53 protein-coding genes, 1 tRNA gene and 3 pseudogenes (1 of these 57 cut by a window edge) are annotated in these 55,777 nt (G+C 69.0%); 23 read left to right on the top strand and 34 right to left on the bottom strand.

Annotated features, from left to right (window positions below):
* The 3 genes from J7E87_RS27670 to J7E87_RS27660 form a co-directional block, all read right to left on the bottom strand.
* Positions 1–1,112, bottom strand: partial view of a PQQ-dependent sugar dehydrogenase gene (locus J7E87_RS27670; protein ID WP_308313096.1) — the 5' portion only. The gene continues 1,831 nt to the left of window position 1, outside the view; only the first 1,112 of its 2,943 coding nucleotides appear in the window; the start codon lies at positions 1,110–1,112; the stop codon falls past the left edge of the window.
* Between the two features lie 436 nt (positions 1,113–1,548).
* Entirely contained in the window at positions 1,549–2,019 is a 471-nt protein-coding gene (locus tag J7E87_RS27665; RefSeq protein ID WP_215097268.1) for a RidA family protein, read from the bottom strand.
* 91 nt (positions 2,020–2,110) lie between these two features.
* Positions 2,111–2,272, bottom strand: a complete 162-nt coding sequence (locus J7E87_RS27660; protein WP_215097267.1) for a DUF4177 domain-containing protein — start codon at positions 2,270–2,272, stop codon at positions 2,111–2,113.
* A 97-nt stretch (positions 2,273–2,369) separates the two neighbouring features.
* Here J7E87_RS27660 and J7E87_RS27655 point away from each other — a divergent pair, with 97 nt between their 5' ends.
* Entirely contained in the window at positions 2,370–3,332 is a 963-nt protein-coding gene (locus J7E87_RS27655; RefSeq protein WP_215097266.1) for an ArsA-related P-loop ATPase, read from the top strand.
* Positions 3,329–4,603: an ArsA family ATPase gene (locus tag J7E87_RS27650; protein ID WP_215097265.1), complete on the top strand. Its 1,275-nt coding sequence runs from the start codon at positions 3,329–3,331 to the stop codon at positions 4,601–4,603. Before J7E87_RS27655 ends, J7E87_RS27650 begins: the two co-directional genes overlap by 4 nt.
* Before the next feature lie 13 nt (positions 4,604–4,616).
* On the opposite strand, the gene J7E87_RS27645 is transcribed toward J7E87_RS27650, so the two are convergent.
* Positions 4,617–4,961 (bottom strand): WhiB family transcriptional regulator, encoded by a 345-nt coding sequence (locus J7E87_RS27645; protein ID WP_177149633.1) that lies wholly within the window; start codon positions 4,959–4,961, stop codon positions 4,617–4,619.
* Between the two features lie 394 nt (positions 4,962–5,355).
* Here J7E87_RS27645 and J7E87_RS27640 point away from each other — a divergent pair, with 394 nt between their 5' ends.
* Entirely contained in the window at positions 5,356–7,584 is a 2,229-nt protein-coding gene (locus tag J7E87_RS27640) for a transglycosylase domain-containing protein (protein ID WP_215097264.1), read from the top strand.
* Positions 7,585–7,672: 88 nt separating this feature from the next.
* Here the strand turns inward: J7E87_RS27640 and J7E87_RS27635 are convergent, their stop codons facing one another.
* On the bottom strand, positions 7,673–8,137 hold the full coding sequence (locus J7E87_RS27635; RefSeq protein ID WP_215097263.1) for a GatB/YqeY domain-containing protein: 465 nt from the start codon (positions 8,135–8,137) through the stop codon (positions 7,673–7,675).
* A gap of 241 nt (positions 8,138–8,378) precedes the next feature.
* On the opposite strand from J7E87_RS27635, the gene J7E87_RS35475 reads away from it, so the two are divergent.
* From J7E87_RS35475 to J7E87_RS27625, 3 genes are all read left to right on the top strand, one after another.
* Positions 8,379–8,576 carry a hypothetical protein gene (locus J7E87_RS35475; protein ID WP_374195237.1) on the top strand — a complete coding sequence of 66 codons (198 nt, stop codon included), beginning with the start codon at positions 8,379–8,381 and terminating at the stop codon, positions 8,574–8,576.
* On the top strand, positions 8,573–8,902 hold the full coding sequence (locus tag J7E87_RS36250) for a recombinase family protein (protein WP_308313095.1): 330 nt from the start codon (positions 8,573–8,575) through the stop codon (positions 8,900–8,902). Before J7E87_RS35475 ends, J7E87_RS36250 begins: the two co-directional genes overlap by 4 nt.
* A gap of 192 nt (positions 8,903–9,094) precedes the next feature.
* Positions 9,095–9,559, top strand: a complete 465-nt coding sequence (locus J7E87_RS27625; RefSeq protein WP_215097262.1) for a hypothetical protein — start codon at positions 9,095–9,097, stop codon at positions 9,557–9,559.
* A 633-nt stretch (positions 9,560–10,192) separates the two neighbouring features.
* On the opposite strand, the pseudogene J7E87_RS36590 reads toward J7E87_RS27625, so the two are convergent.
* From J7E87_RS36590 to J7E87_RS27585, 7 genes and pseudogenes are all read right to left on the bottom strand, one after another.
* Positions 10,193–10,464: pseudogene (locus J7E87_RS36590) on the bottom strand (hypothetical protein); the annotation flags it as partial.
* A 90-nt stretch (positions 10,465–10,554) separates the two neighbouring features.
* Positions 10,555–10,821 (bottom strand): annotated as a pseudogene (locus tag J7E87_RS27610) (CNNM domain-containing protein); the annotation flags it as partial.
* A 232-nt stretch (positions 10,822–11,053) separates the two neighbouring features.
* Positions 11,054–12,133, bottom strand: a complete 1,080-nt coding sequence (locus tag J7E87_RS27605) for a C40 family peptidase (RefSeq protein ID WP_215097261.1) — start codon at positions 12,131–12,133, stop codon at positions 11,054–11,056.
* 16 nt (positions 12,134–12,149) lie between these two features.
* Positions 12,150–12,632: a poly-gamma-glutamate biosynthesis protein PgsC/CapC gene (locus J7E87_RS27600; RefSeq protein WP_215097260.1), complete on the bottom strand. Its 483-nt coding sequence runs from the start codon at positions 12,630–12,632 to the stop codon at positions 12,150–12,152.
* Positions 12,633–12,756: 124 nt separating this feature from the next.
* Complete coding sequence (pgsB, locus tag J7E87_RS27595; RefSeq protein ID WP_215097259.1) at positions 12,757–14,181, bottom strand: poly-gamma-glutamate synthase PgsB; 1,425 nt, start codon at positions 14,179–14,181, stop codon at positions 12,757–12,759.
* Between the two features lie 6 nt (positions 14,182–14,187).
* Positions 14,188–16,431, bottom strand: a complete 2,244-nt coding sequence (locus J7E87_RS27590) for a cache and HAMP domain-containing protein (RefSeq protein WP_215097377.1) — start codon at positions 16,429–16,431, stop codon at positions 14,188–14,190.
* Positions 16,432–16,599: 168 nt separating this feature from the next.
* Positions 16,600–17,766, bottom strand: coding sequence for a CapA family protein (locus tag J7E87_RS27585; RefSeq protein WP_251018109.1), 1,167 nt, complete (start codon positions 17,764–17,766; stop codon positions 16,600–16,602).
* A 29-nt stretch (positions 17,767–17,795) separates the two neighbouring features.
* On the opposite strand from J7E87_RS27585, the gene J7E87_RS27580 reads away from it, so the two are divergent.
* Positions 17,796–18,788: a hypothetical protein gene (locus tag J7E87_RS27580; RefSeq protein WP_251018089.1), complete on the top strand. Its 993-nt coding sequence runs from the start codon at positions 17,796–17,798 to the stop codon at positions 18,786–18,788.
* Here the strand turns inward: J7E87_RS27580 and J7E87_RS35465 are convergent.
* The 3 genes and pseudogenes from J7E87_RS35465 to J7E87_RS27570 all read right to left on the bottom strand — a co-directional run.
* Positions 18,787–18,954, bottom strand: a pseudogene (locus tag J7E87_RS35465) (cation:proton antiporter); the annotation flags it as partial. The gene J7E87_RS27580 and the pseudogene J7E87_RS35465 sit on opposite strands and share 2 nt — an antisense overlap.
* Positions 18,955–19,096: 142 nt before the next feature.
* A complete protein-coding gene (locus J7E87_RS27575) occupies positions 19,097–19,378 on the bottom strand; it encodes a hypothetical protein (protein ID WP_251018088.1) in 282 nt (93 codons plus the stop codon).
* Positions 19,379–19,921: 543 nt separating this feature from the next.
* Positions 19,922–20,563, bottom strand: a complete 642-nt coding sequence (locus J7E87_RS27570; protein ID WP_215097256.1) for an HNH endonuclease family protein — start codon at positions 20,561–20,563, stop codon at positions 19,922–19,924.
* A gap of 1,183 nt (positions 20,564–21,746) precedes the next feature.
* Between J7E87_RS27570 and mptB the strand changes: the two genes are divergently transcribed.
* The 4 genes from mptB (at position 21,747) to J7E87_RS27550 (ending at position 25,654) form a co-directional block, all read left to right on the top strand.
* Positions 21,747–23,195, top strand: coding sequence for a polyprenol phosphomannose-dependent alpha 1,6 mannosyltransferase MptB (gene mptB / locus J7E87_RS27565; protein WP_215097255.1), 1,449 nt, complete (start codon positions 21,747–21,749; stop codon positions 23,193–23,195).
* Positions 23,196–23,305: 110 nt separating this feature from the next.
* Positions 23,306–24,628 carry a glycosyltransferase 87 family protein gene (locus J7E87_RS27560; protein ID WP_215097254.1) on the top strand — a complete coding sequence of 441 codons (1,323 nt, stop codon included), beginning with the start codon at positions 23,306–23,308 and terminating at the stop codon, positions 24,626–24,628.
* Entirely contained in the window at positions 24,523–25,449 is a 927-nt protein-coding gene (locus tag J7E87_RS27555; RefSeq protein ID WP_215097253.1) for a metallophosphoesterase, read from the top strand. Before J7E87_RS27560 ends, J7E87_RS27555 begins: the two co-directional genes overlap by 106 nt.
* A gap of 131 nt (positions 25,450–25,580) precedes the next feature.
* A tRNA-Pro gene (locus tag J7E87_RS27550) sits at positions 25,581–25,654 on the top strand.
* A gap of 282 nt (positions 25,655–25,936) precedes the next feature.
* Here J7E87_RS27550 and J7E87_RS27545 read toward each other — a convergent pair.
* From J7E87_RS27545 to J7E87_RS27535, 3 genes are all read right to left on the bottom strand, one after another.
* Positions 25,937–26,461, bottom strand: coding sequence for a hypothetical protein (locus J7E87_RS27545; RefSeq protein WP_215097252.1), 525 nt, complete (start codon positions 26,459–26,461; stop codon positions 25,937–25,939).
* 245 nt (positions 26,462–26,706) lie between these two features.
* Complete coding sequence (locus tag J7E87_RS27540) at positions 26,707–27,036, bottom strand: tyrosine-type recombinase/integrase (protein WP_285427413.1); 330 nt, start codon at positions 27,034–27,036, stop codon at positions 26,707–26,709.
* Entirely contained in the window at positions 27,033–27,389 is a 357-nt protein-coding gene (locus J7E87_RS27535) for a hypothetical protein (RefSeq protein ID WP_215097389.1), read from the bottom strand. Before J7E87_RS27535 ends, J7E87_RS27540 begins: the two co-directional genes overlap by 4 nt.
* A 27-nt stretch (positions 27,390–27,416) precedes the next feature.
* On the opposite strand from J7E87_RS27535, the gene J7E87_RS27530 reads away from it, so the two are divergent.
* The 6 genes from J7E87_RS27530 (at position 27,417) to J7E87_RS27505 (ending at position 32,744) form a co-directional block, all read left to right on the top strand.
* On the top strand, positions 27,417–27,617 hold the full coding sequence (locus J7E87_RS27530) for a hypothetical protein (RefSeq protein ID WP_215097251.1): 201 nt from the start codon (positions 27,417–27,419) through the stop codon (positions 27,615–27,617).
* Positions 27,618–27,897: 280 nt separating this feature from the next.
* Complete coding sequence (locus tag J7E87_RS27525) at positions 27,898–28,353, top strand: hypothetical protein (RefSeq protein ID WP_215097250.1); 456 nt, start codon at positions 27,898–27,900, stop codon at positions 28,351–28,353.
* 8 nt (positions 28,354–28,361) lie between these two features.
* Positions 28,362–30,185: an alpha/beta hydrolase gene (locus J7E87_RS27520; RefSeq protein WP_215097249.1), complete on the top strand. Its 1,824-nt coding sequence runs from the start codon at positions 28,362–28,364 to the stop codon at positions 30,183–30,185.
* Positions 30,186–30,266: 81 nt separating this feature from the next.
* Positions 30,267–30,728, top strand: a complete 462-nt coding sequence (locus tag J7E87_RS27515; RefSeq protein ID WP_251018087.1) for a hypothetical protein — start codon at positions 30,267–30,269, stop codon at positions 30,726–30,728.
* 1,027 nt (positions 30,729–31,755) lie between these two features.
* Positions 31,756–32,193 (top strand): DUF4186 domain-containing protein, encoded by a 438-nt coding sequence (locus tag J7E87_RS27510; protein ID WP_215097247.1) that lies wholly within the window; start codon positions 31,756–31,758, stop codon positions 32,191–32,193.
* A gap of 272 nt (positions 32,194–32,465) precedes the next feature.
* A complete protein-coding gene (locus J7E87_RS27505; protein ID WP_215097246.1) occupies positions 32,466–32,744 on the top strand; it encodes a DUF6355 family natural product biosynthesis protein in 279 nt (92 codons plus the stop codon).
* Positions 32,745–32,890: 146 nt separating this feature from the next.
* Here the strand turns inward: J7E87_RS27505 and sigJ are convergent, their stop codons facing one another.
* Positions 32,891–33,775 carry an RNA polymerase sigma factor SigJ gene (gene sigJ / locus J7E87_RS27500; protein ID WP_215097245.1) on the bottom strand — a complete coding sequence of 295 codons (885 nt, stop codon included), beginning with the start codon at positions 33,773–33,775 and terminating at the stop codon, positions 32,891–32,893.
* Positions 33,776–34,003: 228 nt separating this feature from the next.
* Between sigJ and J7E87_RS27495 the strand changes: the two genes are divergently transcribed.
* Complete coding sequence (locus J7E87_RS27495) at positions 34,004–34,579, top strand: TerD family protein (RefSeq protein ID WP_215097244.1); 576 nt, start codon at positions 34,004–34,006, stop codon at positions 34,577–34,579.
* Here J7E87_RS27495 and J7E87_RS27490 read toward each other — a convergent pair.
* On the bottom strand, positions 34,569–34,727 hold the full coding sequence (locus J7E87_RS27490; RefSeq protein WP_215097243.1) for a hypothetical protein: 159 nt from the start codon (positions 34,725–34,727) through the stop codon (positions 34,569–34,571). The two genes, J7E87_RS27495 and J7E87_RS27490, sit on opposite strands and share 11 nt — an antisense overlap.
* 342 nt (positions 34,728–35,069) lie before the next feature.
* On the opposite strand from J7E87_RS27490, the gene J7E87_RS36240 reads away from it, so the two are divergent.
* Positions 35,070–35,849 carry a 4'-phosphopantetheinyl transferase superfamily protein gene (locus J7E87_RS36240; RefSeq protein WP_215097242.1) on the top strand — a complete coding sequence of 260 codons (780 nt, stop codon included), beginning with the start codon at positions 35,070–35,072 and terminating at the stop codon, positions 35,847–35,849.
* 107 nt (positions 35,850–35,956) lie between these two features.
* Here the strand turns inward: J7E87_RS36240 and J7E87_RS27480 are convergent, their stop codons facing one another.
* Positions 35,957–36,331: a nuclear transport factor 2 family protein gene (locus tag J7E87_RS27480; RefSeq protein WP_215097241.1), complete on the bottom strand. Its 375-nt coding sequence runs from the start codon at positions 36,329–36,331 to the stop codon at positions 35,957–35,959.
* 66 nt (positions 36,332–36,397) lie between these two features.
* Complete coding sequence (locus J7E87_RS27475) at positions 36,398–37,225, bottom strand: bifunctional 2-polyprenyl-6-hydroxyphenol methylase/3-demethylubiquinol 3-O-methyltransferase UbiG (RefSeq protein ID WP_215097240.1); 828 nt, start codon at positions 37,223–37,225, stop codon at positions 36,398–36,400.
* A 70-nt stretch (positions 37,226–37,295) separates the two neighbouring features.
* On the opposite strand from J7E87_RS27475, the gene J7E87_RS27470 reads away from it, so the two are divergent.
* Together J7E87_RS27470 and J7E87_RS27465 are read left to right on the top strand one after the other, a co-directional pair.
* Positions 37,296–39,140, top strand: coding sequence for a prolyl oligopeptidase family serine peptidase (locus J7E87_RS27470; RefSeq protein WP_374195236.1), 1,845 nt, complete (start codon positions 37,296–37,298; stop codon positions 39,138–39,140).
* Between the two features lie 463 nt (positions 39,141–39,603).
* A complete protein-coding gene (locus tag J7E87_RS27465) occupies positions 39,604–40,359 on the top strand; it encodes an SURF1 family protein (protein WP_215097239.1) in 756 nt (251 codons plus the stop codon).
* A gap of 107 nt (positions 40,360–40,466) precedes the next feature.
* On the opposite strand, the gene J7E87_RS27460 is transcribed toward J7E87_RS27465, so the two are convergent.
* The 7 genes from J7E87_RS27460 to J7E87_RS27430 form a co-directional block, all read right to left on the bottom strand.
* Complete coding sequence (locus J7E87_RS27460) at positions 40,467–41,426, bottom strand: hypothetical protein (RefSeq protein ID WP_215097238.1); 960 nt, start codon at positions 41,424–41,426, stop codon at positions 40,467–40,469.
* Between the two features lie 185 nt (positions 41,427–41,611).
* Positions 41,612–42,274: a SigE family RNA polymerase sigma factor gene (locus J7E87_RS27455; RefSeq protein WP_215097237.1), complete on the bottom strand. Its 663-nt coding sequence runs from the start codon at positions 42,272–42,274 to the stop codon at positions 41,612–41,614.
* 410 nt (positions 42,275–42,684) lie between these two features.
* A complete protein-coding gene (locus tag J7E87_RS27450) occupies positions 42,685–43,755 on the bottom strand; it encodes an aspartate-semialdehyde dehydrogenase (RefSeq protein WP_215097236.1) in 1,071 nt (356 codons plus the stop codon).
* Complete coding sequence (locus J7E87_RS27445; protein ID WP_215097235.1) at positions 43,752–45,023, bottom strand: aspartate kinase; 1,272 nt, start codon at positions 45,021–45,023, stop codon at positions 43,752–43,754. The genes J7E87_RS27450 and J7E87_RS27445 overlap by 4 nt, the downstream gene beginning before the upstream one ends.
* A 232-nt stretch (positions 45,024–45,255) precedes the next feature.
* Positions 45,256–45,915 carry a DUF5063 domain-containing protein gene (locus J7E87_RS27440; RefSeq protein WP_215097234.1) on the bottom strand — a complete coding sequence of 220 codons (660 nt, stop codon included), beginning with the start codon at positions 45,913–45,915 and terminating at the stop codon, positions 45,256–45,258.
* A complete protein-coding gene (gene recR, locus J7E87_RS27435; RefSeq protein ID WP_215097233.1) occupies positions 45,908–46,507 on the bottom strand; it encodes a recombination mediator RecR in 600 nt (199 codons plus the stop codon). Before recR ends, J7E87_RS27440 begins: the two co-directional genes overlap by 8 nt.
* Before the next feature lie 67 nt (positions 46,508–46,574).
* Positions 46,575–46,910, bottom strand: a complete 336-nt coding sequence (locus tag J7E87_RS27430; RefSeq protein WP_215097232.1) for a YbaB/EbfC family nucleoid-associated protein — start codon at positions 46,908–46,910, stop codon at positions 46,575–46,577.
* A 273-nt stretch (positions 46,911–47,183) separates the two neighbouring features.
* On the opposite strand from J7E87_RS27430, the gene J7E87_RS27425 reads away from it, so the two are divergent.
* On the top strand, positions 47,184–47,936 hold the full coding sequence (locus J7E87_RS27425; protein ID WP_215097231.1) for an SLATT domain-containing protein: 753 nt from the start codon (positions 47,184–47,186) through the stop codon (positions 47,934–47,936).
* Between the two features lie 368 nt (positions 47,937–48,304).
* Here J7E87_RS27425 and J7E87_RS27420 read toward each other — a convergent pair whose 3' ends face one another.
* The 4 genes from J7E87_RS27420 to J7E87_RS27405 all read right to left on the bottom strand — a co-directional run bounded on the left by J7E87_RS27420 (position 48,305) and on the right by J7E87_RS27405 (position 53,272).
* Entirely contained in the window at positions 48,305–49,285 is a 981-nt protein-coding gene (locus tag J7E87_RS27420; protein ID WP_215097230.1) for a class I SAM-dependent methyltransferase, read from the bottom strand.
* A 128-nt stretch (positions 49,286–49,413) separates the two neighbouring features.
* On the bottom strand, positions 49,414–50,064 hold the full coding sequence (locus J7E87_RS27415) for a hypothetical protein (RefSeq protein ID WP_215097229.1): 651 nt from the start codon (positions 50,062–50,064) through the stop codon (positions 49,414–49,416).
* A gap of 92 nt (positions 50,065–50,156) precedes the next feature.
* Positions 50,157–52,583 carry a dolichyl-phosphate beta-glucosyltransferase gene (locus J7E87_RS27410; RefSeq protein WP_215097228.1) on the bottom strand — a complete coding sequence of 809 codons (2,427 nt, stop codon included), beginning with the start codon at positions 52,581–52,583 and terminating at the stop codon, positions 50,157–50,159.
* Positions 52,580–53,272, bottom strand: coding sequence for a GntR family transcriptional regulator (locus J7E87_RS27405; protein WP_215097227.1), 693 nt, complete (start codon positions 53,270–53,272; stop codon positions 52,580–52,582). The genes J7E87_RS27410 and J7E87_RS27405 overlap by 4 nt, the downstream gene beginning before the upstream one ends.
* A 172-nt stretch (positions 53,273–53,444) precedes the next feature.
* Here J7E87_RS27405 and J7E87_RS27400 point away from each other — a divergent pair, with 172 nt between their 5' ends.
* Positions 53,445–53,891 (top strand): hypothetical protein, encoded by a 447-nt coding sequence (locus tag J7E87_RS27400; protein WP_215097226.1) that lies wholly within the window; start codon positions 53,445–53,447, stop codon positions 53,889–53,891.
* 87 nt (positions 53,892–53,978) lie between these two features.
* On the opposite strand, the gene J7E87_RS27395 is transcribed toward J7E87_RS27400, so the two are convergent.
* Positions 53,979–55,334, bottom strand: coding sequence for an aspartate aminotransferase family protein (locus J7E87_RS27395; protein ID WP_215097225.1), 1,356 nt, complete (start codon positions 55,332–55,334; stop codon positions 53,979–53,981).
* Positions 55,335–55,777 lie beyond the last annotated feature (443 nt).

The following is a 55,777-nucleotide window of genomic DNA, read 5'->3' as shown; positions in this document are numbered from 1 at the left end:
GCCGCGTCACGGGCGAAGACGGTCCAGTCGTACGAGGTCTCCGGGCCGAGGTTCTCCACCGTGGCGGCGAGCGTGTTCTCGTCGACCTGCTCCATCAGCTGGCCGTGCTGGTAGATGTCGTAACCGGTGACCCTGACGTTGTCGGTGGACGCGTCCCAGGCCAGTGAGACGGTGGACGCCGTCGGTTCCTTGTCCTTGCGCAGGTTCCCGGGGGGCGTCGGCTTCTCGGTGTCGGCCGGGCCGTTCGCGGTGACCGTGAGCTTGTCCAGGTTGGGCCCGTCGCCCGCTGCCGTGGTGGCGCGGACCTTGTTGGTACCCGCCTTGAGGGCCGCGCTGACGCTGACGGTCTTCCAGGTGGTCCAGGCTCCGGTGCCGGGGAAGGCGAGGTCGTCGGCCACCGAGGCGCCGTTCACGGTGATGTCCAGCGGGCGGCCTGCGGTGGTGCCGTTGGCGTAGCGGAAGTCCAGCTTCGAGGCCGCGGCCTGCGCGGAGTCGACGGTGAACTCCACATACGCGCCCGTCACGGCCTGGAAGTTGACGAATCCGGTGCCGGAGTGGCCGGCATGGTTGGACTCGACGGCGCCCTGGGAGACCGTCCCGGACTCGGCCTCGTAGTCCGTGCCTGCCTGGCCGTCGGCGGGTGTGACGTCGATGAAGTCGAGGTTGGGGCCGCCCTCGGCTGCGCCGGCGGTGGCCCGGACGGTGTTGGCACCGGCCTTGAGCGTGACCGTGGTGGCGACGGAGGACCAGGTGGTCCAGGCGTCGGTGGGCTGGAAGGCCACGTTGCGGGCGGCGACGGCTCCATTGACGGAGATGTCCAGCGGGCGGTTCCCGGTGGTGCCGTTGGCGAAACCGAGCGCCAGGGTGGCGCTGCCCGCCGCCGGGGCGTTGACGGTGAACTCCACATAGCCACCGGCGACATTGGCGTAGTTGACGAAACCGGTGCCGGAGAAGCCGGCGTGGTTGGACTCGGCGGCGCCCTGCGAGATGGTCGCCGCTTCCGCTTCGTAGCGGACGGGTGCGGCCTTGACGACCCCTGCCTTTGCGGACGCCTTTACGGATGCCTTTGTGGGGGCGGCGGGCTGGGCGTTGCTCAGGGTCGGTAAGGCCACGGTTAACGCTGCGGTGGCCGCAGCCACGAGAACGCCGATCGCTCTGCGCGACCGACGGGGGATTGGTGCCACGGATCCCTCCCACTTTCGTTGGGGGACGAGGGAGATGGGTACGTACGGCAGTTCAGATGGTTAGGAAACATTCCTAACCATGGACAGATCACACCAGCCGACGCGTCCACGTCAAGAGCGCTGCAAGGGATTGCCACAGACGAACAAAGCCCCGCGCCCGCCGGAGAATCGGCAGGCACGGGGCCATATGCAGGCTGACCGGCGGTTCAGTCCCGAGGGCTCGGTCCGGCAGTTCAGTCCAGTCCGGCGGTTCGGTCCCGGGTCAAGTCCTGGGGTCCGGTCCCGGAGGCTCGGCCACCGATCCGGCACCAGGGTCCAGTCCCGGGGTTCTCACAGGGGCAGTCCCGTAATCCGGTCCCGGGGTTCAGTCCTGGACGAGCTCCACCTGAATCTCGACCTCGACGGGAGCGTCCAGCGGCAGCACCACGACGCCCACCGCGCTGCGCGCGTGCACACCCTTGTCGCCGAACACTGCGCCCAGCAGCTCGCTCGCGCCGTTGAGCACGGCGGGCTGGCCGGTGAAGTCCGAGGCCGAGGCGACGAAGCCGACAACCTTCACAACTCGCGCGACCCGGTCCAGATCGCCGACGACCGACTTCACGGCGGCCAGCGCGTTCAGCGCACAGATGCCGGCGAGTTCCTTGGCCTCCTCCGGCGTGACCTCGCCGCCCACCTTGCCGGTGACCGGAAGCTTGCCCTCCACCATCGGGAGCTGGCCCGCGGTGTAGACGTACACACCCGAGACCACAGCCGGCTGATACGCGGCAAGCGGCGGCACGACCTCAGGCAGCGTCAGCCCGAGCTCGGCGAGCTTCGCGTCGACGACACCGCTCATGCCCCTGCCCTTTCGATCGCTTCTCCGCCCACGCGGCGCAGAGGTGCAGGCATCGTGTTCGACTGCGGCCCGGCAGCCGTGCGTGCGTCGCTCACGGGGTCTTCTCCCGCTTCAGGTACGCCACGAGCTGCTCGGGGTTGTTCGGCCCGGGAACGACCTGGACGAGATCCCAGCCGTCCTCGCCCCAGGTGTCCAGAATCTGCTTGGTCGCGTGCACGAGAAGGGGCACGGTCGCGTATTCCCACTTGGTCATGGAGCCGACTGTAGTCGCACCGAAGGGCAGCCCGCGTGACGCAGCCCGCAGGCAGCCTCGTGCGTAGGCGGCGGCCCGACTGGTTAGGCTCGAATACGTGAGCAGGTTCCAGGTCGTCAGCGGCAAGGGCGGGACCGGTAAAACGACGGTCGCCGCCGCTCTCGCGCTCGCCCTCGCGACGGAGGGAAAGCGGACACTCCTCGTCGAGGTCGAGGGGAGGCAGGGCATCGCGCAGCTCTTCGAGACGGAAGCGCTTCCGTACGAGGAGCGGAAAATCGCCGTCTCCTCGGGCGGCGGCGAGGTGTTCGCGCTGGCCATCGACGCCGAGCGCGCGCTCCTCGACTACCTCCAGATGTTCTACAAGCTGGGCAGCGCGGGTCGTGCCCTCAAGAAGCTCGGCGCGATCGACTTCGCGACGACCGTCGCACCCGGTGTGCGGGACGTACTTCTGACCGGCAAGGCCTGTGAAGCCGTACGCCGCAAGACGAAGCAGGGGACGTTCGCGTACGACTACGTGGTGATGGACGCCCCGCCCACCGGCCGCATCACCCGTTTTTTGAACGTGAACGACGAGGTGGCGGGCCTGGCCAAGTTCGGCCCGATACACAATCAAGCCCAGGCCGTGATGCGTGTCCTCAAGTCCCCCGAGACGGCCGTCCATATGGTGACGCTGCTCGAGGAGATGCCGGTCCAGGAGACCGCCGACGGCGTCGCCGAGCTGCGCGCCGCCGACCTCCCCGTCGGCAAGGTGATCGTGAACATGGTGCGCCCGCACCTCCTCGACGAGGAGGCGGTGCGCAGTGCGGCGGGCGACCGGCGCACGGACATCGCCAAGGCGCTCACGACGGCAGGCGTCAGCGGCGCGGCGAAGCTCGTCACACCGCTCCTGGAGCAGGCCGCCGACCACGCCCAGCGTGTCGAGCTGGAGCGCGAGCAGCGGGCGGCGCTGTCCGGCCTCGACCTGCCCGCGTACGAACTCCCCCTGCTGAGCGAGGGAGTCGACCTGGCCGGGCTCTACCAACTGGCGAAGGAACTTCGAAAGCAAGGGAACGGCTCATGACCCTGGACGCGTCCGCCGCTCTCGAGATCGACCCGCTGATCGACGACCCCGCCACCCGGATCATCGTGTGCTGCGGGGCCGGCGGCGTCGGCAAGACGACGACCGCGGCGGCTCTTGGCGTACGGGCGGCTGAGCGCGGCCGCAAGGTCGTCGTCCTCACCATCGACCCGGCCCGCAGGCTCGCCCAGTCCATGGGCATCGACTCCCTCGACAACACCCCGCGCCGGGTCAAGGGCGTGGAGGGAGAGGGCGAACTGCACGCGATGATGCTCGACATGAAGCGGACCTTCGACGAGATCGTGGAGGCGCACGCGGACGCCGAGCGGGCCCGCTCGATCCTGGAGAACCCCTTCTACCAGTCCCTGTCGGCCGGTTTCGCGGGCACGCAGGAGTACATGGCGATGGAGAAGCTGGGCCAGCTGCGCGCCCGCGGCGAGTGGGACCTGATCGTCGTCGACACCCCGCCGTCGCGTTCCGCGCTGGACTTCCTGGACGCGCCCAAGCGCCTCGGTTCCTTCCTGGACGGCAAGTTCATCAAGGTGCTGGTGGCCCCGGCGAAGATGGGCGGCCGGGCGGGGATGAAGTTCCTCAATGTCGGCATGTCGATGATGACCGGCACGCTCGGCAAACTGCTCGGCGGTCAACTCCTGCGGGATGTACAGACTTTCGTGGCCGCGATGGACACGATGTTCGGCGGATTCCGCACCCGGGCCGACGCCACCTACCGGCTGCTGCAGGCCCCCGGTACAGCGTTCCTCGTGGTCGCGGCGCCGGAGCGGGACGCGCTTCGGGAGGCGGCGTACTTCGTGGAGCGGCTGGCGGCGGAGGAGATGCCGCTGGCCGGTCTGGTCCTCAACCGGGTTCATGGCAGCGGCGCCGCCCGGCTGTCGGCCGAGCGGGCGCTTGCCGCGGCAGAAAATCTTGACGAGGGCCGCATTGTGGATCAGAGGCACGGGAAGGCTGGTGTGCGTGACGCCGCGGCCGCCTCTCCCGAATCCCCGCCCGTGGCCCACACCGATGCCGTGGATCACACGGATGCCATCGATCACACCACAGAACAGCTGACGTCAGGTCTGCTGCGCCTGCACGCCGAACGGATGCAGGTGCTCGCGCGCGAACGGCGAACGCGCGACCGCTTCACCGCGCTCCACCCCGAGGTGGCGGTGGCCCAAGTGCCCGCGCTGCCCGGCGATGTACACGATCTCGCCGGCCTGCGGGCCATCGGTGATCGGCTCGCGACCGGTGGTCCTGCTCCGGCCGGAGCTTCGTAGCACAACGGCAGAGCTAGCCCACCGCCGCGTACGTCTCGTATGTCTCGTCGTCGTCGAGGCCCACGGGCAGGATGCCCGCGCTGCGCTCGTACTCCGTACGCGCGGTCTCGAGCAGTCTGCGCCAGGAGGTGACCGTGGGACGCCTGCGCAGCAATGCGCGCCGCTCCCGCTCGGTCATACCGCCCCATACGCCGAACTCGACGCGATTGTCGAGGGCATCGGCAAGGCACTCGGTCCGCACCGGGCAACCGGTGCACACCGCCTTGGCCCTGTTCTGCGCTGCCCCTTGTACGAACAGTTCATCCGGATCGGTAGTGCGGCAGGCTGCCTGCGCACTCCAGTCGGTTACCCAGCCCATGCCGGCGCCGTCCTCTCCCGAATCGAGGCTCCCCCACGGCGGCAGCGGCATATTCACCGCTGCCAGTTGAGGACGTTACGGAAGGTGGGCACAGCGCAACACCCCCTTCGGGCCCAATCTTGAATGGCCCGAACGGACTATGCGTACGCGGCAGATCACCCAGGGGAGTGAGCTGAGGGCATACACGGCTATCCCGACAAAGCGGGATAGTTCAGTTGGGTCACAGCGGACGTCGAACGACGCATGGGGCGGAATCGGACAAGGGCCCGCCAGATTCGGGTACAGCGGGAGTGGTGGGGGGTCTTGATGCAGAACCGCACTGCTGTGACAGTTGAGAGCAGCTTAGGCCAAGGCCTGTACGCGTGTCCGGCGAATGAGAACGTAGGCTGCCCCCATGCCAAAGAAGCGCTCCGGAGGTCTGAGCGGGACCCAGCAGGCCGCCAAGTTCCTCGGTGTCAGCGTGCTCTCCGGAGCGGTGCTGGCAGGCATCGCCCTGCCCGCCGCCGGCGCGCTGGGGCTCGCCGCCAAGGGAACGGTCGAGGGATTCGACGAGATCCCCGCCAACCTGAAGACGCCGCCGCTCAGCCAGCGCACCTCCATCCTGGACTCGAAGGGCGGTCGGATCGCCACGGTCTACTCCCGTGACCGCACGGTGGTGCCGATCAAGGACGTCTCCCCGTACATGCAGAAAGCGATCGTCGCGATCGAGGACTCGCGCTTCTACGAGCACGGCGCGATCGACCTCAAGGGCATCCTGCGCGCGCTGAACCGCAACGCCCAGACGGGCGGCGTCTCCCAGGGCGCCTCCACCCTCACCCAGCAGTACGTGAAGAACGTCTTCGTCGAGGAGGCCGGCGACAACCCCGACAAGGTCGCCCGGGCCACCCAGCAGACACTCGGCCGCAAGATCCAGGAGCTCAAGTTCGCGATCCAGGTCGAGGAAGAGCTGGGCAAGAAGAAGATCCTTGAGAACTACCTCAACATCACCTTCTTCGGGCAGCAGGCGTACGGCATCGAGGCGGCGTCCCAGCGCTACTTCTCCAAGGCGGCCAAGGACCTGAAGCTGGAGGAGGCGGCGATGCTCGCGGGCATCGTCCAGTCCCCCAGCCGCTACGACCCGGTCAATGACGCGCAGGAGGCGACCAAGCGCCGCAACATCGTGCTGCAGCGCATGGCCGAAGTCCGCGACATCACGGGGGCGGAAGCCGAGCAGGCGATGGCGACCCCGATCAAGCTGAAGGTCAGCAAGCCGAAGAACGGCTGCATCACGGCGGTCAACGGTTCGGGCTTCTTCTGCGACTACGTACGCGAGGTGTTCCTCTCCGACCCGGTCTTCGGGAAGACCCCGGAGGCCCGGGCCAAGGTCTGGAACCAGGGCGGTCTGACGATCAAGACGACGCTGGATCCGCAGGCACAGCGGTCGGCGCAGCAATCGATCAAGAAACACGTCCGCCAGACCGACAATGTCGCCACCGCGGTGACGATGGTCCAGCCCGGCACCGGCAAGATCATGGCGATGGGCCAGTCCAGGCCGTACGGCTTCGGCAAGACCGAGACCCAGATAAACTACTCGGTCAACAGAGGCATGGGCGGCTCGAACTACGGCTTCCCGGTCGGCTCGACCTTCAAGCCCTTCGTCGCCTCGGCGGCCATCGAGCAGGGCAAGCCGCCGACGCAGATGTATCCGGCGCCGTACCAGATGCCCTACCCGTCGTCGATCCCGACCTGCAGCGGAAAGCCGTGGGTCAACCTCGACAACAAGCAGCGCCTGGAGAACGAGAACAAGGCCGAGGTCGGTCCGTACGCCCTCAAGGAAGCGATGGCGAAGTCGGTCAACACCTACTTCGTGCAGATGATCGGCGAGATCGGTCTGTGCCCGGTCATGGAGATGACCCAGAAGCTCGGCGTGGTGCAGGGCAACGGGAAGAAGCTCCCCGAGGAGCCCTCCCCGCTCACCCTGGGCTCCACCGGCATCTCGCCGCTGACCATGGCCAACGCGTACGCGACCTTCGCCAACCGCGGTACCTACTGCACCCCGACCGCCATCGAGTCCATCAGTACGGCCGACGGCAAGAGCCTCGAGGTGCCGGCTTCCACCTGCGGCAAGGCCATGACCGAGCGGACGGCCGACACCATAAACACACTCCTGCGCGGAGTGGTCGACTCCGGTACGGGTCAGCAGGCCGGTCTCCAGAGCCGTGACAACGCGGGCAAGACCGGTACGACGGACGGCCGGAGGAACGCCTGGTTCGTCGGCTACACCCCGAACCTGTCCGGGGCTGTCTGGGTCGGCAGCCCCAGCCAGCAGGTGAAGATGGAGAACATCACCATCGGCGGTCAGTTCCACGCCAAGGTGTTCGGCGGTCAGGTCCCCGGACCGATCTGGAAGGACGCGATGACCGGTGCCCTGGACGGGCAGCCCGCTCCCGCGTTCAACAGCGTCGTGATCCCGGACCCGCCGAAGAAGGACGACAAGGGGAAGCCGGGCGGCAAGCCCGGCGACAACCGCGGCCAGACCAATGGCGGGCAGCAGCCGTGGCCCGGGATCTCGATCCCGCCGGACCTGATCGGTGGCGGTAACAACCGCGGCCAGGGGAACGGCGGCGGCGGCAACTGGCCGTAGGACGGTTGCCGCGCGGAGGATTTCGCGCGCACAGGACACGATGAGGGGGACCCGGCCGGTGGCCGGGTCCCCCTTCTCGTAACCTCCGTCAGCCCGCGAGGAGCTGCTTCACCACGGCGGCCACCCGGCCGCCCTCGGCGCGCCCCGCCACCTTCGGGTTCACGATCTTCATGACGGCACCCATGGCGCGCGGGCCCTCGGCGCCGGCGGCCTTCGCCTCCTCGACGGCCTGCGCGACGATCGCGCCGAGCTCGTCGTCGGTCAGCTGCTGCGGCAGGTACGCGTCGAGCAGCACGCCCTCGGCCTGCTCCCGCTCGGCCTGCTCGGGACGGCCTCCCTGAGCGAAGGCTTCGGCGGCCTCACGGCGCTTCTTCGCCTCCTTGGCGATCACCTTCTGCACCTCGTCGTCGGAGAGCTCGCGGGCCGTCTTGCCCGAGACCTCCTCCTTGGTGATCGCGGCGAGGGTCAGCCGGAGCGTGGCGGAGCGCAGTTCGTCGCGCGCCCTGATCGCCGCGGTGAGGTCTTCCTTCAACTTGGACTTGAGCGTAGTCATAACTTCTTCATAGCCTTTTCTCATGGACCCGGTCAACGAGGATTCGCAGGTCAACGACGACTCGGAACGGCTCCGCAGGCTGGCCCGAATAGCCGGGTCGTAGCGGGAAAAACGCAGTCGTACCGACTGGACAGGGGAACCGGCGGCCATCTACTGCCGGATTTCGCACGTCAAAGACGACGATCAAACCGGTGTCGACCGACAAGAGCGTATCTGCCGTGACATTGCGCAGCGTCTCGGTGTGACGGTCGATCAGCACATGGTCTTCGTGGACAACAACCGCTCGGCGTGGCAGCGCAATCGGCAGCGGAAGGGTGGGATGCCCTACTGCCGCACGGTCCTCCAGATCGCTTACGACAACAGCATCAACCTGCACGGTCAGGCAAACCAACGGGACCTTGCCGACCCGACGACCGGTTCTTCCTGCGCATCGAGGTGACGCACGCTTGCAGGTCCAGCGACGACACCTCCCGACGACTCAAAGACGCACTGATCGACCGCGCCCAGGACGGCAAGCCGCACACCGGGAAACGGCGGTACGGCTACGACAAGAGCGGCACGGCCATCATTCCCGCAGAGGCCGAGATCGTGCGCGAGATTTTCTCCCGATATCTGGACGGGCAGACGACCACAGCCATCGCTGTGGACCTCAATCGGCGGGGAGAGTCGACCGCCCTCGGCGGAGAGTGGAACATGGAACACCTGGAACGTGCGGGCGATCTTGGACAGCCGCCACGTAGCCGGCATCCGCGTGTTCCGGGGTGAGGAGCTGGGCCGGGGAGACCCCGATCGGGCAATTGCGGGCAGGCGAGGAGTCAGCCCGATTCGCGGCCGGCGTAAGGGGCCATGATCTCTCGCCCCATGGCAGCTCCCGCCCAAAGCCGTTCCACCGACCTCGATGTACCGTGCGGCCGACACATGGCCTGAGTACCTTGGGGCACCGGCCGAGGGGGAAACGTGAAGTATGCAGTCGTTGAGCAGCAGGGGCAGGGAATCTACTGGCACGACCCCAGCCCCTACGTCGCCAAACTTCCCGAGATCCTGCCGACACTCCCTCCTGGGGCACGTGCCTTCGTTTCGCACCATGAGCACTACGACTTCTCAGCGCCCCGCTGCGTGAAGGACCTGAGGCCCCAGGCGCTGCCTCCCGCTGTCGACCTACCGGAGCAGTACGAGATCCGTTTTGCCTGGTCAGGGTGCGAGGACGACGTCCTCACGATTCGCTACAGCGGTGTCAGCAGCGTTGAGATCACGGCTGACGATGGCGGCCCCGTCGAACCATCGGACTTCAACACCGTGCGCCTGGACGAAGTCCTGCCACACGAAGCCGGATGCAGCCATGAGCTGAGGCTCACAAGCGGCACGGTGCGGATCGTGTGCGCGGATCTCACGGCAGAGTGGGCACCGACCATCGCTGAGTGAGGCGTGCCCCTTCCGTGCTCGATCAAGCGGGGAACACCGAGGAACAGCGGGCACCCATGGGAAAGGCAAGAGAACGACCCCTGACCCAGTCTCCCTGGTCAGGGATCGTTTCACCTGGCGGTGGGTGTGGGATTTGAACCCACGGTGACTCGCGCCACGACGGTTTTCAAGTTCGTCTTCCCGGCTTCAACGCGGCAGATCGAGATGGGCGAGCAGACGCATGACACCGGCGAGATGATCGAGTTCGTGCCACAGCGCTGTCACGTTCTCGGGGCTGCGCCGCACGAGCGCGACTATCTCGGCGACGTCATCACTGACCTGTCCGCAGTCAAGCTGCGCTGCCGGCACCTTGCTCATATCGAAAGCGGCCGCAAGGTCCACATTCCAGTAGAGGTCCACGGGCACCTCGGTAAGGTCCACCTGATCGCCGAACCGGCGTTCCGCCTCGTCCAGGAGTACGGAACAGGCCCGGCGAAGGTCGGCCATCCTCAAGACGTGCTCGCTCTGCATCATGCACGCGATGATCCCGGATCGCTCCTTGGGCCGTGAAAGGTGCTCAGGGGTGGCCGACGACAACCAACGGCAAACGATCCGCCGCAGCTCACGACCGACGGATTCCCAGGCCGTCTCTTGCTCATCCGTAGTCGGCGAGATCCCTCGCTCGGCAACCCACTTCACCGCGTACTTCTTGAAGTTGACCGCCCCGGCATCCGGGTCCCGCCAGTCCCCGCGGGTGAGGTCTGCTTCAGCCTGGGACAGCCAGACCTCGGCATCGGATTTGGTCTCGAAGGTGTCCGGCGCACGTCGCCGCCCCCGACCGGATCGAGGTATGAGGCTGTCCAGCGGCCGGAGCGGTACTGGCGTACCTCGCAGGATCGCGGCGCGGGTGTCGCCCACGGTGTGATCCGGACGCCGGGCCATCGAGCAAGTGCCAGGCTCCGGAGGCCTCTTGAAACTGGAGCGCGTATTCGGCTTCGTTCACGTCGCGGCCGGCCTTGTTTGAGCAGCCAGAGCAGGGGGCGGACCACCTTGGCTACCGCACGGAAGGGCGGGGCGAGCAGCATCGCCGAGCGCGCGGGGTGGGCGATGGCCCAGGATTTGGGGGCCGAATCGCCGACGACCATGTGCAGGAACCCCACGATGATCACGGGTGCGGCGAACGCGAATCCAGTAGTTGAGGCCCGTAGGCAAGCCCAGCTTGACCAACAGGGGGTCGAGTTCGTGTGAGATGGCGGCTTTGAGATGGAGCCGAGCCCCAGGGTTCCGCGCCGCCGGTCAGGGATACGCCTCCGGGCTCGCCGGAGTCCTCGATGGTGACGGTTCTCTCCAGGGAGCCGTATTCGTCGATGACGAGCGCGAACCCCACCGAGCCGGTCCCCCAACCGTCAAAGGATCGGTTCGATGCCTGGAGCCATGGAACTGACCGAGCCATGCTTCTGCACTGCCCGTAGTCGCCACTGCTGCGAGGGGAGCCGAGCCTCCGACAGCGTTGCCTCACAGGCGCTTCGCGCTGCGCAGGGTTTTGGCGTAGTAGCCGTTACCGTCGAGCCGGGAGACTCCGCCGATGTCGCCGATGGTGGGTCCGTTGACCTCTTCGCGGCTGGAGATGAAGATCAGGTGGCCTTCGGTGTCGTGGCCGAGGACCATGCCCACGTGGTCCAGCCGTTGCCCGGTGCGGGTGTCGAGCTTGAAGAAGACGAGATCGCCCGGCTGCAGTTGGTCGATGGCGGAGGGGCGGTCCTGTGCCGAGATGCCGGTCAGCGGCAGGACGTCCACGCCCTGCCGGGAGCGCGCCATGCCGTTGGCCGTGCGCGGCAGGCCGTCGCCGGACGCGTCCGACGACATCAGGGGGTAGCGCGCGCGGTAGCCCAGCACCATACGGATGAAGCCCGAACAGTCCAGGGACCGGGCGCGCATGGCCTCCGGCGTGCCTACGGCACCGTCCCGGTAGGGGTACCGGGTGCCGAGGTAGTCGTAGAAGTCGGACTGCTCAAGGCGCAGGTCGCCGCCCTCGGCCCCGGAGGTGTTCAGCGGGCCGAAGTTCGCGTCGCCCGCGAAGACGACGCCTTGCCCGTCCTTGCGCTGCGGTGCCCCCGCCAAGTACTGGAAGGCGAAGGCGAAGACGTCGTCCTCCTCGCTGCCCGCGTACTGCGCGTACCAGTCCTTGAACCACTTCTGCTTCTCCGCGCCCTGGGACCAGGGTTCCGGCATGAGCCGTACCCAGTCCGTCGTGGAGACCTTGGACGCCGTGGAAGTCGGCTCGGCGAAGGTCCGTGCCGGGCCTGTCAGTTTCGCCATTCGCACTCCGTCGGTCAGGACCGCCTTGACCTGGCCGTCGGCGCCGCGGAGCACGCTGCGTGCCGGGCTCTCCAGCCGGGACCACCGTTCCCCGGTCGTGTCCTCGGGCGTGCCGGCCTGTCCCCGGGTCCCGTTGAGCACGCCGACGTTCCGCACCTCGGTGACGCCCTGTTCCTCGTGCTTGCGCAGTTCCAGGGTGAGGTACCCCGAGGCCGCGACGAGCCCGAGGACCACGAGGCCCGAGAGGAGCGGGCGCGATTTCTTCTTCCCTGCCATGGTTGTTCCTCGATTTTCAGGCGGCGGGCATGACGCCGAGCAGCAGGCCGGCGGCGACGACGATGTAGGCCATGAGGGAGACGGAGGCCGTCGCCAGCAGGGTGGGCCCCTTGGGCTGGCGGACCAGCTGGTAGGCGATGAGGCCGGGGACGATGAAGCCGAGGGTCTGGTTGCCGTACAGGAGTGGGAACTCGAGGGACAGGACGATCATCACCGTGGCCTGCAGCAGCACGCCCAAGAGGACCACCGCGGCGAACAGCCTCTTGCCGTACAGGATCAACAGCCGCTGCATGACCTTGGTGCCCGCGTAGGTCAGGGCGGTGACGCCCACGACCATGGCCGCCCGCTGCAGGTCCTCGATGAGGGTCAGGGCGAGCCAGCCCGGTGTGATCATTCCCCCGGGGGAGAGGTTGGTGGTGAGGTAGCACAGCAGGGAGAAGAACAGACCTATGGCGATGCCCAGGGCGGCCATCTCGGGGGTCAGGGTGGCGGTGGTCAACGGGGGCTCCGGGCGCGTGTACGGGTGGTGAGGCGGAACGGTCGGCAACGGCCGACGGCCGTGCGGCCGTCGGGGTCAGGTGCGGAGGCTGTCGGTCGTCCTCAGAGGCATGAGGCTGGAACGATCAGTAGGCATCCTTGGTCCCGGGCCGGCTCCACCCGTTTTCAGACCCGTGCTGCACAGAGAGCGGCCCCGGCTCGGGATGCGCGCCGACCGCCTGGGCCGGGATCCGCACCAGGGGAATCTCCTGGGTCTGGGCGGCCTGGTACCGCTCCTCGTAGGCCAGGGGATACGGGGCGTAGGGGTCCAGGCGAGCGGGCTGTGCGGCGGCATCGAACGCCGCGTCCGGACCGGTTTCGGAACCGCTGTCGTCCGCCGGGCGTCCGGCGAGGTACTCCAGCAGCTCCTCGCCCTGGCCGTGGATGTTGCCGATGGCGACGAGCGAGGAACCGTCGGGCATCCGGCCGAGCAGGGCCGGCATGAACTCCTCGGCGGGGCGCCGATCGCCGCCCAGGTCGATCGCTCTGTCCCGCCATGGGGCGGGGATGGCGTCGATAGCGCTCTTCGAGGGGTGTCCGATGACGAAGATGTTGTCCGGTTGCAGCTCGGGGATGATCTCGCCCATCTGCCCATTGCGTTCGACGCGGTCGGGCCGGCAGTTGATCACGACGTTCAGCGGGCGGTTGATGGCCCCCAGGTCGAGTAGCTGGTTGACGTTCATCAGCGTCGACTCGGGGTCGTTCGCCGCGAAGACGTTGGCGAAGGCGAGGTGCTTGTTCTCGGCTGTCACATAGCGTTCCACGGACAGGACACCCGGGTCCGGGGGCGCGTCGTACATGCCCTGCAGGGCGACCTGCCGCTCGACGCCGAGGAGCTCCGCGACGGCCAGGGCGATCGCGACGTTCTCCTTGAAGGTGAACCAGCTGAAGCCCCGCAGCTCTGCGTCGGTGACCGACTCGGGGTCGGCATAGACGAGCCGGCAGTTACGGGCGTCCGCCTCCTCCTGAAGGATGTGGAACCGCTCCTTCTCCGCGGTCACGCAGATGCCGTTCTCCGGCATCGAGCGGCACAGGGACCGGGCCACGTCGTCCAGGGTGGGGCCCATCTCGGCGAGGTGGTCCTCGCGGACGTTGCACAGGACGCCGATGGTGGAACGGATCAGCTTGCTCTGGTTCACCTCCTGCAGAGCGGGCATGACGGCCATGCATTCGATGACGAGGGCATGGGGCCGGTACGTGGCGGCCCGGCGCACGATGCCGATCTGTTCCACCACGTTCGCGATGCCGAACTTGCGGTAGACCGGTTCCTCGGTCGCGTCGGGGTGGATGAAGCGCGCGGCCGTCCCCGTCGTCTTCGCGACGGTGACGAGACCTCCGCCGCGCAGGGCTCCCGCGCACAGCCGGGTGATGGAGGACTTGCCCCGGATGCCGTTGACGAGCACCCGGGTGGGGATGGTGTGCAGGGCGGCGTAGTGCCTGCGCTGTTCGACGATGCCCGCGATCAGCAGGAACACCCCGCCGGTCAGCAGGACGAAGTAGAGGTAGAGCACGTCCTGTCACCTTCCGCCGACGCTGGGCCGTGGCTCCGCGGGCCGGCGTGCCTGGTTGTGTCTGTGGGCCTGCGCCTGCTGGCGCAGGAGTTCGAGGCTTCGGACGACGGCGCCCACCTCGTCCTGGTAACGGGGATACAGCACGGTCTTGAGGTCGCCGTCCGCGAGCTTCTCGGCACCGGCGGCAAGTGCTCGCAGCGGTCGTACGACGACCAAGTAGATCCAGCCGAGGCAGAAGATGATCGCGGCCAGTCCGAGCATCCCGGCGAGCACGCTGCGGTCCTCGCGCTCGTACGGGGCGATCTGGAAGCGCTCGGCATCCTGCCAGCTGACGACTGTCCAGCCGATGTCGGCCGTGACGCCGCCACCGGAGAACGGGGCCGCCGCGGCGACGGTGACACCGTCCCCCTCCCGGATGAGCAGGCCGTTCTCGACCGGGCCCGCACCGACTCGGACGCCGGCCGCCCGGACGAGGTCGGTCAGGGCATTCGGCGGCAGCTTCTCGAACGCAAGGAATCCGTCGCTGGCGGCGATCGTCAGGCCGGCGGAGTCCACCACACGGACCTCCCCGAGGCCGGGCCGGGCCAGAAGCGAGTTGAGAAACTCCACCCGGATCTCGCCGACCAGGGTGCTGCCCTTGCGCTCCGGTACCGGAGCTCCGGCCTGGATCACCGGCTCGTTGCCGCCCTTGCCGGACACCCGGACCAGAGGCAGCTCCTTGCCGCGGCTCCAGGCATGAGGCTCCGCGCCCGCACGGGCACGGACCTCGCCGTCGGCGTCCACGACGTACAGGGCCTGGTAGCGGGTGTGTCTGCCCAGGGCGTCCTGGAGCAGGCGCGTCGTGTCCTCGCGGTCGTCCGCACCGATCAGACGGGAGGTGGAGACGAGGTCCGTCTGCGCCTCGTTGAGCGCCCTGCGGAGCCGGTCGGCGATCAGATCCGTACGGTCCCGCTGGTCGTTGACCATGGTGGTCGGCACGCTGACGGACCCGTCCGTTCGATTCAGCAGCAGACCGACAGGCACGCACCACAAGAGCAGCAGCGCGGCCGTCAGCGCGAGCGGTCCGCGCCCTCCGACCCGGATCCCTTTGCGGAGGGCGGTGTCGGAGCCGTCACCGTCACCGCCCAGCTGTCGGCGCAGGCGCTCCAGGGCGGAGCCGATGCGGGCGGCTTCTCCCCAACGGGGCACTGTGACAGGTCGAATCAGATCGCCCCGGGCGAGCCGGCGCGACTCCAGGAACAGTCGCAGCAGAGGCCGCTGCACGGTCGCCCAGAGCACGCCCACCGCCAGCAGCCCGAGCACGACGAGGACGCCGGCCGCCGCCAGACCGTACAGCTCACGGTTCTGCTCACCTGTCTGCTGTTGCACCACGGGCAGCAGGGCCACGACCGTCAGTCCGAGACCGGCGGCCACGCTCTGCTTTTCTTCGGGGTTCGAGGAGGCGAGTGAGGCGTACCCGGCGGTGGCCACGCGGCCGTTGTACTCCCCGCCGACAAGAGTGCCGCTGACGCCGGGGTAGCCCCGCGAGCCAGGCTCTTTGGCACGGACGGGATGCTGCTCGCTCCGCGCCGCCGCCTGGTCGGACAGCAGGCTCATCTGCTTCTGGAGGAAGGCGAGCTCCTGGCGCTCCTGGTCGGAGTTGAGCGCTTCGGCCTGCTCGAAGCCGGCCGTGCCGAGGACCTCGCCGTCCTCGGCCACCACCGCCATGGTGCGGAACGGGCCGAGGTTGATGGCGGGCACCGACAGACTGCTCGACGCGATCAGAAGCTGCTGCGGCCGGTCCTTCCAGTCCAGGACCGCTGTGGTCATAAGGCGCACGTCCCCGGTCTCCAGCCGCACCATCCGGGGTGTCAGAGCCCGCTCACCGGTGAGGACGTCCCTGTCCAGCCAGACGAGAGGGATCGACTCTCCCCGCTCGGCCAGCACATCTCCGCTCTCCAGGTCCAGCACGCTGGTGCCGGTCCACTTCTGGTAGGTCCGGCCCAGGTCCGACAGGATGCGTTCGGGCTTCACCGGGCGACCCGCGCTCAGCGCCGTGGCGGTGCGCTCCAGGTCCGTGACCCGTTCGTCGATCGAGGCGCGCAGAGCGATGGCGCCGTCCTCCGCGAAGTGCTGCTGCGAGGACAGCACCGCCTTCGGCGCGACCATGTCCTTGGTGGGGCCGAGCACCTTCGCCGTCAGGCCGGCCAGGGTGAGGATCAGCACGCACAGCACCGCTATCGGCGGACGGATGCCGCCGAGGAGCGGCATGTCCGCGCGCCGGCGGCTCCGTCGCCGCCCTCCTCGCACGGAGTGCGCGGCATTACTCGATGTCACTGGTGGTCTTTCCTGACTTCTATCGCCGCGGGCACGAGACCGCTGCTGACGCGGGCCCGGGGCGCCGCCACGAGGGGCACACGGAACGGGCTGTGTTACGGCTCAGTCCTTGAGGGAGAGCTCGGTCAAACCGTCGCCTCCCGGAGCTCCCCGGTTGTAGAGGAAGCCACGCGTCCGGTCCGCGGCGAGGCGGTAACGGGCGAGCCGGTCCGCGGACACGTCACCCGGGTCGTCGAGCATCTGCCTGACATCGACGAGCCGGTGAGCTTCAACGGCGCCTTCGGGGAGCTTTTCACCCGGCTCGACCTCGGGCGGGATGTCCACCAGCGTGGTGCGGTAGCGGGCGGCGACGTCCCATCCGGAGTCCGTCTCCCGGAACTCGAACCAGCCGATCGCCCCCTCCTCGGTGAGTCCCGTGGGCGACGAGTGCCGGGCCACCTGGTTGCCCAGGCTGTAGGCGACCCAGGTGCCGTTCAGCTTCTGGATCGGCTGCACCACGTGCGCGTGGTGCCCGATCACGAGATCGATCCCGGTCTCCTTGGTGATCCGCTCGGCGAGCTGCAGCTGGGGGACGCTCGGCTCGTTGTAGTGCTCCAGGCCCCAGTGGACCGAGAGGATCACCACCTCGGCACCCTGCTTCCGGGCCCGGGCCTCGGCCTTCTTGATCTCGTCCGTGCCGATCCGGTTGAACGCCCAGCGTTCCTTCTCTGGCGTCGGGTTGAGGAACGACTCCCACGAGTAGGACAGGTGCGCAACCTTGACGCCGTTGACGCTGCGGATGTTGATCTCATCCGCTTCCTCGGGGGTGCGCGCCGAGCCGCTGTGGCCGAGCCCCACCCGGTCCATGGTGTCCAGGGTGCGGCGGACGGCCTTCAGGCCGTGGTCGTAGGTGTGGTTCGAGGCGGTCGAGCAGGTGTCGTATCCCACGTCCTTCAAAGCCGTGAGGATCTGCGGCGGCACCAGGAACTCCGGGTATCCCTCGAAGGGGCCCCGGGGCTTGCCTACGGGAGTCTCCATGTGACAAATGGCCAGGTCGGCCTTGCTGATCACCGGTTGTACGCCAGCGAGCAGCGGGCCGAAGTCCAGCCCGGCGCTCCCCTTGTCGGAGCTCTTCGCGTCCTTGGCGGCCTGCTCCACCAGCTCGGGATGGATGAGAACATCTCCCGCGGCGGCGACGGTGAACACGCGCCCACCTGGCTTGCTCTGCGACCCCGAAGGGGTCGACGCACAGCCGACGGCGAGTACGGCGAGGACCGCCACCCCTGCCAGCGCACGACCCCTACGGAGAGAATCACAAAATGTCACCGGCCGATCTTCACACGTCTGCCAAGATCGACTGCTCGCAGGGCATCACGAGATCATCACGTTCTCTTCGCGTTCTCGCCATCCTTGGCTTCGCGCTGGCGCTCCTCGGCTGCCAGGCGACATCGCGCGGCGACGTGGAGGCAGAGCGTCCGCAGGCCCGCGAGCTCGTGGACCTCGACGACCGGGTCCTCGAATACGCCAAGCAGGCCGAAGTTCGGGCGCCCTACACGCCCCCAAGTGACACCCAACGGGAACGCCTCGCCCGCGGCGTCGGTCATCTCCTGGACGGCGACCTCGAAGAGGCCGAACAGCTCCTCGCCACCGTCGGCTTCGAGGTGACCAGGCTCACGGACACCGCGTCTGGCCGACGCTACGACGAGGTCGCCGCCCGGGAACCGGGAACCAAGGCGCGGTGGGGGCGGCTGTACGTCAATGCCGACGCCGGCGTCCGCTGGAACGTGCAGGTGCCGCACCCGGTCGCCGACCGCGGCACCGAAATCCTCGGAGCCCGGCTCCTGGAGAACACGCCGGGTGGCGCGCTCGTCCTGGCCGGAGCTCACCGCACCTCCGGCCGGGGAGACGCGGCAGACGTCGCACACCGCACCGACAGCGCCTTTCACGCCATCGTCTCGGAACTGCAGAAGCGCGGCGTTCCGGGATTGCAGCTGCACGGCTTCGCGAGAGCGTCAGACCGCCCTTACGACGCCATACTCTCCACCGGCGCCGCACAGACCGCACCCGAAGAGGCCGCGATGCTGGCCGACTTCATGGAAGGCGGCGAGCTCCGCGTCTGCAGGGGATGGTCCGACCGGTGCCCCCTGGAAGGAGCCACGAACGTCCAGGGGAAGGCGGCGAAGCGCCACAACACGACATTCATCCATGTCGAACTCGCCCCAGAAGCCCGGGGTGACGAAAACGAGGCCGCACAAGCGCTGACAGCCCTCTCCAGGCTCCTCTCGACCTGGTCCGACGCCGGAAAGCAGTGACCACCGGCAGGGCGAGGCTTTCGTTGATCCCGCTCCCGACGTTGGGCAGCTCGCCCAGTTGGGTCGGGGCCTCGTTGCGGCCCACGATCGCCGAGGCGAACACTGGGTCGGTCGGCGCAAGCACGGCTCCGACGAGGAACGACGTCGTTCAGTCCAGGCCCACCAGGCCGCCGAGCGCAGTATGGCTCACCCTTCTCCTCGTCGATCCTGCGCGAGCTGCGACGCTACGACTCGCCCCGGTCTTCGACGGGACGCCGCGGCCGACGCCGCAGCTGTGGCGGGAGGTGACGCGGCTGCACCGCTACGGATCAGATGCTGTCGGCTGCGTCCAGCTCGGCCTTCCGCCGGCGGGCGTAGCCCTCCAAATCGCATTTGATGGTCATGACTTCCTCGACCGGAATGCGGATTGGCCAGCAGTAGTGGCCGTCGCACGAGCGGGGGAAGCTGCCGTCGATGAGCGAGATACCACTGAGCACCACCCCGCCATCATCGTCGATCTCTGTGCAGAGGACCGGGTGGAAGGAGCAGTCCTCGTAGATGTCTCCCACGCGGATGCCCGCCGGGTTGCGCGGGTCTATCGCCTCGTTCATGCCGCCCAACATGCCATGACGGGCCCGCGAGTGCTGCTGAGACTTCGGCGGCCGCCGTCTCAGTTTCCTTCTCATGCACCCGCGTCCGAGGAGGTTCACCGCCGTACGGACTCGGCTCCCGCACCAGGAACGAGCTGCGTAGCGAAGCCGTCGCTCACGCACACGGTCGGCTGCCGACCCCCGTGAGCCGACCCGGTGCGCACCAGATGGGCACCAGAACAAGCGGCAAACCACGGTCAACAGCGGGTCTCTATCCACAAACCCTGACGCCTGGATGGCGGACGTACGCCCAGGTCAGGCAGGCCAGGCCGCCAAATGATCAGTGATTCCCAAGCTCATGGCTTCATGGACGCTCCAAGCGCTCGGAGCGGATCACAGGCTGCCTCGCGCATCGCATGCACCGCTCGATGTCGATCCTGCATTGGGCCGGCCCTCCCATGCGCTCCGCAGTCGCCACGGCCGGTCGGCGCCCCAGTGGTCCGTCCCGCCGGATGCCTCCAACGGGACGGACGTAGTGCTGCCCGTGACGAGAAGTCGGGTCTGTCAGCAGCCGTTTAGGACCGAGGACAGGGAGCTCTTCTCGGCGGAGTCGACCGAGAGGCCGTAGTAGTACTTCACCTGGACCCAGGCGCGGGCGTAGGTGCACTTGTAGGCGGTGCGGGAGGGCCACCAGGTGCCGGGGTCCTGGTCACCCTTGGACTGGTTGACGTTGTCGGTGACGGCGAGCAGCTGGGGGCGGGTGAGGTCGTTGGCCAGGGCCTGCCGCTTGGACGTGGTCCAGTTGTAGGCGCCGGAGTCCCATGCCTCGGCGAGGGGGATGAGGTGGTCGATGTCCACGTCGGAGGCGGCGTACCAGGTGGCGCCGTCGTAGGGGGAGTACCAGCTGCCGCTGGTGGCCGCGCAGGAGGAGTCGGTGACGACGCCGGAGCCGTCGCGCTTGAGGACCGTCTCGCGGGTGTTGCAGGCGCCGCTGATGGTGATCCAGTGGGGGAACAGGTCGCGACTGTAGCCGGTTCTGGAGTGCTCGGTCGTGGCGGGCATCGAGGCGAGGTAGGAGCGGGCGGTGCTGGCGCTGACCGGGGTGGGCAGAGCGGCCTGCGCCGGGGTGGTGCCGAAGAAGGTGAGGACGGCGGTGGCGGCGGCCACCAGGGCGGCAACTACGCTGCGGCGGGCGGTTATTCGCATGATGTATCGACTCCCGAACAGGTTGAGGGGCGGGGCGCGCTCATCCTGGCCCGGGATGGTCTATGCGAGTAGACCTCGGAGGGTGAAATTCCTGTGACGATAAGTCAACAACGCTCACCCACTGGCTGCTGAGGTCAGGCCCTCCGTGCCAGCAGCCGAGGCTGCTCGAGTTGATCCGTACAGCAGCGAAGCACGGCAATCATGGTGACCGGTACCAACCGTCGGCAGCCCCAAAGCCATTGATGACCGAGCCCGCAGTCCCCAGCGACCGTCCCTGCAGTAGTTCGGGTCGAGGGGCATCTCTACCGCTCAACCTGACGCCAACAGCCTTGGACAGCGCCAGGCCTACGTGAACGCGTACGGCAGGCAGACAGTCGACGCAGAGGCGGGACGCTGCGCCGCCGTCTGGGGGCAAGTGGTCGCGTACCAGATCCGTGCCAGAACGAGCGGTCGGCCACGGTCAACGGCAGAGACGGCCGGCCTGAGTGGTGACTCACCGGGTCCGCCGGCCATTGTCCGCAGCGACCAGCGGAGACCAGGTACGCACACGGTGGTGCGGAGCGATTCTGTGAGCAGCATCAGCCCGCCTTGCCCAGCCGAGCAACCGCCCGCACCAATGCCGCCACGTCGCGAGCCGCTTCCGTCGACAGCACCGGGCGCACACTCCCGGGGCCCTCCGTATTCGTCCTTGCCTGCCATTCGAGTCCTGCCGTTTCGAACCCCGCGCTCTCCAACGCGTCTGCCGACTCCCCGCCGGGCATCCGCCGCATCACGCCAGCCCGCCACGTAGTCGACCCCACGCACCCACACCATGTCGTCAGGGTTGAACGGCTCGCTCTCGAAACCCGCGTCCTCTGGGTCGCACCTGCACGCACTCAGTCATGAGCCAGAGCCTGGGCCGGACCAGGACCCGCCAACCAGGCCGCGCAATGAGTGCTGCTCAGAGCTCCGCGCGACAGCTTCCCAGCCAAAAAGGCTATGAAGGAGGCTTGACTGTGGTCATGGGGCCAGGTATGTCAGGTGCGGCAACGTCCCTGCCCGGGCTTTTCCCGGGGTGAGCCATGGGAGGGGAGTGCGCCGTGTGCGGTCGTCCGTACGTTCGTAATACGGCCGACATGCGGCGGCCGCTCGATGGCGATGCCTGCGTCGCCTTTAGGACACCGCCCGTTGACAGTCTGCCCAGATGCTGGCCGTCCCCGTCTCCCTCGACACCCACCGCTGCCAACTGCTGGGGCTGCTGGGTTCGGCAGCCCTCGCCGCGGGCGGTGTGACCGTCGGCGCGCTGCCCGTACGGGATGTGCTCGCCCCCGAGTCCGGCGGGGCCGCGCTCGGGCTCGTCGCCGCGTACTTCGGACTCGTACTGCTGGTCGCCGCCTGGGCGCTGCTCGGGCGGGCGGTGCGCGGTCCCGAGCCGCCGGGTCGGCGCACCCTGCTGCTCACGCTCGGGCTGTGGGCCGCGCCGCTGCTGCTGGCGCCACCGCTGTTCAGCCGGGACGTGTACAGCTATCTCGCGCAGGGAGCGATGGTCGACGCGCAGATCGATGTGTACGCCAACGGCCCCTCCCGGCTCGGCGGCCCGCTGAACGCCGAGGTGGCGCCGCTGTGGCAGCACACCCCGACTCCTTACGGACCGCTCTTCCTCGCCTGCGCGACCGCGATAGCCGACTTCTCCCGTACCGAGGTGTTCACCGGAGTGCTCGGCATGCGGCTCGTCGCGCTGCTCGGGGTCGCCGTGATGGTCCTCTGTCTGCCCAAGCTGGCCCGGCACTGCGGGGCTGACCCGGCCACCGCGCTCTGGCTCGGAGCGCTCAACCCCCTGGTGCTGCTGCATCTCGTCGGCGGAGCGCACAATGACGCGATCATGCTCGGGCTGCTGGGCGCGGGGCTGGTGGCGGCGCTGGGCCGGTGGCCGATCCTGGCCGTCGTACTGGTCACCCTCGCCGCCCTGGTGAAGGCCCCGGCCGCGCTGGGGCTGTTGGCCATCGCCCTGCTCTGGGGCCGGCAGCTCGCGGGGCGTACCCCCCGGCTGAAGGCCCCACGGGTGAAGGCCGCACTGGCCGTGTTCGGAGTCTGCGCGGCAACGACGGCGGCGACAACGGCCGTGGCAGGTACGGGATACGGGTGGATAGCCGCCCTCGACACCCCCGTCTCACCGCAGAACTGGTCGATAACCTCCTCCCTCGGCCGGATGACGGGTGCCCTGCTGGAGAACGCGGGCAGCGGCCTTGCCCAATTCGCCGCCCCCGCCTGGCACTTGGCGGGTCTGGCCGCCACTGCACTGGCCATACTGATCGCCTGGCGGCGCCATCTGCTGCGCCCGGTGTACGCACTGGGGCTGAGCCTGATCGCGGTGGCCGTCCTCGGACCCGCGATACGGCCTTGGTACGTGCTGTGGGGCCTGTTCCTGATCGCCGCTGCCGGGCCCGACCGGCCGGTGCGCCGGGCGGTCGCCGCGGCGAGCGCCGTACTGGCCCTGGCCGTACTGCCCAGTGGCTTCGCACCGCAGGGGCCGCAGGTGGCGCTGGCGACCTTCGGCGGAGTCCTCGCGGTGCTCGCGCTGTGGTGCACACACCGCATCGCGGGACGGGCCTCGTCCCGCGCCGGGACCGGACCACTGGGGAGCGCCGCATGAACCGGGGAGCGTCACGTGAAGAAGAGTCCCGAATGAAGGGGAGCCGGCAAGAGGAGGAGTCCCCCATCGAGGGGAGTCCGAACGAAGGGGAGTCCCGCATGAAGGCCGGCATGACTTTGCCGACGACCACGCGCGGTCGGCTGCTCCTTGTGGTGGGGCTCGCCGCGGCCGTCGGGGTCTTCCTTGCGACGGTCCCTCTCCACCGGGACTGGTTCGACCTCGGCGTCTACTACGGCACCGTCGACAGCTGGCAGCACGGCGGGAGCATCTACGACTACCTGGTGCCCGGGACGCACTACGGCTTCACCTATCCGCCCTTCGCCGCCCTGTGCATGCTGCCGATGACCCTGGTCGGCTGGCCGAGCGCCGTCGCGATCAGCACGCTGCTCAATCTCGCGGCGGCGGGCGCGATCCTGTACTGGACGGCCGGCGCCGCTGTCCGCCGGCAGGGCTGGACCCGGTGGTTCGCCTTCGCCGTGGCGGGCTGTCTGTTCGTCCTGCTGGAGCCGGTCCGCGACACGTTCAGCTTCGGCCAGGTCAATCTGCTGCTGCTGGCGCTCGTACTCGCCGACGCCTGGCTGCTGTCCACGGGCCGCCAGCGGTTCGCGGGCCTCGGCATCGGTCTCGCCGCCGCGATCAAGCTCACCCCTGCCATCTTCATCTGCTATCTGCTGGTCACCCGACGCTGGCGTGCCGCCGCCACGGCCTCGGGCGTCGCGATCACCGCGACGCTGCTGGCTCTGTGGGCGGCCCCCGACGCGTCCCGCGTGTACTGGACCGAGGCGATGTGGGACACGGACCGCGTCGGTTCGCTGGCGTACGTCTCCAACCAGTCCTGGCAGGGAGTCCTCGCCCGGCTGTCGGACCCCGGAGCCCCCAGCCACCTGGTGTGGGCGGTCGGCGTGATCGTGCTCCTGTGCGTCTGGGCCTGGCGCGCACGCCGCGCGGTCGCCGCGGGCGACGAGATGGCGGGCTTCGCCCTGACCGGCCTCACTGCCTGTCTCATCAGCCCGGTCACCTGGGTGCACCATCTGGTCTGGCTGTTCCCGGCCCTCGCCGTACTCATCGACGCGGGTCTGCGCCACAGGAAGGACGACCCAAGGCGGCGGCGGCTGCTGAGGTGGGGCGTGGCGATCTACGTCGTGCTGTGCAGCAGCGTCGTATGGCTGTGGAGCTGGGACGCCACAGGCGTCGACGGCTTCATCGGCAGCAATACGTACGTCTGGATCTCGCTCGGCCTGCTGCTCGCGCTCCCACTGCGGGAAGGTGTGCCCGCGGCAGCCGCCCACCCCCTCCCCCGGCCTGCGGGGTCTGCGACGATGGGCGCATGCGCGCACGCTACGGAGTACCCCTGGGAATCACGGCGGTCGGCGCGGCCGGCCTCGCCTACGCCGCCGGCTTCGAGGCCCGCTCCTTCCGCCTCCGACGGCTGACGGTCCCGGTACTGCCGCCGGGGATGCGGCCGCTGCGCGTACTCCAGGTCTCCGACATCCACATGGTGAGCGGCCAGCGCAAGAAGCGCGCCTGGCTCCAGTCGCTCGCGGGCCTGCACCCGGACTTCGTGGTCAACACCGGCGACAACCTGTCAGACCCGGAGGCCGTGCCGGAGGTCCTGGACGCGCTCGGCCCGCTGCTCGAATACCCCGGCGTGTACGTCTTCGGCTCCAACGACTACTACGGCCCCAAGCTCCGTAACCCCGCCCTCTATCTCTTCGAGAAGGCCCAGGGCAGGCACGGCCTGAACGGCAACGCCCCGGCCGTCAGCGCGGTCCACAACCCGTGGGAGGGCCTGCGCGACGCCTTCGACGCGGCGGGCTGGGTGGGCCTGAACAACGCCCGCGGCCACCTGAAGCTGGACGGCTACGAACTCGCCTTCACCGGCCTCGACGACCCCCACATCAAGCGCGACCGCTACGGCCTCGTCGCGGGCGGCCCGGAACAGGGCGCCGACCTGTCACTGGCCGTCGTCCACGCCCCGTACCTGCGCACGCTCGACGCCTTCACGGCGGACGGCTATCCCCTGATCCTGGCGGGCCACACCCACGGCGGCCAGCTGTGCATCCCCTTCTACGGGGCGCTGGTCACCAACTGCGACCTGGACACGGCCCGCGTGAAGGGACTGTCCACCCACCGGTCCGGCGGAAACGTCTCCTACATGCACGTCTCGGCGGGCTGCGGGACGAACCGCTACACCCCGGTGCGGTTCGCGTGCCCGCCGGAGGCGACGCTGCTGACGCTGACTTCGCGGGACTGAGGGCGGGGCCAGGACTGGGGATGGGGCGCTGAGGAAGGCCGGGCGGGGCACCGGGGAGGCCGCGAAACCGGATTTCGCCTGCGGGCGCGGGTGGGCTAAAGTAATCGATGTCGCCGCGACGCCGGTGACATCGGGGTGTAGCGCAGCTTGGCAGCGCGCTTCGTTCGGGACGAAGAGGTCGTGGGTTCAAATCCCGCCACCCCGACGCTGGTCAGAGGCCCATTCGCGTGATCGCGAATGGGCCTCTGTCGTGCTCGGGGGGCCAAACAGGGGGCCAGAGGTCGTCGATCAAGACCAGCGCCCCGCTCATACGGGACCCCAGCCACCCTTGATCGTCATCGGCCGCCGCACCGGAGACTCCGTGGGTTTTAACGGCGCCGTGGATCAAGGCATAGCAGGCTTTACCGGCACCGACTCCTACCGCCTTGCTCACGCCAAGACTCATCTGGCAGAAGTGATCGCGGCCAGCGCATCCGGAGCCGTCCGGTCAGTCCGCAAGTTGATCGCCTCGGGCATAGGATTCGACGCCGTGCCACGCCGACGGACCGCCCAGTGCCCGCTGAACGTGCTCCTGTGACGGATCGAGAGAGCGCCGAGCCGCATTAACGAACTTCAGGTGCGCCTCGTGCAGACCACTGTGAATCGGCCGGAGCTCGTCAAGATCTGTCGGCTGACGGCCGTGGAAGAGGATGGTGAACTCCTCGATAAGGTCGCAGATCTTGTCGGCCGCGGCGGCGGTTTCGGGACTCGCCACCAGGGACAGCGAGTGCAGCGCCGCATTGAACGGCTCCCAGACGACTGCCGGTGTTCGCCTGTCGAGGAAGGCGTGGCGCAGCTCCATCTCCACGGCCCCGAACGCCTGCAGGAACTTCTCGTAGGCTGCGGTCCGTGATTCCTGCAGCCACTGCCGGTTCTGGCTGCGCCGCCCGACAACACCGCCTGCGATGACGCCCACAACAGTGGCCGCGACGCCACCCACGGTGGATATCAACAGCCCCCACGGGACAGCCACGTCATATCTCCCTCACAGTCAAGATCCGCCCTGCAAGCAGGGCACGGAGTGGGGCCAATTGCCGCTGTCAGATCATGACATGAAGATCGCGAACTGGGGCCAATTCACGCTGCCCCCGGGGCCAACAAACGTTGATGAAGCCACGCCTCAGTGTTACGGCTTGCGGGCGAGTCGCAACCGACCCATGTCAGGGCGCAATCTTGCGTGATTAGGCCCTGACATGTTCGAAAGCCCAGACGCATGACTCAGGCTCTACGACCCACACATTGGCCCTCATCGTCCGCAAAGATCTCGTCCATCGCTTCGGCCCCCTGCGTGATCACGGGACGGAGCTGTTTGCGGTAGACCGCTTCCGTGGTCGCCTGGCTGCTGTGGCCGACCAGGAGCGCGATCCGCTCAAGCGGGATGCCGTGATCGGAGAGCAGGGACACGAAGCTGTGCCGCAGCTCCCGCGGTGTCCACTCCGGCTCAAGGCCCGCCTTCGGCAAGATGTTGAAGCGGCGGTGGAAGGCTTCGACCTCGTCGAGCAGGGCCGCTCCCCCGATGGACGGCGTGGGTGGGTTGGTGCTGGTCATACGGCGGTCCTCCCTTCCTGGAAGCTCCGGAGTAGGCAGAGGTCGCGGTGGGCGGTGTGGTCGGCGATCAGGTCGTGCACCTTGCGGTGGCCGACCGCGCTGCGGTCCCGGCCGCACGCGCACTTCGAGGTGGCGGCGGGGAACACGCCTCGTCCGGGTGCGGTGATGTGCAGCCACGCGACGGGGTAGCGGCCGTCTGCCTCGTGCGGGTCAGGGCGAACAGCAGAAGGGACGCCTTCGGCGACGCCCTTCGGTTCGCCGATGACCAGCCGCAGCGGGGCCTGTTCGGCGGCGTGCGCGCCCGTTGGAGTGGCGCGTTGGCCTTCCAAGGGGGGATGGGGTCGGGTGCTCATGCCGCATCCCGGGGCCTGGCTTTGCGGATGGAGCTGTCCAGAGCGCTGCGGATGGTGGCCCGGCTCGCCAAAGCGGGCCTGGCCGCGCTTCGGACCGACTTTCCGCAGATGGCTTGGCACACCCTCGGCGGGCACCTCACCGACGCGCGCGCCTTCTGGAACTCCGTGAGCGCCGGCGTTCTCGGCGGGTACCAACAGCGCGATCTCTGTCCGCATGTTGACCGGTAGTGAGGCAGGTTGGCGTCCGCCAGCCTGTAGGCAGAGCAGGCTTCGCCCTCCTCCGCCACCGCATCCTCCACGGATAGCGCCACCCTCCGCTCCACCGAATGTGAGACCTGCCGGGCAACGAATGGACCGGAAGCCTGGCCCAGTTCGGCAGGCCCGTTCTTCTTACAGTCCCGGGACAGGTGCTCATTCGCATAGGTACAGGTACTCATGGGCTGTGTGTTGCTGGTGCGATGTAGTGTTCTTGGCTGGAGTGATCCACAGGGGTAAACGGGGGCTACGCATGGCGTGGGACGAGTGGGAACAGATCAAAGCCGATGTGACCGATCGGCAGTCCGCAGCGATGCGGCTCAACCAGGTTCCGGTTGAGCCCAGCTCCGTGCCCAGCGCCGTGACAGGCGGCCTGAAGTCCAGCAAGAAGGCGTGGGCCACAGTCGGCGAAGGGGTGGGCTCCCTTCGCCAGAGCATCGGCGCCGGGCTGACCAAACTGGAGGACGGCCAGGCAGGGCTCGGCGCAACCACGGGTTGTCTGAGCGCGGCCGCGCAGAAAGACGTGTACGACTCCTGGAAGAAGTACGCCGAAAGCGTCAGCGAGCGGTGCGGCTCACTCCAGAGCGTCCTGGAGCAGGTGGGCCGCGATCTGTTGACGTCCGATGAGGCGGTCAAGGGCGAGTTGGGCAAGCTGAACCTCAAGTACGCGGACACGGACGCCGTCGGCGGCCAGGCGAAGGGCCGGTGACGGGCGGGATGGACTACGCCTCCCTCAAGGCCTTCAAGCCCTCCGAGTACGAGGACGCCGCCGACGGATACCGCTCCATGGGCAATGTGGCCCAGGCAGCCAAGGATCGCGTCGAGAACACCGTGGCCGCAGGCATGCGCAAGACGTTGCAGGGTGACGCAGCGGAGGCGGCACAGAAGCAGCTTCAAGCCCTGGCGAAGAACTTCCACTACATCCAGATCGAATGCGGCGTGATCAGCACGGCCCTCAACGGGTTCGCCTACGACATGGCGGCCGCCAAACGGAAGCTGGACGCGGCGATCGGGGACGCTCAGGCGGACGGCTGCACGGTGAACCCGGACGGCTCGGTCACATATCCAGCAGGTAAGAAGCCCGGCGACGAGAAGGCCGCTGATGGCGGCACGGTGACCGGGAGTGCCGGAGGCAGCCCGACTTCCGATGCCCTGGAGCGCCAGGCAGCGAACATCCACCCGAACCCGAACTACGGCAAGGCGATGGGGTACGCGAACCGCATCGCCGACGCGCTCAAGGAAGCCACGGACGCGGACACGAAGTGGGCGCCGAAAATACGGGCCCTCAAGGCCGATGACGACCTGACAGTGTCCGCCCGGGACTGGACGGACGTCACGTCGGACACGGGGGGCGTGCGCGACGCGGCCGATGCCTACCTCGACACGATCAAGCCACCGCCCAAGAACGACTCGCCCCAGGACAACGCCAACTGGTGGAACGGCCTCTCCCAGGAGCAGCGCGACGCCTACGTCTCCATGCACCCCGCGAGCATCGGAGCGCTCGACGGCCTTCCCTCCGCCGTACGCGACGACGCGAACCGGATGGTGCTCGCCGAGGCCCGAGGCGGCGCGCAGGTCGAATACGACACGTGGCTCAAGAAGCATCCGGAGCCCACGCGGCACACGGACTACCTCAACCCCATGACCGGCACCATCATGAAGGGCGTCAAGGTCGACAGCGTGGCGTGGAAGGAATGGGAAAAAGCACGCCAGAGCGCCCACAAATCCATCGACGGCATGGACGCGATCCAGAACCGCTTCGACCAGACCGGCACGAAAGGACTGCCCGAGGCGTATCTGCTTGGCTTCAGCACCGAGGGCGACGGCCGCGCGATCCTCGCCAACGGAAACCCAGACACCGCGGATCACCAGTCGGTCTACGTGCCGGGTACGACAGCGGAGCTCGGAAAGATCGAGGGCGACATCAACCGCTCGGTCAATGTGTGGAGATCGGCCGACGACAATGCCGATGGTGAGTCCGTCTCCACCATCACCTGGCTCGGATACGACGCGCCTGATTCCGTACCCAAGGACGCCCCGTTCGAGCACTACGCGTACGACGGCGCACCGGCGCTCAACCGGTTCTTGGACGGACTGGAAACGTCACACACCGACGATACGGCACCGCACCGTACCGTGATCAGCCATTCGTACGGGACGACCCTGGTCGGCGCAGCGGCCCAGACAGGGGACCTCAACGCCGATGACGTCGTCTTCGCGGGCAGCCCCGGTGTCAAGGTGTCGGGTGCCGAGGAGATGGATGTCCCCAAGGGGCATGTGTGGAACGAGGAAGCCGAGGGGGACGTGGTCCCGGCTCTTGGCCGCTATGGACACGGCGGGGACGGCTTCAGAATTCCCAGCGATGAGCAATTCGGTGCCAACCAGATGACCACGGACACTGAAGGCCACAGCGGTTACTGGGATGAAGGCTCCAGAAGTCTGAAGAATCAAGCCCTGGTCGTGGTTGGGAAGGGCGATGACGTGAAGTTGGAGCCGCCGTCCAACCCGTTGACGAGTGACGAAGTAATGCGTTCAAAGTAGGAGAACCCAGACGTGAAGACCAGGACGCGCGCCTCTGCGCTCGCCGTACCCCTCGTACTCACTATCCTGACCGGATGTGGCATGACTGACGACAAGAGCGATGGCGTCCCGTCCGCAGGCACGAGCACCTCGCTTGACGCCGCCGACACGATGGAAAAGGTCTCCAGCGGTATCTACGACCTGATGGGCGTGAAGGGAAAGGCGTCAGAAAGCCTTCCGGGAGTGATGGACTGCTCAGGCAAGGACACAAAGACATACTTCCGCATCTTCCATCCGTGGAGCTTCACCCCCGCCTCGGCGAGCGACCTCGATGAAGCGATGGAGCGGCTCAAGAGAGAACTACCGAAGCACGGGTGGAGGATTGTCGAATACGGGCCGGACACCAGTAGGAACAAGAACATCAACCTGACCGCTGACAACGACAAGAAGAAGGTCAGCGTAAATATCACCAAAATGGCCAAGAATGACCCGCCGAAGCTGAGCGTGGACCTAGTGTCCGGTTGCTACAAGGTTCCGGACGGCGAAGAAGTCGAACGCTTCTGAGGATCGGACGGCTAGTCATGGGCGCGTGGCCCTGGCACTCATTTGAGTGAGGGGCGTGCCCGATCATCGGCCCGGGCGGTTAGGGCAGCGACTCGATCAATTGTCGAGTCGGGCATGGTGTCGCCACCATCGCTGTCACGAATGTCGTCGATTTGGTGCGAAACGCGATCATGGGCGCCGAGGTGACTCTCGACAACGTGACCAGCGTTCTCTAGCCGACCCGGTCGGACAGCATTGCCCGCTTCTGCTCGGCTCAAGTCACGGCTGCAGGGGGGCGTCGCCTTTCCCGGGCTTCAGGACGAGACGTGGACGGTTAGAGTCCGTGGCTCGCTTCCTCGCCGCTCCGCCGCAGGTCAGACGCCCACGTTGGCTGATCACCAACAGAGGACTGTAAATCCGCCCGCTTCGCCTTCCTGGGTTGGGACCGGACCGCCCCTCCGGGGAGTGAACGGGGAGTGGATCAAGAAAACCGTGGCGCATGGCATCCCCGGAGACCAACGCACACTCGGCGCCGCGCTGAGCTGACCGGCGCAACCCGCCGCCTGGGGGGCTGGGCCAGGCCGGGTTGCGGCCCGGTCCAGCCCCCGAGAGGCCGCGTCCGTCGAGAGCTGCCGGCGTGCGTCAAGGCCCTGACCTGCATAGGACCAAACGATCCTGGTCAGCGATCTTTCCGCACGTTATTCGGGACGAAGAGGTCGTGGGTTCAAATCCCGCCACCCCGACAGCTGAAATACCAGGTCAGGCCCGCTTCTCCGTCAAGGAGAACCGGGCCTGAGTTGTCTTCGGGTCCGCCTGGGAGACACCTGGGAAAAGATCTTGGAATTCGACTCCCTCAGACCTACTGCCGACCGCGGTCAGGCGAGCCACCGTACTGTGCTGTCGATCCGAGTTCATGGCTCCTCTTCCGCGCGGTCGATCAACGGAGGTCGTAGGCGACCCGTCCACCCGAAGCGAGACCGACCGAACAAGCTCAGTCTCCGACAGTCATACGATCGAGCGTGGCCACTGTCTTCCATCGGAACGTTCGATGCCTGATCCAACGCCTCACTCGCTCGACCAACGGCTGGACGCCATCGCGCGGCATCCGTTCCGCGCGAAGTTCCATCTGCGCGGTCCGGAGCGGGTCACGGCCGAGTTGAGCGGCCCGTCCACGCTGCGGTGGCACGCCTACGACCTCATTGCCAAGCGGCTGGCACCGGCCGAGCCGTACAGGGACGGCAAGCAGACCCCCTACCGCGGCCACCCGGTTTTCGTCGCCCAACACGCGACCGCGACCTGCTGCCGTACCTGCCTCCAGCGCTGGCACCAGATCCCCAAGGGGCGGGAACTGAGCCGCACGGAGCGCGCCTATGTGGTGGACGTGATCTGCCGCTGGATCGAACGCGAGGTGGCGGGCTCATCGGAAACCGGGGGCACCCGACGGCCTGATGATCAGGGTCCCACCAGCCCAGATTCGGCCTGGTAGGTGAAGCGTCGGTGTGCCGACTGTCTGGCTGTCCGGTTGGACATGTGACCTGCGAAGGCGACCGGCGCTCCCGGCCGGGCAAAGCGCTTGGCCGTTATCACCCCTGCCCAGGCGGGCTTTGTCGCAGTTCAGGCGCATTCGCACCCGATCTGGTGAAGTCCTTCATTCGTACGAGCTAGATCAATTACTACCAAGAGTGAGGAATGGAACGCTCTGCGTGTGCACTGCTCATCCAGTGCGCGGCCATCGCGCCCTCAAGAAGGAGTTGCCCCATGAGCGTTCGCCGTTCCCTGCCGACCGTCCTCAGTGCCGTAACCCTCATCCTCGGACTGGCCACGGCCGCCGCGCCGTCAGCGGCCGCCGACCCCTGCGGGTTCTACGAGACCTCCAGTGACGCGTACTACAACCACTGCACGAGCGACGGCTCGCGCGTGATCATCGAAGTCGAGGTATGGGGGCCCAACTACGAGCGATGTGTGGGCCCTGGCGTCACCTGGCTGGGATCGGCCGGCTCAATCGACGGCGCGTGGTACGTCGGGCGCACCTGCTGACCACTGATTGCAGGCATCGCCCCACTGGCTGATCGGGTCGCCGACGGCTGCAACACCCATCGTTGTTGCAGCCGTCGGCGAGTGCCTGAGTGGCCAACTGCGCTACCACCGCGATGCGTTGCCCGCCGTGTGGTCTCGCCCGCCCGTCAGTCGTCGAGGAACGTCAGGTCGAGCCGGCGAAGGCGCTCGGGGTCGGCGAGGATGTCGATCTCTACGATCCTTCCGTCCGTCACCGTGAAGGCCATGACCGCGAGCGGCCGTCCGTCGGGAGCCGTGACGACTCCCGCGGCTCCGTTCACCAGGGCCGGCTTGGCGAAGGGGGCGAACCGGGAGAAGAGCAGGGCCTGCGAGGCCACCGCCTTTGCACCGCGGACCCGCTTCGAAACGCCCAGCGGCAAAGTGCCGTAGTCCGCCCGGAGCAGAACGTCCGGGTCGAGGACGGCGACCAAAGCGTCGAAGTCGCCGCCGCGTGAGGCGGCGAGGAAGGCGTCGACGACCTCGCGCTGGCGGGAGAGGTCGGCCTCGGGGACCGGGGCCGATCCCTGGACCCGGCGGCGGGCCCGGCTCGCCAGTTGCCTGGCCGCCGTCGGGGTGCGGTCCACGATCGCGGCGATGTCGTCGAAAGGGACGGCGAACATGTCGTGGAGTACGAAGGCGAGCCGTTCGGCGGGGGCGAGCGTGTCGAGTACGACGAGCAGCGCGAGGCCGACCGAGTCCGCCAGCAGCGCTTCCTGCTCGGGCTCGATCCCGTCGGCGCGGCTGACTACGGGGTCGGGCACGTACACGTCAAGGGGATCCTCGCGCCGCGTCCTGCGCGATCGCAGCATGTCCAGGCATACTCGCCCGACGACCGTCGTCAGCCATGCGCTCAGGTTGTTCACGTCGCTGGTGTCGGAACGGCTCAGCCGCAGCCACGCCTCCTGGACAGCGTCGTCCGCCTCGGTCAGCGAGCCCAGCATCCGGTACGCCACAGCCCGCAGGTCGGGGCGGTTGGCTTCGAATCGCTCCGCCAGCCAGTCGTTCTCGTCCATCGGTCACGTTCCCCTCGTCATGGTCCGTCATAGCAATGACGGACCAGACCTAGCCGATGTGACGAGACGAACCAATGAGATACGGATGAGATGCGAAGGACCAGGTGGAGTGGATGAGGTCGGCATACGGGGGATCGCGGGAACCAGGGCCTGCGGTCGCTCGTTGCCCCCATGGGCAAAGGAATCGTCAAGAGGCGCGGCCCGCGCCGGATTGCGCAGGGGATTTCCATGGGTGTCAGCCTTTCCAAGGGCGGCAATGTCTCGCTCACCAAGGAGGCCCCGGGCCTGACCGCGGTCATCGTGGGCCTGGGCTGGGATGTACGCAGCACCACGGGGACCGACTTCGACCTCGACGCCAGCGCCCTGCTGGTCGACGCCAACGGCAAGGTCGTGTCCGACCAGCACTTCGTGTTCTTCAACAACCTCAAGAGCCCGGACGGGTCCGTCGAGCACACCGGCGACAACCTCACGGGTGAGGGCGAGGGCGACGACGAGCAGATCAAGGTCAACCTCGCCGGCGTGCTGCCCGAGGTCGACAAGATCGTGTTCCCGGTCTCCATCCACGAGGGCGAGAGCCGTCAGCAGTCCTTCGGCCAGGTGCGTAACGCGTTCATCCGCGTCATCAACCAGGCCGGCGGCGCTGAGCTCGCGCGCTACGACCTGAGCGAGGACGCCTCGACCGAGACCGCGATGGTCTTCGGCGAGCTCTACCGCAACGGCGCGGAGTGGAAATTCCGCGCTGTCGGCCAGGGTTACGCCTCGGGGCTGCGCGGCATCGCGCAGGACTTCGGCGTCAACATCTGATCCCGCCGGTAGCCGCTCTGTCCGGCTCGTCCGGCTCGTCCGGCTCGTCCGGCTCGTCCGGCTCGTCCGGCTCGTCCGGCTGTTCAAGGGTCTGGTCCTCGGTGAGGGTCAGACCCTTGGCGCGTCTCGGGGGCGGCTCGGGGGCCACTCGCGGTCCGTTTCAGCGCACGTACGTCCCCCGCCCGGGCGGCGGATTCGGCCAGCTGCGGCAGCGCGACCACGGCGGCATCGTCGAGCGGCTCGCCGCGGCCACGAAGCGATAGTGGAGCGGGGTCGGGACCGCGCGGATCACCTCCTGGGCGTCCGTGCCCCCGGGATGTTCGCCGCGGACGACGCCCGCAGCGACGCACAGAACCCATTCCTGGATCCGGGTCGCCTCGAAACGGTCCGGGCCCGCGCGGTGCGCTCATCGCAGCCGGCGGCGACGATGGCATCACTCTCCTCCCGGATCCCACTCCGCAGCTGAGAACGATCACCGATCATGGACAGCATGCCGATCGACACACCTACCGACCGCACTCCGTCTGGCGGCGGGGCATCCCGCGACCGCGAGGCAGCCACAGACCATGACGCCGCAGCGGCGCTGCCGGGTGTGGAGCTGCTCTGGTCCGGGCGGGTAGCCGACCACGCGGCCGACGCCGTCGCCCACCGGCACCTCCTCGACGCCGAGGAGTCCGCGCGGCTGGACGCCTTCCTCCGGGACGCCGATCGAGACGCCTACGCCGTGGCGCATGTGGCGCTGCGCCGACTGCTCGGCGAGCGGCTCGGGCAGGCCCCGGAAGCGGTCACGCTGTCGCGCGAACCCTGCGCCCACTGCGGCGGCCCGCACGGGCGGCCCGTCGTACCCGGCGACGCCGTGCACTTCTCGCTGTCGCACACCAGCGGCCTGGTGATGATCGCCCTTGCCGGGGTGCCGGTCGGCGTCGATGTCGAGGGCGTGCCCGACCCCGGCACGGTCGCCGACGTGGCCTCCCAGCTGCACCCGCGGGAACGTAAGGAACTGGCGGCGCTGCCGACGGCGCAGCTCCCTGCCGCGTTCGCCCGCTGCTGGACCCGTAAGGAAGCCCTGCTGAAGGCAACCGGCGTCGGATTGAACGAGGAGCTCTCCCTCACCTATGTGGGCGCCGGACCCCAACCGGCCGCGAATGCCGACTGGTTGCTGTCCGACCTGCCCACGTACCCCGGCTATACGGCAGCCATCGCCGTTCGCCTCACCGGGCCCGGCGCTCCGCCGCCGCATGCCACCGGCCGGGCGGCGAAGGTCCGTTGACCCGCGCGGTGGCCTGATCGGGGTGCAGCCCGAGCGGGCACACCGCCGCACCGCTCCACGGTCCATCTCCGGCGCGGCACCGGAGTGATCCGGCTGCCGTCGTCGTCTCAGTAGCGCGCGACCAAGTGTTCGCGGCCCGGCGGCGGTTCGTACGCCTCGGGCCAGAAGTCCGTGATCGCGGTGATCCGGCCCTCCGCGTCGCCGGTGAAGAAGGTGATCGCGTACATCTCCTCCAACCCGACGACGGCATGCACCCAGGTCACGACCTGGTCGCCGTCGGCGACGATGCGCTGGACCCGTATGTGCCAGTCGCCGGGGTACTCCCGGTTGAACTGGACGTACTTCTCCTTGCCGTGAATCCGCTCGCGGGTCTGCGGTAGGTCGTAGAGCACGTCCTCGCCGAGCGTGGACGCGAACGCGGCCCAGTCGCGTGCCTCCGCGGCCGACCAGTAGCTCTCAACTGTCTTGCGCAGTTCGGTCATACGGGAAGTGTGCACCGCGCCACTGACAATCGGCCCTGCCCCGTCGCTGATCAGGGCTTTCGACGTTCAGGCCTTCGAGGCGCGCAGCGAGTACATCAGCGGGATCCGCGGGCGGTCGGCCGGGAAGCGGTAGTAGCCGTCGTCGTGGCGCTTGAGCGGGCCGAAGCGTTCGAAAAGCGAGACGTCATGTTCGTGCAGGAAGTCCAGGCGCAGGCCCGCGGCGATCAGCGCGGAAACGACCTCGCCGATCGGGTGCTGCCATTGGACACTGCGGTTGTGGACGGTCGCGGCGTCCAAGTCGGCGTACGTGCCTGGTGCCTGGTCGATCCAGGCGTCGCGAGTGAAGTAGTCGTTGACGATCCGCGAGCCCGTCGCGTCGTCCAGGACGTCGGTGAGCGGATGGAACTCGGCGAGATAGAGGAAACCGCCCGGCGCGACGAGGGACGCGGCCGTCTCGGCCCAGCGGGTTGTGTCCGGGAGCCAGTTCAGCGCGCCGACACCTGTGTAGACGATGTTGTACGAGGAGTCGGGGACGGCTTCGGCGGCGTCGTATACGTCAGCGGCGACGAACGCGGCGCGATCCGGGCCGAGTCCGAGGCTCGCGGCCAGGCCGCGGGCTGTCTCGACGGCCGGTTCCGAGAAGTCCAGGCCCACGACGTGCGCGGCGCCGCGGCGGGCCCAGCACAGGGTGTCGAGGCCGATGTGGCATTGGAGGTGGAGGAGCGTACGGCCGGTGACGTCCCCGACCTCGGCGACCTCGAAATCGCGCAGGACGTCCTTGCCCGAGCGGAAGGCGTCCAGGTCGTAGTACTCGCCGGCCACATGTATCGGCACGCGTTCATCCCAGCGGGAGCGGTTGGCCTCGCGCCAGTCCGGCGGGGTTGGAGAGTACATGCAGACGAAGTTATCCACAGGCTGGGGGCGACGCGAACGGTTTGTCGGGGGTCCGGCGCAGAATGGGGTCATGACTCAGATCAATGACTCCACGCCGGAGCTGCCCGGCACGCCCGAGCTGCCCGGCATGGCGGACTGGGAGAAGCGCTTCCGTGCGCCGCGCGTCTCCCTCCCCGACTGGGCGGAGGACGCGCCGCACCGCTCTCTTTTCGTGTCGAATGCCACGGGGACGTACGAGCTGTATGCCTGGGACCGGGCTACCGGCGAGCAGCGGCAGGCGACTGACCGGCCGAACGGCACGACGGACGGCGTGCTGTCGCCCGACGGCTCGTCGATCTGGTGGTTCTCGGACAGCGACGGGGACGAGTTCGGGGTGTGGATGCGACAGCCCTTCGGCGGCGGGGAGGACGAGCCCGCCGCGCCCGGGCTCGAGCCTTCGTACCCGGCGGGGCTGGCGATCGGCCGGGACGGCACCGCGGTGGTCGGCCGGTCGACCGACGAGGGCGGCACGACGATTCATGTCGTACGGACCGGTGCGGAGCCGGTCGAGATATACCGGCACCGGGAATCGGCCGGGGTCGGCGACCTGTCACACGACGGGATTCTGATCGCGATCGAGCACACCGAGCACGGGGACGCGATGCACTCGGCGCTGCGGGTGGTCGGCGTTGGGGGCAGCTCCCTGGTTGCCGAGCTGGACGATACGAAGGGGGGCACGGAGGAACTGGGTCTGGAGGTCCTCGGCTTCGCTCCGGTGGACGGCGACACGCGGCTGCTGATCGGCCATCAGCGGCGCGGCCGCTGGGAGCCGATGATCTGGGACGTCGCATCGGGCGAGGAGACCGATCTCGCGATCGACCTGCCGGGCGATGTGAACGCCGAGTGGTATCCGGACGGCTCCGGGCTGCTGGTCGCGCACAGCTTCGAGGCGCGCGGCGAGCTGTGGCGGTACGACCTGGCGACGCGTGCGCTGGTGCGGATAGAGACGCCGACCGGTTCGGTCTCGGGCGCGACGGCCCGGCCGGACGGGGAGGTGGAGTACCTGTGGTCCTCGGCCGCGCTGCCGCCGCAGGTGCGCTCGACGGCGGGCGGGGTGGTGCTCGATCCTCCGGGGATGAAGGCGCCGGAGTCGGTGCCGGTGGAGGACGTATGGGTGGAGGGGCCGGGGGGCCGTATCCACGCGCTGGTCCAGAAGCGGGCGGGTGTGACGGGTCCACTGCCGACCGTCTTCGAGATCCACGGCGGCCCGACCTGGCACGACAGCGACGCCTTCGCGGCGGGCCCGGCGGCCTGGATCGACCACGGGTATGCGGTCGTGCGGGTCAACTACCGCGGCTCGACGGGGTACGGACGGGAGTGGACGGACGCGCTCAAGCACCGGGTCGGGCTGATCGAGCTGGAGGACATCGCGGCGGTCCGGGAGTGGGCGGTGGGCTCCGGGCTCGCGGACCCGGAGAAGCTGATTCTGGCGGGCGGCTCCTGGGGCGGCTATCTGACACTGCTCGGCCTCGGCACTCAGCCGGAGGCGTGGGCGCTGGGGCTGGCGGCGGTTCCGGTCGCCGACTACATCACGGCGTACCACGACGAGATGGAGGCCCTGAAAGCGATGGACCGCACGCTTCTGGGCGGTACCCCGGAAGAGGTGCCTGACCGCTATGAGGCCTCGTCGCCGCTGACGTATGTGGACGCGGTGCGGGCACCGGTCTACATCTCGGCCGGGGTCAATGACCCACGCTGCCCGATCCGCCAGGTCGAGAACTATGTGGAGCGCCTGGCGGCGCGCGGCGCGGTGCACGAGGTGTACCGGTACGACGCGGGGCACGGGTCGCTGGTGGTGGAGGAGCGGATCAAGCAGGTGCGGCTGGAGATCGCCTTCGCGGCGGAGCACCTGGGGCAGGGGGCGGACCTGGGCTAGGAGCTACTGCGCGGAGGCGGCCGGCGCTTGGACAGGGCGGCGCCGAACGGGGGGGACCGAGGGCGGCACCGGAGCCCGGCAGCGCCAGAGCCGGGCAGCGCCAGAGCCGGGCAGCGCCAGAGCCGGGCAGCGCCAGAGCGGGGCAGCGCCGGGGCAGGGCCGCACCGGAGCAGGGCGCACCAAGGCCGGGTCGCGCCGAGGCGGAGGGCCGCACCAGGAAAGGCGGGCACTGCCGGGGTGGGCCGCACCTGGACGGAAGGCCCGCGCCAGGACAGGGGGCGCCAGGCGGCGGGCCCCCGCCGGGACCGGGGGGCCCAAGACGGTCCGGCGGGCCGCGCCGGGACAAGGCCGCACCAGGGCGGAGGGCCGGCGGGAGAGGAGGTGGGGCCGGGGCGCAGGGACGTGGTGCTCGGACAGGGGGCCGGGTCCGAGTGAGCGTGGGCATGTTCCGTACCTTGGGGGTGTGTACCGGTTCCTGCTGACGCCCCGCTGGTGGGGGATCAATATCTTCGTCGTGCTGGCGATCCCCTTTTGCGTCTTCATGGGCTCATGGCAGCTCGGCAAGTTCGAGGACCGCGTCGACACACATGAGGAGGCCAAGCAGCAGCCCGCGCCGGGTGAGCAGAAGGCCGCTCCGCTTGACGAGCTGCTGCCCGTCGACAAGGAGACGTCGGGGCGGCAGGCGATGGCCACCGGGCGGTACGGCAAGCAGTTCCTCGTCCCGGACCGGGAGTTGGACGGTGAGCGCGGGTCGTATGTGCTGACGCTGCTCAAGACCGACGGCGGCCGGACCCTGCCGGTGGTCCGCGGCTGGCTGCCCGAGGGCAAGCCGGCCCCGGCGGCGCCGGGCGGCCAGGTCACCGTGGCCGGGGCGTTGCAGGCCTCCGAGACTTCGGGCACGGACGGTGTGCACACGGCGGGCGGGCTGCCGAGCGGGCAGCTGGGGATGATCAGCGCGGCCTCGCTGGTGAACCTCGTGCCGGACGATGTGTACGACGCGTGGGTCACGCTGGCCGACGCGGGCAGTGGGCTGAAGGCTGTGCCCGCGTCAGCGCCCGAGGGTAGTGGGCTGGACCTCAAGGCGTTCCAGAACCTGGGCTACACCGGGGAGTGGTTCGTCTTCGCCGGCTTCGTGCTGTTCATGTGGTTCCGGCTGGTGCGGCGCGAGTCGGAGGCGGCGCGGGACCGGCAACTGGGGCTGGAGCCCGAGCCGGTCTAGCCACGGGGGGGCGACGACCACGCGACGCCCGCGTCATGCCGGCAGCGCGCCAAGCCCCGGGCCCGAGGCCCGATACCCGCACGCGACGCCAGGCAGCGCGCCCCTCACTATGCGTTCAGGACACCCGTGCGGTAGATCGTGCCCGAGCACGCGTTGGGGATCGTCGTCTCCGCGCCCGGCGCGCCCGGCTCAGCCGTGTGGGTCACCGACACGCTGCCGTCCGCCGGGCCGCCGTCCTCACTGCCGAGCGGTTCCTGGTTGGTCCCCGCGGTCGTGCCCGTCCCGGTGCTGGCGCCCGACGAGCCGCCCTCCGAGGGGGTCGGGTCGGGTGAGGCGCCGGTGGTCGGGCAGCTGTCCGTCGGGACCCAGGCGAACCGCACCTCGTAAGCCGTGTCGGGCTTCAGCATCAGCGTGACCGGCTCCTGGGAGGGGTCAGGCAGTCCGGTCGCCGCGTCGCCCGCGGTGTGCTCGACCACGTTGATCTTGGCGGGGTCGGCCGCGCCCAGCGCCTGGAAGCCGACCGTGCCGTCGCCGCTGACCACACAGTCGGTCTTGGAGATATTGGCGATGCGGAAGGTTCCGTAGACCTTGCCGTCGGCGTCGGGGTTGGCCGTCTGCGCCGAGGCGACGCCGAGCTGTTCGGCGGAGCAGACCGGCAAGGTCGCCGCCACGGAGTCCGGCGGGTTGACCACGCCGCCCGTCGCGCCGTCCGTGGCGCCGGAGGGCTTCCCGCCCCGTGTCCGGGTCGCGCCGCCCCGGTTTTGCTGGTTGCCCCGGCTGTCGGCGGACAACCCGTCGGAGCCCGACTCGCCACCCACCTCACCCGTCTCGGACCCGGTGCCGCCCTGCGCCTGTTCGCCGTGTCCGGCGTTGACGGGGTTGGCATCGTCGCCGCTGGAGTTCGCCACATGGACGAAGGCGGGGACCGCCGTGCCCATCAGCAGCGCCGCGGCGGCCACGCCGACGAGCGCCTGCCTTTTGCGGGCGCGCCGCGCGGGGACCGCCCTTCGCAGGTGATCGAGGGCACCGTCGGAAGGCTTGAGGTCCTCCACGGCACCTTGCAGCATGTGGCGCAGGGCCACCTCATCCCCGCCAAGCCCCTCGCCGGGCACCTGTCCGAGGCCGCCCAGCTCATTTTCCGGCCCGTTGTTCACAATTTCGTTCCCAGTCCGGTCGTCAAACGGCCCGTCCGGCCCGTACCGCTCAAATCTGTGCAACTTGTGCAACCTGTGCCACTTGTCCCTGTGCCCGCTCATGCCGTGGCCTCCATGGCGATGCGCAGCGCCGCGATGCCCCGCGAGCCGTACGCCTTCACCGAGCCCAGGGAAATGCCCAGCGTCTCAGCGACCTGAGCCTCCGTCATATCGGCGAAGTATCGCAACACCAGCACCTCGCGCTGGCGGCGCTGCAGTCCGCGCATGGCCTTGATCAGCGCGTCCCGCTCCAGTCGGTCGTACGCCCCCTCCTCCGCGCTCGCCATGTCCGGCATCGGCTTGGAGAGCAGCTTCAGCCCCAGGATGCGGCGGCGCAGCGCGGACCTCGACAGATTGACCACGGTCTGGCGCAGATACGCCAGGGTCTTCTCCGGGTCCCGTACTCGGTTGCGCGCGGAGTGGACGCGTATGAACGCCTCCTGGACGACATCCTCGCAGGAAGCCGTGTCGTCGAGGAGGAGGGCCGCGAGACCGAGCAGTGACCGGTAGTGGGCGCGGTAGGTCTCGGTGAGGTGATCAACGGTGGTGCCCGCAGCCATCGTGTCGTCAGCGCCCTCGCGCTGAGACGGTATGCGGGTGGTACGGGGAGCGGGCATGGGGGCGATCACCGGCATGCCGCCGGGCGGGCGCGGCCTGCGGAGCGGGCGCACCGAAGCGCCGCGCACCGGGACCACCCCTGTGATGTCCAGAACCTCTGCCACGCTTGTTGGACACGCTTCCCCCCGTCAGGGTTGTACGCGTACGCCACCGTTTTTGACGGTGATCCATATGCCCTCATGCGTACCCGCTCTTCCCCAATGCCCCATTTTTCGCGGCACCGTGAAGGGGCGACCGCAAAGACGCTTCCCGCCCAACTACCGGTTGCAGCAAGGGGGAAGCGAATTTTCGAACATCCTTGCACCCCAGTTCAAGCGGTACAGACCTTCGACTTGCTCGCAGGGTGTTCACAGATCCTACAAAGCCGTCCGGGCGCGCGGTCACGGAACCCCCGGAGCCGAGCAAGTCCCCCCATTCGCGACCCCATTCGCGAGCCCATCCCGAGCCCATTCGCGATCCTGATCACGACCGATCACCCCTCCCGATCGGGCACCCCGGCGTCTCGGCCCAGGACTTACGCGGAACCGAGCCCCGGCCCGATTTCGGCCGCGACCGCCTCGGCGATCTGCGCGGAGTTCAGCGCCGCGCCCTTGCGGAGATTGTCTCCGCAGACGAACAGGTCCAGGGCACACGGGTCGTCCGGCGACCGCCGCACCCGCCCCACCCACGTCGGATCCGTCCCCACCACGTCCGCGGGCGTGGGAAAGTCGCCCGCCGCCGGATTGTCATAGAGCACCACCCCGGGCGAGGTCGCCAGGATCTCGTGCGCCCGCTCCACCGTGACCTCGCCCTCGAAGCGCGCGTGCACCGCGAGGGAGTGCGTGGTGATCACCGGTACGCGTACGAACGTCGCCGCCACCCGCAGCCCCGGCAGACCCAGGATCTTGCGCGTCTCGGCCCGCAGCCCCAGCTCCTCGGAGGACCAGCCGCCGTCCTCCAACACGCCGGACCAGGGCACCACGTTGAGCGCCAGCGGCGCGTGGAAGGGCCCGAGATCGTCGCTCACGGCACGGCGTACGTCTCCGGGCCCGGTGCCCAGTTCCGTACCGGCGACCAGCGACAGCTGCGCACGAAGCACGGCGACGGCTTCCCGCCCGGCGCCGCTGACGGCCTGATAGGAGGAGACGACCAGTTCGCGCAGTCCGAACTCGGCGTGCAGCGCCCCCACCGCCGGAATCATCGCCAGCGTCGTGCAGTGCGGACTCGCGAGGATCCCGCGCGGACGGACCCGTGCGGCATGGGGATTGACCTCGGGGACGACCAGCGACACATCCGGGTCCATCCGGAAAGCAGCTGAATTGTCCACAACCACCGCGCCCTTGGCCGCGGCGATGGGCACCCACTGCGCGGACACCTCGGCCGGCACGAGGAAGAGCGCGACGTCGACGTCGTCCAGGGCTTCTTCGCTCAGCGCGACGACCTCGCACTCCTCGCCGCGTACGGCCAGCTTGCGGCCGGCCGAGCGCGGCGAGGCGAGGAGACGTATCTCGCCCCAGATGTCCGCGTGCTGGGACAGGATCTGGAGCATCACCGCTCCGACAGCTCCGGTCGCTCCGACAACCGCGAGCGCCGGCTTACGGATCATCGCCCTGTGCCGCCGTAGACGACCGCCTCGTCGGAGTCGCTGTCCAGTCCGAAGGCGGTGTGCACGGCGCGCACCGCCTCATTGACGTCGTCGGCGCGGGTGACCACCGAGATGCGGATCTCCGAGGTGGAGATCAGCTCGATGTTCACGCCCGCGTCGGAGAGCGCCTCGAAGAAGGAGGCGGTGACGCCGGGGTTGGTCTTCATGCCCGCGCCGACGAGCGAGATCTTGCCGATCTGGTCGTCGTAGCGCAGGGACTCGAAGCCGATCGCGGCCTTCGCCTTCTCCAGGGCGTCGATGGCCTTGCGGCCGTCGGTCTTGGGGAGGGTGAAGGAGATGTCGGTCAGGGCGGTGGTGGCCGCCGAGACGTTCTGCACGACCATGTCGATGTTGATCTCGGCGTCCGCGATCGTACGGAAGATGGCCGCGGCCTCGCCCGGCTTGTCCGGCACCCCGACGACCGTGACCTTCGCCTCGGAGACGTCGTGGGCGACTCCGGAGATGATCGCGTGCTCCATCTGCTGGTTCCCTTGCGGCTCGTTGCTGACCCAGGTGCCGCGATTCCCGGAGAAGGACGAGCGGACGTGGATCGGAATGTTGTATCGGCGTGCGTACTCGACGCAGCGGTGCAGCAGCACCTTGGAGCCGGAGGCGGCGAGCTCCAGCATGTCCTCGAAGGCGATCCAGTCGATCTTCTGCGCCTTCTTCACGACCCGGGGGTCGGCGGTGAAGACGCCGTCGACGTCCGTGTAGATCTCACAGACCTCCGCGTCCAGCGCGGCCGCGAGGGCGACGGCGGTGGTGTCGGATCCGCCGCGGCCGAGGGTGGTGATGTCCTTCTTGTCCTGGGACACGCCCTGGAAGCCGGCGACGATGGCGATGTTGCCCTCGTCGAGCGCCATACGGATCCGGCCCGGCGTCACATCGATGATGCGTGCTTTGTTGTGGACCGAGTCCGTGATGACGCCGGCCTGGCTGCCGGTGAACGACTGGGCCTCGTGGCCCAGGTTTTTGATCGCCATCGCCAGCAGGGCCATGGAGATCCGCTCTCCCGCGGTCAGCAGCATGTCGAATTCACGCCCGGCAGGGATCGGGGATACCTGCTCGGCGAGATCGATCAGCTCGTCCGTCGTGTCGCCCATCGCGGATACCACGACGACCACCTGGTGGCCGTACTTCTTGGCATCGACGATTCGCTTGGCGACGCGCTTGATGCCTTCGGCATCGGCAACGGAGGAACCTCCGTACTTCTGCACGACAAGGCCCACGTGCGCTCCTCGCTCGGTTCTTACTGCAGTCACTACTGCGGTCGGCTAAGTCTAACGAGCGGCCGCACTCCGGCCCGCTGCTATCACATCGTGAGATGTCCCGCTCACTCAGTGATCACAGCGAGGGGGGCACGGCCGCTCGGTGGTCATGCCTGCCCCGGTAGATGCGGGGTACGCGGGGTGTGGGGCGGGTCACAGGCGCGAACGGCTGTCCGGGCCGTGGGCGCCCCCGTCAGGTGGCCGTACGCAGGCCCAGCGGGGCCGCGATCTCCTCCGACATGACCTTGCCGGCCTCCTCCGCCAGCGCGTCCTCAGCCAGGTCCTCGTCGGTGTCCAGCCCGTCCAGCGCCTCGAGCGGCTGGTCCAGTCGGACATGGGCGACCAGCGACTGCAGGGCGCGCAGCGTCGCGGAGGCGGTCGGGCCCCAGTTGGAGAAGTACGAGAACTGCCACCACCACAGCGCCTCGCTGATGCGGCCCGCCCGGTAGTGGGCCAGGCCGTGGCGCAGGTCGGTGACGATGTCCGCGAGGCTGTCGGAGATCCGGCAGGCGACCGGGGCCTTGCGCGGTTCGTACGGGTCGAAGACCTCGGAGAAGATGTCCACCGGGTCGAGCAGCACGGCGAACCGCTCACGCAGGTCATCGACGTCGAGGTCGGGGCCGGTGTCCGGTTCGTACCGTTCGTCGGGGACGATGTCCTCGTGCGCGCCCAGCCGGCCGCCCGTCAGCAGGAGTTGCGAGACCTCCAGCAGCAGGAAGGGCACCGCGCTGTCGGGCTCGTCGCCCTTCGCGACTTCCGTGGTCGCGACGATGAAGGATTCGATCGAGTCCGAGATCTGGACGGCGAAGTCGTCCGGGTCCTGATTGGCGGCGTGCAGGTTGGCGTCAGACATCGAGAAGTCGTCTCCCCTCGAAGGCACGACCCAGCGTGACCTCGTCGGCGTATTCCAAGTCTCCCCCCACGGGCAGACCGCTCGCCAGCCGTGTGACCTTGAGTCCCATCGGCTTGACCATGCGTGCCAGATACGTGGCGGTGGCCTCGCCCTCCAGGTTGGGGTCCGTGGCCAGGATCAGCTCCGTGATCGTGCCGTCCGCGAGGCGGGCCAGCAGCTCACGGATCCGCAGGTCGTCGGGGCCGACGCCCTCGATGGGGCTGATGGCCCCGCCGAGTACGTGGTAGCGACCCCGGAACTCCCGGGTCCGCTCGACCGCTACGACGTCCTTGGGCTCCTCCACCACGCAGATGACCGACTGGTCACGGCGCGGGTCACGGCAGATGTTGCACTGCTCCTGCTGTGCGACATTGCCGCACACCGCGCAGAAGCGGACCTTGTCCTTCACCTCGAGGAGGGCGTGCGCGAGGCGGCGGACGTCGGTCGGCTCGGTCTGGAGGATGTGGAAGGCGATCCGCTGCGCGCTCTTGGGACCGACGCCGGGCAGCCTGCCCAGTTCGTCGATGAGGTCCTGAACCACGCCTTCGTACAACGGGATGCCTTCCTGTCTTCTGCCGGCCTGCTCTGCTGGGACGTACGGTAGTTGGTACGCCTCGGACCTAGAAGGGCAGGCCCGGCATGCCGCCCAGCCCCTGCGCGAGCGGGCCGAGCTTTTGCTGCTGGAGCTGCTGCGCGTTCTCGTTCGCGGCCTGGACCGCGGCGACGACGAGGTCCGCGAGGGTCTCGGTGTCCTCGGGGTCGACGGCCTTGGGGTCGATGACGAGGGCCCGCAGGTCGCCGGAGCCGGTGACGGTGGCCTTCACCAGACCGCCGCCCGCCTGACCCTCGACCTCTGTCTGCGCGAGCTCTTCCTGGGCCCGCGCGAGATCCTGCTGCATCTTCTGGGCCTGCTGGAGGAGCTCCTGCATATTGGGCTGGCCACCACCGGGAATCACGGTCACTCCTGGCAATTCGACGACGATTGTTCGGTAAGCCGAGCCTACGTGCTTGCCGGGCCCCGTGCCCCACCCTGCGGGGCCCAACTCTTTCGAGTGACTGAGCCGGAAAGCCTCTAGCTGATCAAGGCCCCCGTGTGGGCGGAAATACCGGGATTTCCGGCGCACAGACCGCCATTCGGCGGTAGGAAGAGCATTGCGCACCAGGATGCACGCGCGCACCGTACGTCACGCAGTGTCACGTCAGTCGTCACGTCGTAGAGGAGTGCACCGGTGAGCCAGCCGGAGATGCAGCCCGGGGGGCCGGCCCGGGAGGAACGTGGCGAAGCGCCGCGCGGTGACCTGGCCGGGAGGCCGTTTCCGCTCGGCGACTGGGGCGAGCCGGCGGAACGCCTCGACGAGCTGTACAGGTGGGTCGAGGCGGACGCGCTGCGCACGGCGCGGTGGTATCTCGCCGACCGCGTCTGGAAGCGGCGTACGGCGCGGGTGCTGCGGCTCGGCACGGCCCTGGGGGTGATCACCGGGGCGGCGCTTCCCCTGCTCGATCTGGCGGGCGTGCTGGACGGGGCGGCGGGGTGGGGGTACCTGCCGCTGCTGCTGGGGGCGGCGTGCCTGGCCTGCGACCGGTACTTCGGGCTGACGTCGGGCTGGATAAGGGACGTCGCGACGGCGCAGGCGGTGCAGCGCAGGCTGCTGGCGCTGCAGTTCGACTGGGCGTCGGAGAGCGTACGGGAGGTGCTGGGCCCGACGGAGGGCACGGCGAGCGAGGCGGCGGAGCGGTGTCTGGGGGTGCTGCGGCGGTTCTCGGAGGACGTCGCGGAGCTGGTGCGGTCGGAGACGGCGGACTGGATGGGGGAGTTCCGGTCGGGCCCGGCACCGCTGGTGACGCAGTCGCCGAGGATGGGGATGGGCGGCGCGGGGGGCGCGGGGCGGGCGGACGCGGCAGGAGGGCCGGGGCGGGTGCCGTTGCCGCCGGGGACGCGGCCGAACATGCCGAGGCAGCGACCGCCGGAGACGCCGCGCTGAGGGTGGACGCGGTGTTTCCTCCCCTCTGGGGGGGCAAGCCCGAGACCCGCCCCCTACGCCCTGCGGGCGTGGGGGGACCCCCAGGACGCCCTGCGGGCGTGGGGCGACCCCAGGGACGCCCTCCGGGCGTGGGGGGGACCCCCAGGACGCCCTGCGGGCGTGGGGCGACCCCAGGACGCCCTCGGGCGTACTCCTCAATCTCCCCCCAGACTTCGTCCGGGGGGACCCCCAACGGGCTTGAGTTTCCGCCCGTCCGGCGGAAACTCAAGCCTCGCCGGCGATCGAGGCGCGGGGCCGGGGCCGAGCCCCGAAACCAAGCCCCTCCGGCGATTGAGGCGCGGCGTCCGGAGCCGAGCCCCGGTCCGGGGTCAAGCGCTTCGACGGGACCTGAGCGCTCGCGTCAGGATCGGCGGGAGCAGGTCCTTTGCCAGGCGGCGGGCGCGCGAAGGCCGGGGGCGAGCCGCCGCGGTGGGCGCCGGGGCGGGCGGCAGGGGCGCCGGCTCGGACCGCGGGGCCGGCTCCGGCTTGTGGCGGGACTTCGGGTGCGCCGGGGACTCCGCCTTGTTGCCCTTGATGCGGATCAGCGGGACGCCCGCCACCTCCTCCACCCCGTGCCACATGTCCGTACGCGTCTCCAGCCAGGTCAGCAGCGCCTCGCGCACCGGATCCGGGTCGCCCCACGTGCCGTACAGCTTCGTGCCCGTGATCACGATCGGCTTCAGGCCCGTCGTGGCCACCGCGCCCCACACCGCCGCCGAGACGCCCGGGCAGTGCTCCGCGCGGAAGTCGTCGAAGGACACGATGCCCTCCGGCTGCAGCAGCGCCTTCGCAGCCTCGATGTCGCCGTGCACATGCTCGTACAGGTGCGATGCGTCGACATGCACGAAGCGGCAGCTCCCCGCACGGACCCGGGAGGTGATCACCGAGGTCGGGGCCTGCACCAGCGTGGGCAGCTCGTCGTGGAACGACAGATAGTTCGCCTCGAACGCGCGCCGCGTCAGCGTCGAGTACGACCGGTCCATCTCCGCGCTGTTGGGGTCGTCCGGCGCCTCGGAGTCCCAGAGGTCGCAGACAGTGAAATCCTCACCGTCCCGCAGATACTGCCCCGTGAAGATCGCGCTCTTTCCCAGGTACGCGCCGAGCTCCAGCAGGTCCCCCCGGCCGTCCGGGTCCGTGTCCCGCTGATAACTCAGGAACCAGTCGAACAGCAGCTGGTCAGCAGGCCAGAACCAGCCCTTCACATCCGCGAATCGCGCCGGCCTGGGAAGCGCTTCGTCCACGGTCTCGTCCGCCCTTTCCCCCGCGATCGTCGCCGCGGGGGACTGTGCCGAGGTACTCGTCTGTGACATGCACCGGTCCTACCGGGCCTAGGTGTCGCGCAGCTTAAGGCCTCGCGTTCAGCAGGTGTGTGCCGGATGTGCGTCGGATGCGACCCGGATGTGCGTCCGATACGGGCGGGATGCGCGGCGGCTGTGCGTCAGCTAAAAATGATCATTGAGCCCTGGCCCAGGCTCCGCGTCGCGGCCGCGTGCAGCCCCAGCCACACATGCCGCTCCCGCGCGAACGGACTCTCGTCGTACGGAATCGGCCCCGCCGGCTCCTCCAGCGAAGTAGGCCGGTCGGGCGGCTGCGGCGCCTCCGGCGGGTTCGCGGGGTCGATGCCGATCGACGGCGCGACATACTCCAGCTCCCGCAGCAGACCCTGCGTTGAGCCCAACGGGCCGCCGCCCGCCAGCAGTTCGTCGTTGAACAGCGGCGAGGTGAAGTCCACCGGGACATACGCCCCCGCGTGGTCGTAGTGCCACACCAGATGCGACTGCTGCGCCGTCGACTCGAACATCTCCAGCAACTGCTCGTAGTCGCCGCCCAGTTCGTCCACCGGGGTCACCGCGAGACCGCACAACTGCAGCAGGTACGCGCGCCGCAGGAAGTGCAGCGCGTCGTAGTCGAACCCCGCGACCGGGGCCACATCGCCCGACAGGCCCGGCATATAGGCGAAGACGGGAACCGTCGGCAGACCCGCGTCGGTGAGGGCCTTGTCGTAGGACGCGATCTCTTCGGCGAAGGGGTTGTCGGGGCTGTGGCACAGCACATCGACGAGGGGGACCAACCACAGGTCACAGGCCAAGGGAAGGCTCGCTCTCCAAGGGAAGTACGGACGCGTTCGTGCGATGGTCGGGACAGCGTAGTGCCCCCAGTACATTCAGCGAAGGGTGCCGGTCAGCCCCGCATGCGCTCCGCCCCCACATCCCATACCCACACTCCGCCCACACGCTTGCCCGGCTGTCCGAGCAGTTTCTCCACCGTCGCATACAGGGCCGCGTCGTTGTACTGCGGCGCCAGCACCACCACGCCCGCCCGCCACGCCGCCAGGTCGCCGCGCGCCTGCGCCTGCCAGTTGGGGCCGATCACCGGGACCCGACCGCTGCCCCGCACATCGTTGAGGAGGTTGGAGGTGTGCCGGGGCGTCGCGCCGTAGATGCCCATGCGATCCGGGCCCCACGGCCCGTTGAAGTAGCCGCCGGCGACCGGGAAGCCGAGCCCGGTGGCCGACTGCCAGTGCAGGGCCTCGGCGCTGCCGGGGGAGGGCAGCGGCACCGTGACCACCGATTCACCCTCGGAGAGATACGCGCTGTACATCCCTTCCGTGACGAAGGCCGGTATCTCCGCCCGCTCCCGCACCGGATACGGCGTCGGCAACACGGGCACCAGTGCGGCGGCCACCGCCGCCAGGCCCACCGCCCGGTGCACCCGCTCCCGCGTGACCAGCAGCCGGTCGACCGCCAGCGCGATCAGGACTCCGAGCACCGGCGCGCAGATCAGAGCCACCCGCGACTCGATGACGGATTCGAACAGCGGCTGATGGGCCAGCGCCCGCCACGGGCCGGTGAGCACGATGTCGGTGTACGGAATGCGGAACTTCGGGCCGAGCGAGAGGAAGGCCGCCGCCACCCCCGTAAAGGCAAGCGCCTTGACCAGCGCGACCCGCCACAGCCGCACCACGATCGCCGCCGCCAGTGCGACCAGCGGCCAGCCGTAGAAGGCGTTCTGCTCGGTGCGGTTGAAGGCGAGCGGGTCCGCGCCCTCGTCGGATCCCATCAGCGAGCGGCCCGCGAACTCCAGGAAGGCGAGCGGACTGTTGCCCATGTTGTCGCCGTGCAGCACGCTCGTGTAGCTCTGCGGGCCGAAGAACTGCCAGCCCAGCGGGAAGGCGACCAGCGGCAGACAGACGGCCGCGGCGACGGCGAGCCCGCGCAGCAGCGGCCGCGCAGCAGCCCTCGCCACATCGCGGCGCACGAGTCCGTAGGAGAGCGCGAAGAGCAGCATGCCCATCGCCGCGAGCAGCAGCGGCTCCTCGCCGAGGAAGATCTGATACGTCGCGAACAGGCCGAGGAGCACCCCGTCGCGTACGACATTGCGCCCCTCGCACAGCCTCAGCGCCCGGTCGACGATCACCGGGATCATGAACAGCACAAGGAAGTTGGGGTGCGCGTTGCCGTGCGAGATCATCGGCGGCGCGAAGGCGGCGAAGGCGCCGCCGATCGCGGCCGCCCACCGGTTCGTCGCCAGCCGCCGGGCGATCAGCCAGTACCAGGCAGTCGCCGTCGCCGTCAGTCCGAGCGTGAGCACCAGCGCCCAGGTGACGGTCGGGCCGAACAGCAGCGTGAGGGGCGTGAGCGGGACGGAGAGCCCGAGCATGACGGTGTTCGCCATCAGATTCACGCCGTCCGGATACCCCTGCAAGGTCGTGAACAGGGGGTTTCGCAGGTGCGCGACATTGTCGGCGGTGACCGCGAAGAACCACTCCCACTGGTTCTGGTCCGAGCCCGCGTCGGCGAGATAGCCGCGGTCCAGGTCTGCCCACAGGCCCTTGTAGAGCAGTACGGAAGCGAGCAGGAAGAGGCCGGTGACGAGGAGGCCGACGGGCCGCACTGCACGCGCCCGCAGCCTGACGAGTTCCAGCAGCACCCTGCCGTAGTCCAGCGGTCTGACCTTGGAGCCCGCCTGATGCGACCAGCGCACCGGGACCTCCGTGACCGGCCAGCCCTCACGCCGGAAGAACCGCAGTATCTCGACGTCGATCCCCCACCCGTCGAGCCGCGAGTCGGCGAAGGCGGCGCGCGCCTTGTCACCGTCGAAGAGCTTGAATCCGCACTGGGTGTCGTGGATGCCGGGCACCGCGACGGCGCGTATGAGTCGGTTGCCCATCCGGCCGAGCCATTCGCGCGAACGCCGCTGGTGCACCTCGATACGGGAGTCGGGGTGCGCGCGTGAGCCGATCGCCGCCGCGCTGTCCTCCGCCGCCAACTGCTTGTCGAGGCGGTCGAGTTCCTCGATGGGCGTCGCGAGGTCGGCGTCGGTGATCAGGACCCGCCGGCCGTACGAGGCGAGCACGCCCAGGCGCAGGGCGCTGCCCTTGCCGTGGTTGCCGTCGCCGGAGACGATCTGGATGCGCGGCTCCTCGGCCGAGGCGTCCTTGGCGATCTTGGCGGTGCCGTCGGTGGAGCCGTCGTCGACGACGATCAGTTCCCACTCGCCCCAGCGGCCCGGCTCCCCGCGCAGATGGGCGCAGATGGCGTCGAGGGTGGGGCCCAGCCGATCTTCCTCGTTGTACGCCGGGACGACGACGCTCAGATCCACGCTCACCGCTCCAGCCGATCCGCCCAGGCGAGCGCGTGGTCGTTGTACGAGTCGATGACCGCGCGCGCCTTGTCGGCGTCGCCGAGCGCGACGGCGTCCACCAGGTCCTCGTGGCCGCTCCACAGCCAGTCCCGCAGTTCCGCGTCGGCGCGCAGATAGGGGACGGCGAACACCCAGGCGTGGACGCGCAACCGGTGCAGGAAGTCACAGATGTAGCGGTTGGCGAAGACCTGGCCGAGCTCGCGCCAGAAGCGCAGGTCGTAGCCGATGAGGATGTCGAGGTCCCCGCCGCGGGCCGCGCGGGCGGCCTCCTCGGCCCGGCGGCGTACGGACACGAGTGCCTTGCCGTGGACGCCGGAGCCGCGCTTGCCGGGGGCCCGCCTGGCGATATGGCGGAAGATGCCGTCCACGATCAGGGAGCGGGCCTCGACCATGCCGCGGTAGTCCTCGACGGTGAACTGGTGCACCTTGAAGCCCCGGTGCTCGTCCGAGTCGAGCAAGCCCTGGGCGGAGAGGTTGACGAGGGCTTCGCGGACCGGCGTCGCGGAAACGCCGTACTGCTCGGCGATCTGCTTGACGGTGAATTCATGTCCGGGCTGCAGACGCCCCGCCAGAATCTCGTCACGCAGCGCGTCCGCGATCTGCCGCCGCAGGGTGTTGCGGGTGACAGCGGTACTGCTGTCGGTACCGCGCATCGTGGCCTTCTCCTTCGCCGGGGGGTCCCGGACACGATAGGCCAGAGGTTACGAACCGGGTGCGGGGCATGGGCCTTGGGCGCGCGGCGCGGGCGCGGCCCAAGCTGCGGGCGCGGCTTCGATAACCGTGACGGCCGCGGCGGCCCGGTCCCTGCCCGCTACTGTGGCGGCCATGGCTCATGTCTTCGAGCCGGCCACCGGCGACGGCGAGGCAGCGCGCGGCCGCGACCGGTCCGCCGAGGTGCGGGTCGCGTTCGACGGCATGCTCCAGATCCGCCGCGTCACCGGCGCAGCGCCCGCCGCCTGGGAGCTCAACCAGATGGTGCGCGCGATCGCCCTGACCCTGGAGGCTGCGGGCATCCCGCCGTCCGCCCTGGACGCCTCGGGCGCCCGGACGGCGACGGGCTATCGCGTGCGCCCCTCGGACCGCCCGCGCATGGTCTGCGTGGACTGGCTGGGCCCGCCGGGCAGCGGCGCGGCCCAGGAGGAGGAGGCGAAGCTCACGGAGTGCGCCGCGAAGCTGGCGGACCGGGGGTGGGAGGCACTGCTGTACCGCGGCCCCCGCCGCCGCCGCTTCCTGGAGGTGGAACCGGCGGGATCAAGCCCGTCCGGCTCTTGAGGACAAAGTTGAGGATTGAACGGCCGCACCGGGGTCCGTGCGGAACGGGCCCCGGTGCGGCGTACAGCTCAGTCGTACGGCTACAGCTCAGGCCGTGTGCTCGTCGGCGACCGACAGCGCCACGTCCAGCGCCGCCAGGCCCTCCTTCGCCTCCGCCTCGGTGACATTGCAGGGCGGGACCGCGTGCGTGCGGTTCATGTTGACGAAGGGCCACAGGCCGTCCTTCTTGCACGCGGCGGCGAACGCGGCCATCGGGGCGTTCGCCTCGCCCGTAGCGTTGTACGGCACCAGCGGCTCGCGGGTCGCCTTGTCCTTCACCAGGTCCAGCGCCCAGAACACGCCCGTGCCGCGCACCTCGCCGACGCTCGGGTGGCGCTCGGCGAGCTCCCGCAGGCCCGGGCCGAGGACCGTCTCACCGATGTGGGCCGCGTTCTCGACGACCTGCTCCTGCGCCATCACGTTGATCGTGGCGATCGCCGCGGCGCAGGCGAGGGGGTGGCCGGAGTAGGTGAGTCCGCCCGGGTAGGGGCGGGTCTCGAAGGTCGCGGCGATCTCGGCGGAGATGGCCACGCCGCCGAGGGGCACGTAACCGGAGTTGACGCCCTTGGCGAAGGTCAGCAGGTCGGGCGTCACATCGAAGTGGTCGGCGGCGAACCACTTGCCGGTGCGGCCGAAGCCCGCCATGACCTCGTCGAGTACGAAGACGATCCCGTGGCGGTCGCAGATCTCGCGGACGCCCGCGAGGTAGCCGGGCGGCGGGGTCATGATCCCGGCGGTCCCGGGGATCGTCTCCAGGATGATCGCGGCGATGGTCGCCGGACCCTCGAAGGCGATGGTGTCCTCGAGGTGCTGGAGGGCGCGGGCGCACTCCTCGGCCTCCGTCGTCGCGTAGAACGGCGAGCGGTAGAGGAACGGCCCCCAGAAGTGGACGACGCCGGAGGTGCCGTTGTCGGAGGCCCAACGGCGCGGGTCGCCGGTGACGTTGACCGCGGTGGCGGTGCCGCCGTGGTACGAGCGGTAGGTGCTCAGGACCTTCGGGCGGCCGGTGTGCAGGCGGGCCATCCGGATGGCGTTCTCGACGGCCTCGGCGCCGCCGTTGGTGAAGAAGATCTTGTCGAGGTCGCCGGGGGTCCGCTCGGCGATGAGGCGGGCGGCCTCGGAGCGGGCCTCGACGGCGAAGGCGGGCGCGAAGGTGGTGAGCTTGCCGGCCTGCTCCTGGATCGCGGCGACGACCTTGGGGTGCTGGTAGCCGATGTTGGTGAAGACGAGGCCGCTGGTGAAGTCGAGGTAGCGGTTCCCGTCGTAGTCCCAGAAGTACGAGCCCTCGGCACCGGCGACGGCGAGCGGGTCGATCAGGCCCTGGGCGGACCAGGAGTGGAACACGTGCGCACGGTCTGCGGCCTTCACGGCAGCGCCGGCCTGGGGGTCGGGATGAGGGGTCATGGGCCTCAGCGTAGATAGGCGCAGGTGGGGCAGGACATGGCCACGTTGTATGGCCTGGGCCACTTTGCTGGGCATGGTGTCCAGCCCACCCGCCGCGCCGGGCGCCCCCGGCGTGGGTTCTCCACAGCTCCGCGGCGGGGGAGCGCCCGGGGGCGAGGCCCCCAGCACCCTGCGTGCCGCAGCTTCGCGCCGCCAGGCCCGGCCCGTTCGCCGCGCCGGGCGCCCCCGGCGTGGGTTCTCCACAGCTCCGCGGCGGGGTTAGCGCCCGAAGGCGAGGCCCCCAGCACCCTGCGTGCGGCAGCTTCGCGCCGCCAGGCCCGGCCCGCCCGGCGCGACCGCGTCACGGACCGCAGGCCGCGGCCACCCCGCCGCTCCATGGCCGGGGAATGTCAGAGGGCGAGGCCCCAAGCACCCCGCGCGGCAGTTTCGCGCCGCCAGGCCCG

The sequence above is a fragment of the Streptomyces sp. ISL-1 genome (assembly GCF_018614585.1).
Lineage (GTDB): Bacteria > Actinomycetota > Actinomycetes > Streptomycetales > Streptomycetaceae > Streptomyces > Streptomyces maoxianensis.
This window is presented reverse-complemented; position numbering and strand designations above follow the sequence as displayed.

What these genes read in the sequence shown, in the direction of transcription:
- J7E87_RS27650 (WP_215097265.1), top strand. Translation starts at nt 3,329, where the DNA reads ATGACCCTGGACGCGTCCGCCGCTCTCGAGATCGACCCGCTGATCGAC.
- J7E87_RS27605 (WP_215097261.1), bottom strand. Translation starts at nt 12,133, where the DNA reads ATGGCAGGGAAGAAGAAATCGCGCCCGCTCCTCTCGGGCCTCGTGGTC.
- J7E87_RS27495 (WP_215097244.1), top strand. Translation starts at nt 34,004, where the DNA reads ATGGGTGTCAGCCTTTCCAAGGGCGGCAATGTCTCGCTCACCAAGGAG.
- J7E87_RS27540 (WP_285427413.1), bottom strand. Translation starts at nt 27,036, where the DNA reads ATGACCAGCACCAACCCACCCACGCCGTCCATCGGGGGAGCGGCCCTG.
- J7E87_RS27645 (WP_177149633.1), bottom strand. Translation starts at nt 4,961, where the DNA reads ATGGGCTGGGTAACCGACTGGAGTGCGCAGGCAGCCTGCCGCACTACC.
- mptB (WP_215097255.1), top strand. Translation starts at nt 21,747, where the DNA reads ATGCTGGCCGTCCCCGTCTCCCTCGACACCCACCGCTGCCAACTGCTG.
- J7E87_RS27480 (WP_215097241.1), bottom strand. Translation starts at nt 36,331, where the DNA reads ATGACCGAACTGCGCAAGACAGTTGAGAGCTACTGGTCGGCCGCGGAG.
- sigJ (WP_215097245.1), bottom strand. Translation starts at nt 33,775, where the DNA reads ATGGACGAGAACGACTGGCTGGCGGAGCGATTCGAAGCCAACCGCCCC.
- J7E87_RS27590 (WP_215097377.1), bottom strand. Translation starts at nt 16,431, where the DNA reads ATGCCGCTCCTCGGCGGCATCCGTCCGCCGATAGCGGTGCTGTGCGTG.
- J7E87_RS27580 (WP_251018089.1), top strand. Translation starts at nt 17,796, where the DNA reads ATGTCACCGGCCGATCTTCACACGTCTGCCAAGATCGACTGCTCGCAG.
- J7E87_RS27535 (WP_215097389.1), bottom strand. Translation starts at nt 27,389, where the DNA reads ATGAGCACCCGACCCCATCCCCCCTTGGAAGGCCAACGCGCCACTCCA.
- J7E87_RS36240 (WP_215097242.1), top strand. Translation starts at nt 35,070, where the DNA reads ATGCCGATCGACACACCTACCGACCGCACTCCGTCTGGCGGCGGGGCA.
- J7E87_RS27405 (WP_215097227.1), bottom strand. Translation starts at nt 53,272, where the DNA reads ATGCGCGGTACCGACAGCAGTACCGCTGTCACCCGCAACACCCTGCGG.
- J7E87_RS27450 (WP_215097236.1), bottom strand. Translation starts at nt 43,755, where the DNA reads ATGATCCGTAAGCCGGCGCTCGCGGTTGTCGGAGCGACCGGAGCTGTC.
- J7E87_RS27635 (WP_215097263.1), bottom strand. Translation starts at nt 8,137, where the DNA reads ATGACTACGCTCAAGTCCAAGTTGAAGGAAGACCTCACCGCGGCGATC.
- J7E87_RS27475 (WP_215097240.1), bottom strand. Translation starts at nt 37,225, where the DNA reads ATGTACTCTCCAACCCCGCCGGACTGGCGCGAGGCCAACCGCTCCCGC.
- J7E87_RS27460 (WP_215097238.1), bottom strand. Translation starts at nt 41,426, where the DNA reads ATGCTGCAAGGTGCCGTGGAGGACCTCAAGCCTTCCGACGGTGCCCTC.
- J7E87_RS27665 (WP_215097268.1), bottom strand. Translation starts at nt 2,019, where the DNA reads ATGAGCGGTGTCGTCGACGCGAAGCTCGCCGAGCTCGGGCTGACGCTG.
- J7E87_RS27660 (WP_215097267.1), bottom strand. Translation starts at nt 2,272, where the DNA reads ATGACCAAGTGGGAATACGCGACCGTGCCCCTTCTCGTGCACGCGACC.
- J7E87_RS27395 (WP_215097225.1), bottom strand. Translation starts at nt 55,334, where the DNA reads ATGACCCCTCATCCCGACCCCCAGGCCGGCGCTGCCGTGAAGGCCGCA.
- J7E87_RS27520 (WP_215097249.1), top strand. Translation starts at nt 28,362, where the DNA reads ATGGACTACGCCTCCCTCAAGGCCTTCAAGCCCTCCGAGTACGAGGAC.
- J7E87_RS27510 (WP_215097247.1), top strand. Translation starts at nt 31,756, where the DNA reads ATGCCTGATCCAACGCCTCACTCGCTCGACCAACGGCTGGACGCCATC.
- J7E87_RS27420 (WP_215097230.1), bottom strand. Translation starts at nt 49,285, where the DNA reads ATGTCACAGACGAGTACCTCGGCACAGTCCCCCGCGGCGACGATCGCG.
- J7E87_RS27530 (WP_215097251.1), top strand. Translation starts at nt 27,417, where the DNA reads ATGGAGCTGTCCAGAGCGCTGCGGATGGTGGCCCGGCTCGCCAAAGCG.
- J7E87_RS27570 (WP_215097256.1), bottom strand. Translation starts at nt 20,563, where the DNA reads ATGCGAATAACCGCCCGCCGCAGCGTAGTTGCCGCCCTGGTGGCCGCC.
- J7E87_RS27505 (WP_215097246.1), top strand. Translation starts at nt 32,466, where the DNA reads ATGAGCGTTCGCCGTTCCCTGCCGACCGTCCTCAGTGCCGTAACCCTC.
- J7E87_RS27525 (WP_215097250.1), top strand. Translation starts at nt 27,898, where the DNA reads ATGGCGTGGGACGAGTGGGAACAGATCAAAGCCGATGTGACCGATCGG.
- J7E87_RS27555 (WP_215097253.1), top strand. Translation starts at nt 24,523, where the DNA reads ATGCGCGCACGCTACGGAGTACCCCTGGGAATCACGGCGGTCGGCGCG.
- J7E87_RS27470 (WP_374195236.1), top strand. Translation starts at nt 37,296, where the DNA reads ATGACTCAGATCAATGACTCCACGCCGGAGCTGCCCGGCACGCCCGAG.
- J7E87_RS27515 (WP_251018087.1), top strand. Translation starts at nt 30,267, where the DNA reads ATGACTGACGACAAGAGCGATGGCGTCCCGTCCGCAGGCACGAGCACC.
- J7E87_RS27400 (WP_215097226.1), top strand. Translation starts at nt 53,445, where the DNA reads ATGGCTCATGTCTTCGAGCCGGCCACCGGCGACGGCGAGGCAGCGCGC.
- J7E87_RS27575 (WP_251018088.1), bottom strand. Translation starts at nt 19,378, where the DNA reads ATGAACGAGGCGATAGACCCGCGCAACCCGGCGGGCATCCGCGTGGGA.
- J7E87_RS27640 (WP_215097264.1), top strand. Translation starts at nt 5,356, where the DNA reads ATGCCAAAGAAGCGCTCCGGAGGTCTGAGCGGGACCCAGCAGGCCGCC.
- J7E87_RS27440 (WP_215097234.1), bottom strand. Translation starts at nt 45,915, where the DNA reads ATGTCTGACGCCAACCTGCACGCCGCCAATCAGGACCCGGACGACTTC.
- J7E87_RS27560 (WP_215097254.1), top strand. Translation starts at nt 23,306, where the DNA reads ATGACTTTGCCGACGACCACGCGCGGTCGGCTGCTCCTTGTGGTGGGG.